Annotated in this window: 57 protein-coding genes (2 of these 57 running past the window's edge); 26 read left to right on the forward strand and 31 right to left on the reverse strand. The window is 60.8% G+C overall.

The window, feature by feature from the left end; genetic code table 11:
* The 4 genes from hemN to ACW5W7_RS16950 all read right to left on the reverse strand — a co-directional run.
* Window positions 1-368: the start of an oxygen-independent coproporphyrinogen III oxidase gene (gene hemN, locus ACW5W7_RS16935; RefSeq protein ID WP_456502444.1), read on the reverse strand. It extends 1006 nt beyond the left edge of the window; only the first 368 of its 1374 coding nucleotides appear in the window; the start codon lies at window positions 366-368; its stop codon lies off the left edge, out of view.
* 23 nt (window positions 369-391) lie between these two features.
* The gene (locus ACW5W7_RS16940; RefSeq protein WP_349922333.1) at window positions 392-832 is read right to left on the reverse strand and encodes a DUF2489 domain-containing protein; all 441 of its coding nucleotides are present in this window, start codon (window positions 830-832) and stop codon (window positions 392-394) included.
* Between the two features lie 11 nt (window positions 833-843).
* The gene (yihI, locus tag ACW5W7_RS16945; protein WP_456502445.1) at window positions 844-1419 is read right to left on the reverse strand and encodes a Der GTPase-activating protein YihI; all 576 of its coding nucleotides are present in this window, start codon (window positions 1417-1419) and stop codon (window positions 844-846) included.
* Between the two features lie 797 nt (window positions 1420-2216).
* Complete coding sequence (locus ACW5W7_RS16950) at window positions 2217-2834, reverse strand: c-type cytochrome (RefSeq protein WP_456502446.1); 618 nt, start codon at window positions 2832-2834, stop codon at window positions 2217-2219.
* A 142-nt stretch (window positions 2835-2976) separates the two neighbouring features.
* Between ACW5W7_RS16950 and yihA the strand changes: the two genes are divergently transcribed.
* Window positions 2977-3633, forward strand: a complete 657-nt coding sequence (gene yihA / locus ACW5W7_RS16955) for a ribosome biogenesis GTP-binding protein YihA/YsxC (RefSeq protein WP_349920615.1) — start codon at window positions 2977-2979, stop codon at window positions 3631-3633.
* A 789-nt stretch (window positions 3634-4422) separates the two neighbouring features.
* Here the strand turns inward: yihA and ACW5W7_RS16960 are convergent.
* The 8 genes from ACW5W7_RS16960 to ACW5W7_RS16995 all read right to left on the reverse strand — a co-directional run bounded on the left by ACW5W7_RS16960 (window position 4423) and on the right by ACW5W7_RS16995 (window position 10606).
* The gene (locus ACW5W7_RS16960) at window positions 4423-4683 is read right to left on the reverse strand and encodes a DUF1488 domain-containing protein (protein WP_456502447.1); all 261 of its coding nucleotides are present in this window, start codon (window positions 4681-4683) and stop codon (window positions 4423-4425) included.
* Entirely contained in the window at window positions 4680-5501 is an 822-nt protein-coding gene (aroE, locus tag ACW5W7_RS16965; protein WP_456502448.1) for a shikimate dehydrogenase, read from the reverse strand. The genes ACW5W7_RS16960 and aroE overlap by 4 nt, the downstream gene beginning before the upstream one ends.
* A gap of 101 nt (window positions 5502-5602) precedes the next feature.
* Window positions 5603-6511, reverse strand: coding sequence for an oxygen-dependent coproporphyrinogen oxidase (hemF, locus tag ACW5W7_RS16970; RefSeq protein ID WP_456502449.1), 909 nt, complete (start codon window positions 6509-6511; stop codon window positions 5603-5605).
* 90 nt (window positions 6512-6601) lie between these two features.
* Window positions 6602-7162: a Sua5/YciO/YrdC/YwlC family protein gene (locus ACW5W7_RS16975; RefSeq protein WP_456502450.1), complete on the reverse strand. Its 561-nt coding sequence runs from the start codon at window positions 7160-7162 to the stop codon at window positions 6602-6604.
* Window positions 7163-7321: 159 nt separating this feature from the next.
* The gene (locus ACW5W7_RS16980) at window positions 7322-7879 is read right to left on the reverse strand and encodes a DNA topoisomerase family protein (RefSeq protein ID WP_349920611.1); all 558 of its coding nucleotides are present in this window, start codon (window positions 7877-7879) and stop codon (window positions 7322-7324) included.
* A 55-nt stretch (window positions 7880-7934) separates the two neighbouring features.
* Window positions 7935-8408 (reverse strand): DUF494 family protein, encoded by a 474-nt coding sequence (locus ACW5W7_RS16985; RefSeq protein WP_043763422.1) that lies wholly within the window; start codon window positions 8406-8408, stop codon window positions 7935-7937.
* Window positions 8401-9516 (reverse strand): DNA-processing protein DprA, encoded by a 1116-nt coding sequence (gene dprA, locus ACW5W7_RS16990; RefSeq protein ID WP_456502451.1) that lies wholly within the window; start codon window positions 9514-9516, stop codon window positions 8401-8403. The genes ACW5W7_RS16985 and dprA overlap by 8 nt, the downstream gene beginning before the upstream one ends.
* A gap of 1 nt (window position 9517) precedes the next feature.
* On the reverse strand, window positions 9518-10606 hold the full coding sequence (locus ACW5W7_RS16995) for a LysM peptidoglycan-binding domain-containing protein (RefSeq protein ID WP_456502452.1): 1089 nt from the start codon (window positions 10604-10606) through the stop codon (window positions 9518-9520).
* A gap of 107 nt (window positions 10607-10713) precedes the next feature.
* Between ACW5W7_RS16995 and def the strand changes: the two genes are divergently transcribed.
* The 5 genes from def to ACW5W7_RS17020 all read left to right on the forward strand — a co-directional run bounded on the left by def (window position 10714) and on the right by ACW5W7_RS17020 (window position 16502).
* A complete protein-coding gene (gene def, locus ACW5W7_RS17000; RefSeq protein ID WP_349920608.1) occupies window positions 10714-11226 on the forward strand; it encodes a peptide deformylase in 513 nt (170 codons plus the stop codon).
* Between the two features lie 12 nt (window positions 11227-11238).
* Window positions 11239-12183: a methionyl-tRNA formyltransferase gene (gene fmt, locus ACW5W7_RS17005; protein ID WP_456502453.1), complete on the forward strand. Its 945-nt coding sequence runs from the start codon at window positions 11239-11241 to the stop codon at window positions 12181-12183.
* A gap of 45 nt (window positions 12184-12228) precedes the next feature.
* Entirely contained in the window at window positions 12229-13521 is a 1293-nt protein-coding gene (gene rsmB, locus ACW5W7_RS17010) for a 16S rRNA (cytosine(967)-C(5))-methyltransferase RsmB (protein ID WP_456502454.1), read from the forward strand.
* Between the two features lie 69 nt (window positions 13522-13590).
* A complete protein-coding gene (trkA, locus tag ACW5W7_RS17015) occupies window positions 13591-14967 on the forward strand; it encodes a Trk system potassium transporter TrkA (RefSeq protein ID WP_349920605.1) in 1377 nt (458 codons plus the stop codon).
* Between the two features lie 92 nt (window positions 14968-15059).
* Entirely contained in the window at window positions 15060-16502 is a 1443-nt protein-coding gene (locus ACW5W7_RS17020) for a TrkH family potassium uptake protein (protein ID WP_349920604.1), read from the forward strand.
* Between the two features lie 83 nt (window positions 16503-16585).
* Here the strand turns inward: ACW5W7_RS17020 and rmuC are convergent, their stop codons facing one another.
* Together rmuC and ACW5W7_RS17030 are read right to left on the reverse strand one after the other, a co-directional pair.
* Window positions 16586-17917, reverse strand: coding sequence for a DNA recombination protein RmuC (rmuC, locus tag ACW5W7_RS17025; RefSeq protein ID WP_456502455.1), 1332 nt, complete (start codon window positions 17915-17917; stop codon window positions 16586-16588).
* Window positions 17914-18129 carry a hypothetical protein gene (locus tag ACW5W7_RS17030; RefSeq protein WP_456502456.1) on the reverse strand — a complete coding sequence of 72 codons (216 nt, stop codon included), beginning with the start codon at window positions 18127-18129 and terminating at the stop codon, window positions 17914-17916. The genes rmuC and ACW5W7_RS17030 overlap by 4 nt, the downstream gene beginning before the upstream one ends.
* 138 nt (window positions 18130-18267) lie before the next feature.
* Between ACW5W7_RS17030 and ACW5W7_RS17035 the strand changes: the two genes are divergently transcribed.
* On the forward strand, window positions 18268-18780 hold the full coding sequence (locus tag ACW5W7_RS17035) for a ferredoxin-type protein NapF (RefSeq protein WP_456502457.1): 513 nt from the start codon (window positions 18268-18270) through the stop codon (window positions 18778-18780).
* Window positions 18781-18892: 112 nt separating this feature from the next.
* On the opposite strand, the gene ACW5W7_RS17040 is transcribed toward ACW5W7_RS17035, so the two are convergent.
* The 6 genes from ACW5W7_RS17040 to ACW5W7_RS17065 all read right to left on the reverse strand — a co-directional run bounded on the left by ACW5W7_RS17040 (window position 18893) and on the right by ACW5W7_RS17065 (window position 25404).
* Window positions 18893-19345: an Rrf2 family transcriptional regulator gene (locus tag ACW5W7_RS17040; RefSeq protein WP_219143309.1), complete on the reverse strand. Its 453-nt coding sequence runs from the start codon at window positions 19343-19345 to the stop codon at window positions 18893-18895.
* Window positions 19346-19630: 285 nt separating this feature from the next.
* On the reverse strand, window positions 19631-20470 hold the full coding sequence (locus tag ACW5W7_RS17045; RefSeq protein WP_434665013.1) for a PfkB family carbohydrate kinase: 840 nt from the start codon (window positions 20468-20470) through the stop codon (window positions 19631-19633).
* A gap of 76 nt (window positions 20471-20546) precedes the next feature.
* The gene (locus tag ACW5W7_RS17050; protein WP_349920599.1) at window positions 20547-21518 is read right to left on the reverse strand and encodes a LysR substrate-binding domain-containing protein; all 972 of its coding nucleotides are present in this window, start codon (window positions 21516-21518) and stop codon (window positions 20547-20549) included.
* Window positions 21519-21680: 162 nt separating this feature from the next.
* Window positions 21681-22403 (reverse strand): glutamine amidotransferase-related protein, encoded by a 723-nt coding sequence (locus tag ACW5W7_RS17055; RefSeq protein WP_349920598.1) that lies wholly within the window; start codon window positions 22401-22403, stop codon window positions 21681-21683.
* 82 nt (window positions 22404-22485) lie between these two features.
* Complete coding sequence (locus tag ACW5W7_RS17060) at window positions 22486-23982, reverse strand: CoA-acylating methylmalonate-semialdehyde dehydrogenase (protein ID WP_456502458.1); 1497 nt, start codon at window positions 23980-23982, stop codon at window positions 22486-22488.
* 93 nt (window positions 23983-24075) lie between these two features.
* Window positions 24076-25404, reverse strand: a complete 1329-nt coding sequence (locus ACW5W7_RS17065; protein ID WP_456502459.1) for an aminotransferase class III-fold pyridoxal phosphate-dependent enzyme — start codon at window positions 25402-25404, stop codon at window positions 24076-24078.
* A gap of 186 nt (window positions 25405-25590) precedes the next feature.
* Between ACW5W7_RS17065 and ACW5W7_RS17070 the strand changes: the two genes are divergently transcribed.
* The 7 genes from ACW5W7_RS17070 (at window position 25591) to ACW5W7_RS17100 (ending at window position 32142) form a co-directional block, all read left to right on the forward strand.
* Window positions 25591-26133, forward strand: a complete 543-nt coding sequence (locus tag ACW5W7_RS17070) for a cupin domain-containing protein (RefSeq protein WP_042652930.1) — start codon at window positions 25591-25593, stop codon at window positions 26131-26133.
* A 246-nt stretch (window positions 26134-26379) separates the two neighbouring features.
* Window positions 26380-27876 carry an aldehyde dehydrogenase gene (locus ACW5W7_RS17075; protein ID WP_456502460.1) on the forward strand — a complete coding sequence of 499 codons (1497 nt, stop codon included), beginning with the start codon at window positions 26380-26382 and terminating at the stop codon, window positions 27874-27876.
* Window positions 27877-28000: 124 nt separating this feature from the next.
* Window positions 28001-28174 carry a hypothetical protein gene (locus tag ACW5W7_RS17080; protein ID WP_349920594.1) on the forward strand — a complete coding sequence of 58 codons (174 nt, stop codon included), beginning with the start codon at window positions 28001-28003 and terminating at the stop codon, window positions 28172-28174.
* A gap of 122 nt (window positions 28175-28296) precedes the next feature.
* Window positions 28297-29193, forward strand: a complete 897-nt coding sequence (gene rarD / locus ACW5W7_RS17085) for an EamA family transporter RarD (RefSeq protein ID WP_456502461.1) — start codon at window positions 28297-28299, stop codon at window positions 29191-29193.
* 53 nt (window positions 29194-29246) lie between these two features.
* Window positions 29247-30056, forward strand: coding sequence for a helix-turn-helix domain-containing protein (locus tag ACW5W7_RS17090; protein WP_456502462.1), 810 nt, complete (start codon window positions 29247-29249; stop codon window positions 30054-30056).
* 219 nt (window positions 30057-30275) lie between these two features.
* The gene (locus ACW5W7_RS17095) at window positions 30276-30917 is read left to right on the forward strand and encodes a LysE family translocator (RefSeq protein WP_456502463.1); all 642 of its coding nucleotides are present in this window, start codon (window positions 30276-30278) and stop codon (window positions 30915-30917) included.
* A gap of 109 nt (window positions 30918-31026) precedes the next feature.
* Window positions 31027-32142: a YeeE/YedE family protein gene (locus tag ACW5W7_RS17100; RefSeq protein WP_456502464.1), complete on the forward strand. Its 1116-nt coding sequence runs from the start codon at window positions 31027-31029 to the stop codon at window positions 32140-32142.
* Window positions 32143-32185: 43 nt separating this feature from the next.
* Here ACW5W7_RS17100 and ACW5W7_RS17105 read toward each other — a convergent pair whose 3' ends face one another.
* Window positions 32186-32854, reverse strand: a complete 669-nt coding sequence (locus ACW5W7_RS17105) for a chromophore lyase CpcT/CpeT (protein WP_456502465.1) — start codon at window positions 32852-32854, stop codon at window positions 32186-32188.
* A 143-nt stretch (window positions 32855-32997) separates the two neighbouring features.
* Window positions 32998-33585, reverse strand: coding sequence for a cysteine/O-acetylserine transporter (gene eamB, locus ACW5W7_RS17110; protein ID WP_456502466.1), 588 nt, complete (start codon window positions 33583-33585; stop codon window positions 32998-33000).
* A 104-nt stretch (window positions 33586-33689) separates the two neighbouring features.
* Between eamB and ACW5W7_RS17115 the strand changes: the two genes are divergently transcribed.
* Together ACW5W7_RS17115 and ACW5W7_RS17120 are read left to right on the forward strand one after the other, a co-directional pair.
* Complete coding sequence (locus tag ACW5W7_RS17115) at window positions 33690-34634, forward strand: LysR family transcriptional regulator (protein ID WP_456502467.1); 945 nt, start codon at window positions 33690-33692, stop codon at window positions 34632-34634.
* Between the two features lie 90 nt (window positions 34635-34724).
* Complete coding sequence (locus ACW5W7_RS17120; protein WP_456502468.1) at window positions 34725-35174, forward strand: SRPBCC family protein; 450 nt, start codon at window positions 34725-34727, stop codon at window positions 35172-35174.
* A gap of 260 nt (window positions 35175-35434) precedes the next feature.
* On the opposite strand, the gene ACW5W7_RS17125 is transcribed toward ACW5W7_RS17120, so the two are convergent.
* The gene (locus tag ACW5W7_RS17125; RefSeq protein WP_456502469.1) at window positions 35435-35935 is read right to left on the reverse strand and encodes a DUF1993 domain-containing protein; all 501 of its coding nucleotides are present in this window, start codon (window positions 35933-35935) and stop codon (window positions 35435-35437) included.
* Window positions 35936-36220: 285 nt separating this feature from the next.
* Between ACW5W7_RS17125 and ydfZ the strand changes: the two genes are divergently transcribed.
* Entirely contained in the window at window positions 36221-36418 is a 198-nt protein-coding gene (gene ydfZ, locus ACW5W7_RS17130; protein WP_332503353.1) for a putative selenium delivery protein YdfZ, read from the forward strand.
* Window positions 36419-36601: 183 nt separating this feature from the next.
* On the opposite strand, the gene ACW5W7_RS17135 is transcribed toward ydfZ, so the two are convergent.
* A complete protein-coding gene (locus tag ACW5W7_RS17135; RefSeq protein WP_456502470.1) occupies window positions 36602-37108 on the reverse strand; it encodes a hypothetical protein in 507 nt (168 codons plus the stop codon).
* A 249-nt stretch (window positions 37109-37357) separates the two neighbouring features.
* Here ACW5W7_RS17135 and ACW5W7_RS17140 point away from each other — a divergent pair, with 249 nt between their 5' ends.
* On the forward strand, window positions 37358-38065 hold the full coding sequence (locus tag ACW5W7_RS17140; protein WP_201902114.1) for a sce7726 family protein: 708 nt from the start codon (window positions 37358-37360) through the stop codon (window positions 38063-38065).
* Window position 38066: 1 nt separating this feature from the next.
* Here ACW5W7_RS17140 and ACW5W7_RS17145 read toward each other — a convergent pair whose 3' ends face one another.
* The 4 genes from ACW5W7_RS17145 to uvrD form a co-directional block, all read right to left on the reverse strand.
* Window positions 38067-39179 carry a beta family protein gene (locus ACW5W7_RS17145; protein ID WP_456502471.1) on the reverse strand — a complete coding sequence of 371 codons (1113 nt, stop codon included), beginning with the start codon at window positions 39177-39179 and terminating at the stop codon, window positions 38067-38069.
* A gap of 3 nt (window positions 39180-39182) precedes the next feature.
* A complete protein-coding gene (locus ACW5W7_RS17150; protein WP_456502472.1) occupies window positions 39183-39683 on the reverse strand; it encodes an ImmA/IrrE family metallo-endopeptidase in 501 nt (166 codons plus the stop codon).
* On the reverse strand, window positions 39676-40308 hold the full coding sequence (locus ACW5W7_RS17155) for a hypothetical protein (protein ID WP_456502473.1): 633 nt from the start codon (window positions 40306-40308) through the stop codon (window positions 39676-39678). Before ACW5W7_RS17155 ends, ACW5W7_RS17150 begins: the two co-directional genes overlap by 8 nt.
* A 655-nt stretch (window positions 40309-40963) precedes the next feature.
* On the reverse strand, window positions 40964-43135 hold the full coding sequence (gene uvrD, locus ACW5W7_RS17160) for a DNA helicase II (protein WP_456502474.1): 2172 nt from the start codon (window positions 43133-43135) through the stop codon (window positions 40964-40966).
* A 421-nt stretch (window positions 43136-43556) separates the two neighbouring features.
* Here uvrD and ACW5W7_RS17165 point away from each other — a divergent pair, with 421 nt between their 5' ends.
* The 4 genes from ACW5W7_RS17165 to ACW5W7_RS17180 all read left to right on the forward strand — a co-directional run bounded on the left by ACW5W7_RS17165 (window position 43557) and on the right by ACW5W7_RS17180 (window position 48404).
* The gene (locus ACW5W7_RS17165) at window positions 43557-44555 is read left to right on the forward strand and encodes a BMP family ABC transporter substrate-binding protein (RefSeq protein WP_434664973.1); all 999 of its coding nucleotides are present in this window, start codon (window positions 43557-43559) and stop codon (window positions 44553-44555) included.
* 87 nt (window positions 44556-44642) lie between these two features.
* Window positions 44643-46223 carry an ABC transporter ATP-binding protein gene (locus ACW5W7_RS17170; RefSeq protein ID WP_456502475.1) on the forward strand — a complete coding sequence of 527 codons (1581 nt, stop codon included), beginning with the start codon at window positions 44643-44645 and terminating at the stop codon, window positions 46221-46223.
* A gap of 94 nt (window positions 46224-46317) precedes the next feature.
* A complete protein-coding gene (locus tag ACW5W7_RS17175) occupies window positions 46318-47436 on the forward strand; it encodes an ABC transporter permease (RefSeq protein WP_349920577.1) in 1119 nt (372 codons plus the stop codon).
* 2 nt (window positions 47437-47438) lie between these two features.
* Window positions 47439-48404 carry an ABC transporter permease gene (locus ACW5W7_RS17180; RefSeq protein ID WP_456502476.1) on the forward strand — a complete coding sequence of 322 codons (966 nt, stop codon included), beginning with the start codon at window positions 47439-47441 and terminating at the stop codon, window positions 48402-48404.
* Between the two features lie 74 nt (window positions 48405-48478).
* Here ACW5W7_RS17180 and ACW5W7_RS17185 read toward each other — a convergent pair whose 3' ends face one another.
* Window positions 48479-49660 (reverse strand): M28 family metallopeptidase, encoded by a 1182-nt coding sequence (locus ACW5W7_RS17185; RefSeq protein WP_456502477.1) that lies wholly within the window; start codon window positions 49658-49660, stop codon window positions 48479-48481.
* A gap of 401 nt (window positions 49661-50061) precedes the next feature.
* On the reverse strand, window positions 50062-50967 hold the full coding sequence (locus tag ACW5W7_RS17190; RefSeq protein ID WP_434664965.1) for a LysR substrate-binding domain-containing protein: 906 nt from the start codon (window positions 50965-50967) through the stop codon (window positions 50062-50064).
* Window positions 50968-51085: 118 nt separating this feature from the next.
* Here ACW5W7_RS17190 and ACW5W7_RS17195 point away from each other — a divergent pair, with 118 nt between their 5' ends.
* The 3 genes from ACW5W7_RS17195 to ACW5W7_RS17205 all read left to right on the forward strand — a co-directional run bounded on the left by ACW5W7_RS17195 (window position 51086) and on the right by ACW5W7_RS17205 (window position 53706).
* Window positions 51086-52213 (forward strand): S-(hydroxymethyl)glutathione dehydrogenase/class III alcohol dehydrogenase, encoded by a 1128-nt coding sequence (locus ACW5W7_RS17195; protein WP_349920574.1) that lies wholly within the window; start codon window positions 51086-51088, stop codon window positions 52211-52213.
* A gap of 44 nt (window positions 52214-52257) precedes the next feature.
* Window positions 52258-53100 (forward strand): S-formylglutathione hydrolase, encoded by an 843-nt coding sequence (gene fghA, locus ACW5W7_RS17200; RefSeq protein WP_456502478.1) that lies wholly within the window; start codon window positions 52258-52260, stop codon window positions 53098-53100.
* Between the two features lie 99 nt (window positions 53101-53199).
* The gene (locus ACW5W7_RS17205; protein WP_456502479.1) at window positions 53200-53706 is read left to right on the forward strand and encodes a DinB family protein; all 507 of its coding nucleotides are present in this window, start codon (window positions 53200-53202) and stop codon (window positions 53704-53706) included.
* 75 nt (window positions 53707-53781) lie between these two features.
* Here the strand turns inward: ACW5W7_RS17205 and ACW5W7_RS17210 are convergent, their stop codons facing one another.
* A complete protein-coding gene (locus tag ACW5W7_RS17210; protein WP_456502480.1) occupies window positions 53782-54504 on the reverse strand; it encodes a head GIN domain-containing protein in 723 nt (240 codons plus the stop codon).
* Window positions 54505-54830: 326 nt separating this feature from the next.
* On the opposite strand from ACW5W7_RS17210, the gene ovoA reads away from it, so the two are divergent.
* Window positions 54831-55915, forward strand: the 5' portion of a protein-coding gene (ovoA, locus tag ACW5W7_RS17215; protein WP_456502481.1) for a 5-histidylcysteine sulfoxide synthase. The gene runs 1066 nt beyond the window's last position; 1085 of the gene's 2151 nt are visible here — the first part of the coding sequence; it begins with the start codon at window positions 54831-54833; its stop codon lies beyond the right edge, outside the window.

Here is a 55915-nt window from a genome sequence, read left to right on the forward strand (position 1 = left end):
GTCTGGGCTTCGTTCAGATAGGTCGGGGTGCCGCCGCCCCAATGCAGCTGGGTCACCAGCCGGTGCTTGAACAGCGGGGCCTGGGCCTTGATCTCCTGCTCGAGGAAGTCGAGATACTGATCGGCCTTGTGCTGATGACGGGTGATCACCTTGTTGCAGCCGCAGTAGTAACAGAGCTTGTGGCAGAAGGGGATGTGCACGTAGAGCGACAAATTGCGGGTCGGGTACTGGCCGGCGGCGTGGACGAAATCCGGATAACCGAACCCTTCGTTGAACTCCAGCGCAGTGGGATAGGAGGTATAACGCGGGCCACTGTAGTTGTATTTCTCGATCAGGGCCTGGTCCCACACAATCTGTTCTACTTGCACGCTTGCTTCCTCTTTCTTTTATATCAACGGCTTAACTGGAAGTCCTTCAACAGGGCGACGTCCTTGAGGATCTGCGCCTCCAGCTCGGCTTCATAGCCGCTGCGCTCGAGATCCATCCTCATCACTTCATTGCGCTTGAGCGCCCGTCTCGCCTCGTGAGTCGGCATCTCTTTCACCTTCTCATAGAGACCATAGAGACCGGGGAACTCCTCGGTGAAGGCGCGCCCACCCTTTATCTGCAGGGCATCCAGCAGATTGGTCAGGCGAATGGCCCCCTCCGAGTAGTCGCACTGACCGTCCCGCACCGCATGGGCGATCACCCTGACGCTCTCGAGGATGCGCTCATTGCGGGCCGCGATGGCCTGTTGCTGCATCTCGTGCTGACGCTTGAGACGAGCCAGCAGGGTGCCGGCGTAGACCGCCAGCCCCAGCAAGACAAGGCCACCCAGCAGGGCGGCCAGCATCCATCCACTCATCACTTTTTCTTCGGCTCAGGCTTGGATTCAGGCTGATAGTCAACCTGGGTGAAGCGCTCCCACAGCTCCTCTTCGGAGGCAGGCTGGCTCGGCTCGTCGAAGTCGGCGTCATCGAAGTCGCCCTCTTCGTCTTCATCGGTATCGATGATCCCGAGCTCGTCCATCAGCTCCTGGTAGCGATCAACCCGCTGATCGACCCAGACTTGCTCGTCCGCAGCCAGGGTTTCGCCATTGTCCAGGCGATCCAGCAGATCATTCAGACGATCGTCGTTCTCGATGGAGGCGAGTTCCTGCTCGGGGGTCATCACCAGCTTCTTCTCTTTCAGCGGCTTGGAAACGACCGGCTTGCTCTTCTTCTCTTCCACGACCAGCACGACCGGCTTGCGGGAACCGATGCGCGGATCCTTGGCTTGCTTGCCGCTGCCGCGCTTCTGCTCTTCCCCTGCCTGTTGGCGGGAGCCTGCTTTCAAACCCTTGCGCTTGGCGGCGCGCTTGCGCTCGCGGCCTTCCTGGGCACTGGCATCTGATTCTTTGCGCTTGCCGGTAGGCTTGCGGGTGGGTTGTTTGGCCGACATGAATGACTCCGACAAATATCTGGATTGAAGCCCGATCCCGTGATGGATTCGTGCGGGAAGGATGCTGAGGCGGGAACAGTAAATCTGGAACAAGAAGGGGATCCTGCACCAATTCGGCCATATTGACCGCTGAACACCGCAGGATCGGCATCCTCTGGGCATGTTGCTGCTATTTTGACACAGAATGCCTGAGCGGGTTAATCACCCAATGGAAAAAAGGCAGCCGAAGCTGCCTTTTTATATTTATGCGAGTCCCATTCCCTGGTTGCAAAACGCCTGTCCCTGGGCGTACATCTGCGCATCGTGTTGTGGGGTCTTCCTGACCCTTATTGGTCGTTCCTGAATGTGCGTGTGCTTGCCTGACCCATCTCGATGACATCCTGCCATCCATCCGGGGTGGTTGCCTCCCGCAGCCTCGCCCATCCCGAGCGATCACCATCCTGGTTTTGCTATCCCGTGCTCATCACCTGTGCATGCTGAGCAGACTTCCTGTCCGACCCGATGGGCCAATCGCCCTCGCGTCACTCCATGCGCCCACTGTAACAACTTGGCAGAATGGCTCAATCCACTCAGAATGTCTTCAAATGAAGACAAAACTGCCTATTCATGCCTAAGTATTTGAAAGTTATGGTTTCGAAAATGAAAGCTGAGGGTCGTTTCAGCCGGGGCCGAATCAGAAAATAGGAGATCTCTTACAACAACCCAGGCCATTTATGGCCAATGGTGTTAAAGGCGAAAAAGAAACGGGGAACAATTGAGTTCCCCGTACTTTTCAACAAGATAGGTTTCAGCTGTTATCAGTGCAAGCCAGCCACATACCTGGACAGCGACTCTATGTCTTCATCCGTCAGCTTCTTGGCCACGTCCCGCATCATGCCGTTGGGATCATTTTCGCGGGTTGCGCTGCGGAAGGCGATCAGCTGGGCCTTGATATAGGCAGGATGCTGCCCGGACAGGCTAGGATACTTGGCCTGCTCGACACCGGATCCCCGCGGCCCATGGCAGGCGGTGCATGCCGCCAGACCCCGGCTCATGTCGCCCCCCATGTAGAGTGCCTTGCCGGCGGCCACGACCTCATCCGGCACGGCCAGGGGCGTCACCTTCTGGCTGGAGAAGTAAGCTGCCAGGTCATCCATGTCCTGATCGGACAGGGGCAAGGCCATGGGCCCCATGATGGGGGCAACCCGGCCAGTTTGGCCAGAAGCGGCAGCCTTCAGTTCAACTAATTGTTTTTTGATATATGATGCGTGCTGACCAGCAATCTTGGGATACATGTCGACTGGGCTGTTGCCGTCCGGTCCATGGCAAGCTGCACAGATAGCAGCCTTGGTTTGTCCCGCTGTGGCATCGCCCTTGGCTTGTGCCATCCCAGTTACGCCAACCATCAGAGCAAGTGTAATGACTAGGTTCTTCATGGCGTTCCAACTTTCTCGTTATTAGGCTTCCAGATCCCATGCCGCCGAAGGCATGTTAAAATAAACGCGTATAAGCGACGCTATTTTACACGATTTTACAATAAAGTAACTCATAACCCTCTCTCTCTATAGGGAATTTACGTTGGATACACAAACTCTGAATTTCAATAAGGTGCATTTTGTGACCAGCGCACCCGATATCCGCCACCTGCCGAATGACGGGGGTGTCGAGATTGCGTTCGCAGGTCGCTCCAACGCCGGCAAGTCGTCAGCATTGAATACCCTGACCAAGCACAAGAACCTGGCCCGCACCAGTAAGACCCCAGGCCGCACCCAGCTGATCAACCTGTTCGAGCTGGAACCGGGCAAGCGTCTGGTGGATCTGCCGGGCTACGGTTATGCCCAGGTCCCGCTGGAAATGAAGCTGAAGTGGCAAAAGTCGCTGGCAGAATATCTCCAGCGCCGTGAGTCCTTGAAAGGGCTGGTGATCCTGATGGACATTCGCCACCCGCTCAAAGAGACCGACATGAATATGCTGGAGTGGAGCGCCCACCGCGAACTGCCCGTCATGCTGCTGCTCACCAAGGCAGATAAGCTGAGCCCGGGCCCTCGCAACAATCAGGTCATCAAGGTTCGCCAGGCGGTGGCGGAGCTGGGTCCGCAGATCCAGGTGGAAGCCTTCTCTTCCCTCACCAATATCGGTGTCGAGAAGCTGGCCCAGACCCTGACCGGCTGGTATCTGTCCGGAGCCGACAACGAGCCGGCAGACAGTGATGAAGAGGATCAGATCGAGGAGTAAGCACTCCCCACCTCGGTGCAATGAGCGGAGTTGGTTCTCCGCTGATTGAAAGACTTTCAGTTTCTCTCCCGCCTATCTCCCCCGTATCTCGACACGCAATGACGCCCCCTCTCAGGGTATGGAATCATTGATAATCAATGTGATAGCCGCTTTAAATGTAGCAATAATTAACTTATTGCCGCTCTGGTAGCGTTTTCAGAATTCTTGTCGTACAGAGCCTTTTTGAGGCCAAACAAGAACAAAACTGAAATTTTATTACAACACAACGAAGGGATGGGCGGGGAGAGGACAAAAATGAGGCCAGTGCTGCGATCCGCAAGACTGGCCCTAAGCAATCAATTCAAAAAATTGGGAAAAAGCTAATTCTCGAGAACAAAGACGATTGGTTTTCCTCAAGAAAGGCCCTCATTCTAGCAAAGAATTGGGGGAATTAAAGCATTTACTCTAAATGGCGAGCATAAAAAAACGCCCCGACGATGACTCATCGGGGCTGCTATTCAGCCACATTCAATTACGTGAAATAAAAGGTCTGAAAGATAGAACATCTTACCTCTGTACCCTACGCAGATAACTGTACAGCAAAGCAGCAGAAAGTGAAAGTAATTTATGTAATTTAGTTTCACGAAAAATGGATTACATAAATTTTCTTAATTTTCATGTAGATAAAAAAATCCCCAGTACGAAGACCGGGGAGTTATAAAAGGTGACTAGCTAGCACTTCCTCAACTATCTAGTTAGTCAGCCATTTTCCTCTCAAGTTCCGCTGCATCAGAAAAAAACTTGAAGAATCTATAAACAGATGGCGCCATCTTCACCAAATGATTGTTCTTCAATGAGTTTTTCAGTCATTTCCTCGATGTCAAAGCGCAGGGCCTCGAAGGCTTTGAGGATCTCCTCCTCCCGGGCTAGGCTCAGGCCCGCCAGTTTCTCCAGTCGCCGCCGACTGATGTAGCAGTCGATCCGTGCCCCCTGCCACTGGGCCGGGAAATGCACTCGCTGCGCCGGTTCTTCCCAGCTCATCAGGTTGGGAAAGAGTATGCCTTGATTCACAGGATCCCCAGGTTGCGTTTCAGTTCTCTCAATACCTGTTTAGTACCGGGACGCAGACCGCGCCACACGGTGAAGGCCTCCGCAGCCTGCTCCACCAGCATGCCGAGCCCATCCATGGTGAGCCGTGCCCCGTGAGATTTGGCCCAGGCGATGAAGGGGGTATCGGTGGCTCCATACATCATGTCGTAGATGGCAGTATCACCGTGGATCAGAGCTGGGGAGAGAGGAGGCAGATCCCCCTGCAGGCTGGCGGAGGTGGAGTTGATGACGAGATCGAAAGGCCCCTGCAATGCCTCATAAGCCACGGCCTGAATAGCCCCCAGATCCTGAAACTCCTCGGCGAGCCGGGCCGCCTTGGCCTGGGTACGGTTGGCAATCACCAGCTCGCTCGGCCCCTCGGCCAGCAGAGGGGCCAGACAGCCCCTGGCGGCACCACCGGCGCCGAGCAGTAGGATACGGCTTCCTGTCAGGGCCACCCCGTGAGACTTGAGATCCGCCACCAGACCGGCCCCATCCGTGTTGTCCCCCAGCAGCACGCCGTCATCGGTCAGCTTGATGGTATTGACGGCCCCCGCTCGCCTGGCTCTTGGGCTCAATCTGTCCACCAGGGCGAAGGCCTGCTCCTTGAAGGGAACCGTCACGTTGCAGCCCTTGCCCCCCTCGGCGAAGAAGGCGCGCAGGCTGGTTTCAAACTCAGCGGGGACGGGCTCGGCCAGGCCATATTCCAGCGCTTGCTGGGTCTGGCGAGCAAACAGGGTATGGATGAAGGGGGACTTGCTGTGGCGCACCGGGTGGCCAAAAACCAGATAACGATCCATCGGGGAATTCCATCAGAAGGGTATGCCCCGATTTAACGGGTTTTCCTGCCCTGGAACAAGCCAAAAATCGGCAACGAAAAGGGGCCTGCCGGCCCCTTGCGTCACACCCATTCCCTTGGCGTGAGGTAATCGCGATAGAGTGCGGCTTCGGGGCTTCCCGGCTCCGGTTGCCAGTCATACTCCCAACGAGCCAGCGGGGGCATGGACATCAGGATGGATTCGGTGCGGCCGCCGGTCTGCAGGCCGAACAGGGTGCCCCTGTCGTAGACCAGGTTGAACTCCACATAACGACCACGGCGGTAGAGCTGGAACTCACGCTCACGTTCACCAAAGAGTTGTGCCTTGCGCCGCTCGACGATGGGCAGGTAGGCCGCAAGATAGCCCTCACCCACCGCCCGCATGAAGGCGAAACAGTCATCGAACGGCCAGCGGTTCAGATCATCGAAGAAGAGGCCACCGACGCCACGGGTCTCTCCCCGATGCTTGAGGAAGAAGTAACGATCGCACCAAGACTTGAACTCGGAGTAAACCCCTTCACCGAAGGGCTGACACAGGTCACGGGAGACCTGATGCCAGTGCCGCACATCTTCGTCGACAGGATAGAAGGGCGTCAGATCGAAGCCACCGCCAAACCACCAGATGGGATCTTCACCCTCCTTCTCGGCGATGAAGAAACGTACGTTGGCGTGACTGGTCGGCACATGGGGATTGTGCGGATGGATCACCAGGGAGACCCCCATCGCCTCGAAGCGGCGACCCGCCAGCTCGGGGCGGTGGGCGGTCGCCGAGGCGGGCATGGCATCCCCATGGACGTAGGAGAAATTGACGCCCCCCTGCTCGATTACGGCTCCGTGGCGCAGCACCCGGGTGCGGCCACCACCACCGCCTTCTCGGGTCCAGGCATCTTCCACGAAGCGCCCTGCCCCATCGGCCTGTTCGAGGCCGTGACAGATCTGATCCTGCAACTGCAGCAGGAAGGCCTTGATCCCGGCCACGTCCGGTTTGCTCATCTTGTCTCCAGTCAGGCTGGATCGCGTCCCGCCCGTTTTATTATGATGCCCTGGCCAGGGCCAGCCCGCCGGAGCGGGGAAGTTCCGCCCTCAGGAGGGACGGATGATGGCGCCGGTTCTGGCGTCCTTGATCTCGGATGGGTTGGCCTGCCCACCGACGTTCCCCGGCAATACATAAGCCAGCATGTCTGCCAGCGGGGCACCGATCTCGGCGGTGCTGCGGGCGGGCTCCTCACCGGTCAGGTTGGCACTGGTGGAAACCAGGGGCTTGCCATAGGCGCGGCACAGGGCCTGCACCTGGGGATGGGCACTCACCCGCACCGCCAGGGTATCGAAACGGCCGGTCAGCCAGGCAGGGGTAGTGGGGCGGGCCGGCATGATCCAGGTGAAGGGGCCAGGCCAGCTCGCCTCAACCCGTGCAAGCTGCTCGGCACTGAGCTGGCTGAGCTCGATGTACGCCTGCAACTGCGCCAGATCGGCGGCGATCAGGATCAGTCCCTTCTCCACCGGCCGCTGCTTGATGGTCAGCAGGCGCTGTACGGCCTGCTCGGAGTCCGGATCACATCCCAGACCGAACACGGCCTCGGTCGCATAGGCAATCACCCCGTCCGCACGCAGAGCGGCAACCGCTTGTTCAAATTCGTTTTGCATAGGGAATGCGGCAGTCAGGCTGCCACCTCGTCACAGGTTCAGGTTGAGCCGACATCAGACAGGGGAATGGCACGGCAGACAGGGGATCCCCCATGGGGCAACCCTGATACCGCCAGGCGCTGGTACCCAGGATGTTTCAATTTGGTTACGGCGGCGGGATTATACCCGCTCGCTCTGATGGCCGCATTTCTTTTGCGGACAGATCCAGCTCAGCGTCCCCCGCACCTTTTTCTCCACCATGATGCCCCAGCCACACTGGGGGCAGGGCATGGGGATCGGCTTGTCGTTCACCACATATTTGCAGTGGGGGTAGCCGTCGCAGGAGTAGAACTGTTTGCCATAACGGGAGGTGCGACTCACCAGGTGACCCTTGCCGCACTCGGGGCAGAGGATCTGGGTATCGTCACTCTCCTGCAGGGATTCGATATGCTGACAGGCCGGATACTGGGTGCAACCGACGAAGAGGCCGTAGCGCCCCTTCTTGATGGCAAGGGGCTGACCGCAATCCGGGCAGGCCGAACCCTCCAGCACCTTCTCGATATCGCGGCCAGACGGAGTGAGGGAGCGGATATGGTCGCAGGCGGGATAGGCGGAACAGCCCAGGAAGGGGCCATGCTTGCCCTGGCGGATCACCAGCTCGGCACCACACTGCGGGCACGGCTCTCGCTCGAACGCAGGCTCGTGGGCTGAAAACAGGTGGTGATCGATCTTTGACATGGGCCGCGCCTCGAAATCCAGATGGCCTGAATTCTACCAGCGCGGCGCCGGACTGTCAGTGAATGACGCCGTCTGACTCATCAAACACCAGCTCTTCCATCTGCTGGTAGGCGTTTTCACTGCCTGGCACGTTGAAAAGAACCATCATGACTACCCACTTGAGATCATCCAGCTCGATATCCGGTTTATCCAGTTCGAGCAGGCGTTCAATACAGATCTCGCGGGTCTCGGCATTGAGCACCTGGGCCTGTTCCAGGAACAGCAGGAAACCACGGCACTCGGTGCTGAGGCGGACCAGCTCTTGCGGGGCATAGATCCGCATCGAGCCTTGCGCGCTGGCGGTCACATAGACCTCCCGCTCGCTGTCGTGCAGATTGGCCAGTCGTTCCAGCCAGTTGAGCGCCTTCTCGATTTCGTCCTGATTGAAACCGGCCCGGCTCAGTTCGTCGGTGAGTTCATCCTGCTCGACCATCACATCTGCATCGCTGTGGATGTAGGTCTCGAAAAGGTACATCAATACATCAAACATGATTCGCCCTCCTCGTTCTGACGTATCCACCGGCTACCGCCATCACTGCACCGGCCAGCTCCAGCTCTACCAACCTGCCGAGAACCTGCTCGACAGGAAGCCGGGACCGCTCGGCAACGGTATCCACGCTCGTGGCTTCATAATCTACGTTATCCAACAAATCGGCATAAGGCAATTCGCTATTATGCGAAGCCTCGGGGACGGGGCGGGCGGCCCCCACTGCGGCTGCCAGCATCGGCAGCTCCTCCAGAATATCGGCCGCTGCCAGCACCAGCTTGGCCCCTTGCTGAATGAGACGGTTGCAACCCGCCGCCTGGGCGTTCTGCGGGGCGCCGGGTACGGCAAACACCTCACGCCCCTGTTCCAGGGCATAGCGGGCCGTGATGAGAGAGCCGCTCTGCTCCGCCGCTTCCACCACCAGGGTACCCAGCGACAAGCCACTGATGATGCGGTTGCGACGCGGGAAGTGTTCGGCCAAGGGCCCCTTGTCCGGCGCCAGTTCGGAGATGAGCAGTCCCCCCTGTGCCAGGATCTGTTCCGCCAGTCCCTGATGGCGCCTGGGGTAGAGGCAGTCGAGCCCAGAGCCCAGCACCGCCAGCGTCGTTCCTCCTGCCGCTAGTGCCTGTTGATGGCAGACACCGTCGATGCCGAGGGCCAGCCCGGAGGTGATGGCCAAGCCGCATTCCACCAACTCCGTACACAGGCGGGCGGCGTTATCCTTGCCCGCATAGGTGGGGTGGCGGGTGCCCACCATGGCCAACTGCGGCAATGCCAGCGCAGACAGATCCCCGCGGCAATAAAGCAGCAAGGGGGCAGCCGGGATCTGTTTCAGCAGGGAGGGGTAAAGCGGAGAATCGAGGCAGATGAGATGATGATCGGGCTGACTGGCCCAGTGCAGCCCCTCTTCCACCTCGGGGCCCGGCCACCTGAGTTGCCGAAGCTGATGCTCATCGAGCCCCATGGCTCGCAGCTGACCATCGTCGCCCTCGAACAGGGCCGCGATGTCATCATGGCAGCGGCTCAGCAGGCGGGCAGCGGTCACCGGCCCGATGCCACTCACCGCATTCAGGGTCAACCACAGGGCGAGGCGATCGAGAGGCGCCGACACGTCAGAAGTTGCTGACCTGGTAACCCGAGCTCACCAGCTCGCGGCTCTGCAGGATGAGGCCATAGCTCAGCTTGTCATACACCTTGAACAGCATGACCCTGGCCACGGATTCTGACGGCAGGGAAGACTTGCCGGCAGAATAGAACGCCTTGTCATAGACGGAGGCGTATTCGCGGTAAGAGACCTTGCCATTCTTGTCCACCATCTCGGCGCCGGGGCGCTGGATGTCCAGCACATCACCGGGGGAGACGCTGTCTCTGAGCCCCTTGTTGATGAGTACCACGTCAAACTTGCCACCTCCGCGAGCCTTGCTCGGCAGCTCAATCACGTAGCCGGGGCTGATCACGGGCGCCGCCTTGGGCATGAAGACGGCGGTGAGAGTCTCCTGGGGCGGCAGCGGCATCACCTTGTCCCCCTGATAGACTTCCCGCCGACTCTGGGCCAGGGTCACTCTGGCGGTGTTGTCGGGCAACTGTTCTTCGACCCGCACCACACCGACGAAGATCGCCTCCTGCCCAAGTGACTCCCCGGTCTGCTTGTCCTTGTAGACAGTCCCGGGATGATAGACACCGTAGTGCTGGCCCGGGATCAGCGTCCCTCGCACGTAGAGGGTATCCCCTTCCAGCATGCCGATGTGCTTCTCGTTGTTGCCAAGCACATAGGGCATCTCTTTCGCCTGCTGATTATTGGCCAGGATGTGATCCGTCTGCAGGAAGGGGCCGATCTCGCTGAGCGGCAGGGTCGGCACCGGATTGGCCTTGTTTTCATAGCGGTTCTTGGGGGAGAGATGGATGACCTGCTTGCCCCCTTGGCTGGCCTTGCCGAGGCGAGGCTCCCCATTGACCCAGCTCAGTTGCAGCACATCCCCCGGATAGATCCTGTGGGGATTGGCGATCTGGGGATTGATGTTCCAGAGCCGTGGCCAGAGCCAGGGTTCGGCCAGAAACTGGCCCGAGATGTCCCAGAGGGTGTCGCCCTTTTGCACCACATAGTTGTCGGGATGACCGGCTTTCAAGGCCAGTGGCGCCGCCAGGGCGCCGCTCGTCAGGGCTGCCGTCAGGCACGCGAGGATGGTTTGCTTCAGATACATAACACTCCCTGTTATTTCTGCTCGCAAAGTGTTGCTGTTTTTTGTCGGCGTAAATGACTAGAATTACGTCAATATTGACTGCATTTATACGAAACCAAAGAAAAATTATGGCCATTCTAGATGTATTGCGTTTCCCCGATGAGCGTCTGCGTACCATCGCAGCCCCTGTCGAGACCATTACACCCGAGTTACAACAGATTGTAGATGATATGTTCGAAACCATGTACGCGGAGGAAGGCATCGGCCTGGCCGCGACTCAGGTGGACATTCATCAGCGCATCATAGTGATCGACGTCTCCGAAGACCGCGAGGATCAGCTGGTGCTGATCAACCCCGAGATCCTGGAACAGTCCGGCAGCACCGGCATCGAAGAGGGTTGCCTCTCCGTTCCCGGCAGCCGCGCCCTGGTGCCGCGCGCCGAGTGGGTCAAGGTGCGTGCGCTGGATCGCAACGGCCAGCCGTTCGAGCTGGAAGCGGACGATCTGCTCGCCATCTGCATCCAGCATGAGATGGATCATCTGGTCGGCAAGCTGTTTGTGGATTACTTGTCCCCGCTCAAGCGCCAGCGCATTCGCCAGAAGCTGGAAAAGATGGCACGTGAAGATCGCAAAGTCCTCTAAGGATCTGCCCCATTGAATAAATTGAAACTGATTTTTGCCGGTACTCCCGACTTCGCCGCCCGTCACCTGGCGGCGTTGTTGTCTTCCGACCACGAGGTCGTCGCCGTCTACACCCAGCCCGACAAACCGGCGGGTCGCGGCCAGAAGCTCACCGCCAGCCCGGTCAAGGAGCTGGCCCTCGCCCACCAGCTGCCGGTCTACCAACCCGCCTCATTGCGCAATGAAGAAGCTCAGGCCGAGCTGGCGGCCCTCGGTGCCGATCTCATGGTGGTAGTGGCCTATGGCCTGATCCTGCCCAAGGTCGTGCTCGATACCCCGCGTCTTGGCTGCATCAATGTGCACGGCTCCCTGCTGCCGCGCTGGCGCGGTGCCGCCCCCATCCAGCGTTCCATCTGGGCGGGCGATGCCGAGACCGGCGTCACCATCATGCAGATGGACGTGGGACTGGATACCGGCGCCATGATCCGCAAGGTGAGCTGCCCCATCGCGGCCGACGAGACCTCCACCAGCCTCTATGACAAGCTGGCCGAGCTCGGCCCCCAGGCACTGGTCGATACCCTGAATGCCATGGCCGCCGGGGAAGCCCAAGCCGAGGAGCAGGACGACGCCCTGGCCAACTACGCCCAGAAGCTCTCCAAGGAGGAGGCGCGCATCGACTGGTCCATGGAGGCCGTCGCCATCGAGCGCTGCATCCGCGCCTTCAACCCCTGGCCCATCAGCTGGTTCGAGGTGGCCGAACAGACCATCAAGGTGTGGCAGGCCGAGGTCATCGAACAGGAGCACGGTCAGGCGGCCGGCACCCTGCTCAAGGCCGACAAGCAGGGGATCGACATCGCCACCGGCAAGGGCGTGCTGCGCCTGCTGGCACTGCAACCTCCCGGCAAGAAGGCCATGTCGGCCGCGGATCTGCTCAACTCCCGCCGCGACTGGTTTGCCCCCGGCACGCAATTGAATTGAAACAAGCGGGGCCCGGGCCCCGACTTGCGCATTTAAGGTAACGCTATGAAAACACGTGCACAGGCCGCTCTCGTTATTCAACAGGTGCTGGATCAGGGTCAATCCCTCTCCGCCGTTCTGCCTGCTGCCCAGGAGAAGGTGGCCCCTCGCGATCGCGCCCTCCTGCAAGAACTCTGCTATGGCACCCTGCGCTGGCTGCCACGCCTCGACGCGGCGGTGGGCGAGATGATGGACAAGCCCCTCAAGAACAAGAGCCGCATCTTCCATTACCTGATCCTGGTGGGTCTCTATCAGCTGATTTACACCCGCATTCCGGCCCACGCCGCGGTGGCCGAGACGGTCAACGCCGTCAAGCTGCTCAAGGGCAGCTCATTGCGCGGCCTCATCAACGGCGTGCTGCGCAACTTCCAGCGCAGCGCCGAGGTCATCCTGCTGCGCATCGATCGCGTCCCCAGCGTGCGCCTCGGCCACCCCGAGTGGCTGACCAAGCGCCTGCGCCAGGCCTATCCCGACGACTGGGAATTCATCATGGAGGCGAACAACCAGCGCCCCCCCATGTGGATCCGCAACAACAGCCAACGGCAGAGTCGTGAGCAGATGCTGGCGCGCATGGCGGAGGCCGGCATCAACGCCACCGCCGGTGAAGAGGGCGAGGATTGCATCCTGCTTGAGCGCCCCTGCGACGTGACCAAGCTGCCGGGCTTCGAGCAGGGCGACTGCTCGGTGCAGGATGGCGCCGCCCAGCAGGCTGCCCGATTGCTGGACCCACAGCCGGGCGAGTGGGTGCTGGATGCCTGCGCCGCCCCCGGCGGCAAGACGGCTCACCTGCTGGAACGCCAGCCCGCGCTCGCCGGGGTGGTTGCCGTCGATGCGGACGAGCACCGCCTCAAGCGGGTGCAGGAGAACCTGGATCGCATCGGCCTCGTGGCCAAGGTTATCCACGGGGATGCCAGCACCCCGGAGCTGTGGTGGCCAGAAGGCCAGTTCGATCGCATCCTGCTGGACGCCCCCTGTTCCGCCACCGGTGTCATCCGTCGTCACCCGGACATCAAGTGGCTGCGCCGGGATCAGGACATCCGCGAGCTGGCCGAGTTGCAACGCCGCATCCTGAACGCCCTCTGGGCCAAACTGAAGCAGGGTGGCACCCTGCTCTACGCCACCTGCTCGGTGTTGCCCGAGGAGAACCGGGAACAGATCCGCGCCTTCCTGGCCGCCACCCCGGATGCGCGCCTGGTGCCCCTGCACGAGCAGGACACCCCGGACAACCCGGGTCGCCAGTTCCTGCCGGGGGAAGCCGAGATGGATGGCTTCTACTACGCCAGGCTGATCAAACAGTAAGCTGCAGATGAAGGGCCGGGGCGCCTGCGGGCGCCTTCGTTTCGAAGCAACCTTGAGCAAGATTTCTCTATGAAAATCATCATTCTTGGCGCAGGCCAAGTCGGTGGCACCCTGGCGGAGAACCTCGCCGGCGAGAACAACGACATCACCATAGTCGACACCGACAGCGAGCGGTTGCGGGAGCTGCAGGACAAGTTCGATCTGCGGGTGGTGAACGGCCACGGTGCCCACCCCAGGGTGCTGCGCGAAGCCGGTGCCCAGGATGCAGACATGCTGGTTGCGGTCACCAACAGCGACGAAACCAACATGGTCGCCTGCCAGGTGGCCTACTCATTGTTCAACACCCCGAACAAGGTGGCGCGGATCCGCTCCCCGGCCTATCTGGTGGAGCGGGATCGCCTGTTCCTGCCGGAATCCGTGCCGGTGGATCACCTGATCGCCCCCGAGCAGCTGGTGACCGACTACGTGCGTCGTCTCATCGAGTACCCGGGTGCCCTGCAAGTCGTGGACTTCGCCGGTGGCAAGGTGGGTCTGGTGGCGGTCAAGGCCTACTACGGCGGCCCCCTGGTGGGCAATGCCCTCTCCACCCTGCGGGACCACATGCCGAACATCGAGACCCGGGTCGCCGCCATCTTCCGTCAGGGGCGCTCCATCCGTCCCCAGGGCACCACCATCATAGAAGCGGATGACGAGGTGTTCTTCGTCGCCGCCGCCGGCCATATCCGCGCCGTGATGTCGGAGCTGCAGCGCCTCGAGAGCCCCTATAGACGCATCATGATCGTCGGCGGTGGCAACATAGGCGCCGGTCTCGCCCGCCAGCTGGAGAAGCGTTACAGCGTCAAGCTCATCGAGCGCAACCAGAAGCGGGCCGAGCAGCTCTCCGAGGTGCTGGAGAACACCATCGTCTTCTGCGGTGACGCGGCGGACCAGGAGCTCCTGGCGGAGGAGCACATCGATCAGATCGACGTCTTCATCGCGGTCACCAACGAGGACGAGGCCAACATCATGTCGGCCCTGCTCGCCAAGAAGATGGGCGCCAAGAAGACCATGGTGCTGATCCAGCGCGGCGCCTACGTGGATCTGGTGCAAGGTGGCTCCATCGACATCGCCATCTCCCCCCAGCAGGCCACCATTTCGGCCCTGCTGACCCATGTACGCCGGGCCGACATCGCCAACGTCTACAGCCTGCGCCGGGGGGCCGCCGAGGCCATAGAGGCCATCGCCCACGGGGACGAGAACACCTCCAAGGTGGTCGGCAAGACGGTGGGTGAGCTCAAACTGCCGCCGGGTACCACGATCGGCGCGGTAGTCCGGGGGGATGAGGTGCTGATCGCTCACGATCGTACCCAGATCCAGCAGGATGACCACGTGGTCATGTTCCTGGTGGACAAGAAGTACATCCCGGAAGTGGAGCGTCTGTTCCAGCCAAGTCCTTTCTTCCTCTGATCTGCCATGCAACAGGCAACGACAACCAGACCCGGACACTTTTGCAGAGAATTGTCCGGGTTTTTTGTTAATCAACGACCAGGTTATCCTGCATGATCAAGCTGCGTCCCATCGTCTTCACCCTCGGCCTGGTGCTCTCCAAGCTGGCTCTCTTCATGTGGCTGCCCACCCTGCTGGCCCTGTTCACCGGCTCGGAGGGGTTCGTCGAGTTTCTCAAGTCCGTGCTCATCACCCACGGCGCCGCCCTGCTCTGCCTGCACTATGGCCGCAAGGCGGAGTTCCACCTCGGCGTGCGGGAGATGTTCCTGCTCACCACCTCGGTCTGGGTGGTGGCCTGCATCTTCGGGGCCCTGCCCTTCGTCTTCATCAACCACATCAACTTCGCCGACGCCTACTTCGAGACCATGTCCGGGGTCACCACCACCGGCTCCACCGTGCTGTCGGGGCTCGACGGCATGGCGCACAGCATCCTGTTGTGGCGCTCCATCCTGCAGTGGCTTGGCGGGGTGGGCTTCATCGTGATGGCAGTAGCGGTGCTGCCCTACCTCAACGTGGGGGGCATGAAGCTGTTCCAGACAGAGAGCTCGGATTGGTCCGACAAGAGCGCTCCGCGCGCCAAGACGGTGGCCAACAACATAGTGCTGGTCTATCTGGTGCTCTCCATGCTCTGCTTCCTCGCCTACTGGGTGAGCGGCATGAACCTGTTCGAGGCGGTCAACCACGCCATGACCACCCTCAGCACCGGCGGCTACTCCACCTCGGACCAATCCATGTCCCACTTCTCCCACTCGGCACACTGGATTGGCACCCTCTTCATGTTCCTCGGCGGTCTGCCCTTCCTGCTCTACGTGCAGGCCCTCGCCCGCCGTGACAACAGCCTGCTGCGAGATGCCCAGGTGCAGGGTTTCTTCTGGCTGGTGGTCTGGGTGACGGTGGTGGTCACCTTCTATCTGTGGGTGCGGGACATCTATGGCTTCATGGATGCGCTGCGGGTCAGCAGCTTCAATATCGTCTCGGTGCTGACCACCACGGGTTTCGGCCTGGGTGACTTCGGTGCCTGGGGGCCACTCACCAGCATCATCTTCATCATTTTGCTGGCGCTGGGGGCCTGCTCCGGCTCCACCGCGGGGGGGCTCAAGATCTTCCGGGTGCAGGTGGCCTTCGCCCTGTTCAAGAAGCAGATGCGCCAGCTGATGCACCCCTCCGCCGTCTTCCCCCAGAAGTACAACGGTCGGCCGGTCAACGACGCCATCATCCGCTCCCTCATCTCCTTCGTGCTGGCCTATTTCGCCATCATCTTGCTGATCGCCGCCCTGCTCGCCGCCATCGGGCTGGATCCCCTGACCGCCATCTCGGGCTCCATCACCGCCGTCGCCAACGTGGGCCCGGGCATGGGCCCGGTCATCGGCCCCAGCACCAACTTCGCCAGCCTGCCGGACTCGGCCAAATGGATACTGTCGTTCGGCATGCTGCTGGGACGTCTCGAGATCCTGACGGTGGCCGTGCTCTTCTTCCCCTCCTTCTGGAAGCAATAAGGCGCGAGACCCCTGTGTCGGACAAAAACGAGAAGGGCAGCCACGGCTGCCCTTCTTCTATGGGATGAACGACTCACATCGCGCTAGTCGGCGGAATCTTCCCGCTCAAGGGCACGGTTGATCAGAGGTTCCGGCAGGGGCTTGGTGACTTCCACCCCCAGCTCGCGGAAGCGCTCGGCCTGGGCGATCAGGTTGCCGCGACCGTTCACCAGCCGCCCCATGGCCTTGTCGTAGCTCTCCTGCGCCTTGTGCAGGCTGCCCCCCATCTGCTGCATCTCCTCCACGAACAGCCGCAGCTTCTCGTAGAGACGGCCGGCCCGCTCCGCTATCTGGCGCGAGTTCTGGTTCTGTCGTTCATAGCGCCACAGGTTCTCGATGGTGCGCAGGGCCACCATCAGGTTGGTGGGGCTCACCAGCAGGATGTTGTGATCCAGCCCGTAACGCACCAGGGAGGGATCTGCCTCCACCGCGGTCAGAAACGCCGGCTCCACCGCCACGAACATCAGCACATAGTCCAGGGTGCGCACCCCGGGCAGCAGCTGGTAATCCTTGCGGCCCAGCTCGCGGATGTGATTGCGCACCGAGGCGACGTGCTCCTTGAGCGCCACCGCCTTCTCCAGCTCGTCATCGCTGTTATACCAGCGCTCGTAGGCGGTCAGGGAGACCTTGGCATCGATGATGATGTCCTTGTCCTGGGGCAGGTGGACGATCACATCCGGCTGGTAGCGCTTGTTCTTCTCCACCTCGATGTTGACCTGGGTGTGGTACTCGTGCCCCTCCCGCAGGCCGCACTCGGAGAGGATCCGGGCCAGCACCACCTCCCCCCAGTTGCCCTGCTGCTTGCTGTCCCCCTTGAGGGCGCGGGTCAGGGCCGCCGCCTCTTCGGTCATGCGGGCATTGAGTTCGGCCAGACGCTCCAGCTCGAACTTGAGGCTGTGGCGCTGGGCCGTCTCCTGGGCATGGGTCTCCCCAACCTGGCGGCGAAAACCCTCCAGTTGCTCTTTCAGCGGAGTCAGCAACAGATCCAGGCTGTTCTGGTTCAATTCGCGGAAGTTGCCGGAGTTTTGCTCGAAGATGCGGTTGGCGAGATTTTCGAACTGCTGGCTCAGGCGAGCCTCCGCCTGCTGCTGCAACTGCAGCTTCTCGGCGCTGGCCAGACGCTCGCTGCGCAGGGTCGCCTCGGCGTCCTTGAGGCGGGCGGTGAGCTTGAGCAGCAGGGTCTGCTGCTGTTCCAGCTTCTGCTGGCCCAGCATCTTCTCGTCCTGCAACTCGTCGAATCTGTCTTGCAGCACCTGGTAGCGTTCCTCGGTGAGCAGGCTCTGCTCACGGGCGCCACGCCGCCCCACCAGCCAGCCGAGCCCGAGGGCGAGCCCCCCCGCCAGCAGGACAGGCAACCAGAGCGCCGCCGGTATCATCGACGGCCCCGCTGGCGCAGGAAGAGTTCGAGATAGCGGTTAAGCAGCAGCCAGAGCAGGACATAGATGAGGTAGGCGGCCAACACCACCCACTTGTGGCTGTTGACCCCGGTATCGAGCTCGGTGAACTCGATGCCCTTGATGTGACAATAGGCCCACATCAGCAGCGGGAAGACATAGAGCAGGGAGGCACGCCAGAGAAATAACCACATGTGTATGTTCAACCACGTAAAAAGACTCGCCTAGCTTACACAAGGGCAACCCGGCTTGCGATCCTGGGCCATGTGATTCTCTGGCTTGTCGCCAGATAACTGGCTAAAATTAACCCCTATTAGGTATTCGGGGTGGGCATGACGCATTTTTTCTGCTGTTGGTTAAGACAAGCGCTGGGAGACACCGCCAAACCGGCCGTGGCCTGCCTGGAGGCGCGCCCGCCCTGGGCCATCGAAGAGTCGCAGTTCCTCTCTCTGTGCAGCCGTTGTGGCGACTGCTTCGAGGCCTGTCCGAACGGCCTGCTCAAACCCGCCGATCGTCCCGAGTATGACGGCAGCCCCGTCGCCGGCACCCCGGTACTGGATCTCGCCTGCGGCCAGTGCAGCTACTGCGGCAGCTGCGCCAGGGCCTGTCCCACCGGGGCGCTGGATCTGCGGCTCGGCCGCCAGGTGCAGACCCGGGTCCGGATCGAGGCGAGCTGTCAGGCCCGCCAGGGTTTCTACTGCCTGCTGTGCGAGGATGCCTGCCCCCAGCAGGCGATCAAGGCCAGCTGCGACGGCATCAGCGTCAACATGGCGGCCTGCGACGGCTGCGGCGCCTGCGGTCTCGCCTGCCTGCACGGGGCCATCACCCTGATCCCCCAGCTCTGACGGCGTCGGCAGCTCGCCCACGATGCGCCTTCCCGGCCCGATCCTCTCAGCTCCCGACATCGCTCCCGGACAGCAAAAAGGGCCCCGAGGGGCCCTTTCTCCGCCATGATCCTCAGGCCATCGTCAGGATATTCTCCTGCTCTATGCCAAGCAGGTGGCATAAACGAGTGGGGTCGCGCACCGCATCCGCCAATGTGTACTCCCCCAGCACTTCCAGGAAGGCGTTCATGGCGCGGCGCAAGATGCCCTGGATGCGGCAGCCGCCAGAGAGGCGGCAATTCTCGCGTTTGCAGTCCACCGGGCAGAGCACGTGTTCCATGTCCATCACCACGTCCCGCAGGTTGATGGAGACGGCGGAGCGTCCGAGCCGGATCCCGCCGTGCTTGCCACGCACCGTCTCGATGTAACCCTTGATGCCGAGCTGGTGCACTATCTTGACCACGTGATTGCGGGAGATGGCGAAGGTGTCGGCCACCTCTGTGATGGTCGACAGGCGATCACCGGGCTGGATCGCCAGAAACGTCAGGGTACGCAGGGCGTAGTCGGTAAATCGTGTCAGTTGCATGGTCGCACTTGCCTCTTACTACAAGCCAGAAATCAGGACGACAACCGGGGGCCAGGAGGGGAGATAACAGGTGCAACCGCACAGGTTCCGCTTCTTCGGCCGAGTCGTGGAATGACAAGGTTAAGAGCAGCCCGGACGGGTGTCGACGAAGATGTACATAAATCGACACTTTCTTTGATTGATCGCAAACTTGCAGGCTGAACCCGGGGTTTCGGCCCTTTCTGGTGGAGAAGTCACGTCATCAGGTCGGAAGGGCAACACCATGATCGGGTTGCCATCCGCTCGTCAGTGAGGTTGTTTCAGCCAGCTTTTCAGCGCCTGGGAGGGGATGGAACTCTCGGAGGCGACCGCGAAGGCCCCCCAGTCCACCGCGCACTGCAGGGCATCCTTGATGGCCATCCCCCGCGCCAGACCGTGAATGAGACCACCGGCGAAGGCGTCCCCCGCCCCCGTGGTGTCCACCACGGAAACGGGCCGCGCCGCCACCCGGATCTGCTCCTCACCGTGCAGGGCCAGAGCCCCCGCCTTGCCTTCGGTCAGCACCAGCCACTCCAGTTGATCACCGGCAAGCTGGCGCGCGTGTTGCCAGGGGTCGCTCACCTCGGCGAGGTCGGAGCGGGAGGCCACCAGCACGTGGCAAGGGCGGCGAGCCTGCCCCCCCTTGGGGTACTGGGCCACCACGAAGCTCTTGCCGAGCATCTGGCGCATGTAACCGATGATGGCGGTGCCGGGGTAGTTGACGTAGAGGCAGTCCACCCCCTCGGTCGGCAGGTCGCCGGGCAGATCCGGGCGGCGGGGGCGCCGCAGTATGGTGCGCTCCCCGGTGGAGTCCACCAGCACCAGCAGCTCCCCGGTCTCGCCACCGAAGCGCTCCACATGGGCGCAATCCAGCCCGTGGCTCGCCGCCTGTTCCAGCAGCCAGTCGCCGGTCTCGTCCAGCCCGACCCGGGAGGCGATGCGCACCTCGTGCCCCGCCCACACCAGACCGATGCCGGTATTGGCGGCGCCGCCACCCAGCCTGCGCCCCTGATCCACATACTGCAGCCGCGCCCCCGCCACCAGGGGTTCGGCCAGGGAGAGCACGTGATCACAGTTGAGATTGGCGAGCAGCAGGATGCGGGACATGGGGACCTCGAAGAAACAAAGGGCCCCACCGGGGCCCGAACAGAGACATCAACACGGGGGCTGAAGGCCGGCTGATTCAATAGACGGGCAGTTCCACCCCGGCCAGCAACTCGTCGATGCGCGCCTGGGTCGGCTGCTGCATGACGTTCTGGATCACCTCCTTGGTGAGGTGGGGGGAGAAAGAACTAATGAAGTCATACATGTAGTTCTGCAGCAGAATGCTCTTGCTGAAGCAGATCTGGGCCGGACAGGGGGCGAACAGGTGCTCCAGATTGATGGCCACGAGACCGGGGGCATCGGTGTCGTTGGCCACCAGGGAGGAGATGATGCCGATGCCAAAGCCGAGCTCCACGTAGCGCTTGATCACCCCGGCGTCCATCACCGTCATGTAGTAGTTGGGGGTCAGCCCCGCCGCCTGGAACACCGCATCCTGCGCCTGACGCCCGGTGGCACCGCTCTCGTAGCTGAGAATGGGGTACTGGCAGAGCTGCTCCAGGGTCGGCTTCTTCACCTTGGCCAGCGGGTGATCCAGAGGCACCACCAGGGAGAGGGTCCAGAGGTAGGCGGGCAGCGCGATCAGCTCCTTGTCGAAGCCTATCTCGTGGGCAACGATGGAGAAATCCGAGTAACCCTTGCTGATCTGCTCCTTGGTGGCCGACATCACGGGGTGCAGGTGGAACGAGATCTTGGGGTACTTCTTGGTGAAATAGGTGACGCTTTTGGGCAGCAGATGCCGCGCTATGGTGTGGGTGGTGTGGATGTTGAGAGTCCCCACGGTCGGATCCAGGTACTCCCGGGAGATCGCCTTGATCTTGCTCTCGATGTTGAGCATGGCCTCGGCGCACTTGATGATCTCCTCCCCCACCGGGGTGATGCGATGCAGGTGCTTGCCACGGCGCTCGAAGATGCGCACCCCCAGCTCGCTCTCCAGCAGGCCGATCTGTTTGCTCACCCCGGGCTGGCTGGTATAGAGCGCATCGGACGCGACGGAGACGTTGAGGTTGTGGTCCCGCACCGCGATCAGATACTTCAACTGCTGTAGTTTCAAGATTGCACCCTCACAGGCTGGCGCGGCTGCCAACATCGGAAAACAAGGCCGCCACAAATGGCGGCCAGTGTATCATCCGAACTTGGCATATCGCCGCTTGATCCTTCATTTTGCTACAAAATCTAGCATCAGCAGGGGGGATATGACAAACCGGCGGCGGCGTCAGGCGGACTCGACCGGCAAGATGCCGAGAAACTGCAGCAGCCACTGCATCATGGTGGCGGAGTCCACCTCCCCCTCGAGGGAAGAGAGGCTGCGCTGGTAGTAGGCATCCGGCAGCCGGTCCCGGCGCCGCTCGATCAGCGCCCGGTTGTACTCCACCGAAAACTCGGGGTGACCCTGGATGGCCACTATGTTGTCCCCTTGCAGGAACATGAAGTTGGGGCAGAAATCATTGCCCGCCAGCCGGGTCGCACCCGGCGGCAACTGCTCCACCTGATCCTGGTGGCTCGCCAGGATCCGGATGGTCTCGAGCCCTGGCTGCATCCAGGGTTCGGACTCCAGCATGGGATGGACGGAGACGCCGAGCCCCCAGCCCTTGGTGGACTTCATCACCTCGCCCCCCAGGGCCTGGGCGATCACCTGATGACCGAAACAGACCCCGGCCAGCTTGACGTTGGCGTCGTGGGCGCGGCGGATCCACTCCCGCAGCGCCAGGATCCAGGGCAGATCGCTGTAGGCGTCGTGACGGGATCCCGTGATGAGCCAGGCATCGCATTCGGTCAGATCCCCCGGCAACTCGCCGTCGAGGGCCGACCAGACCCGGTATTCCAGCGCCGGGGCCAGCGCCCGGAAACCCTTGATAAACATCTCGGAGTAAACGGGGCCAAAATCACCCACCAAGTCGGGGTCAAGCCGGTCACAATCGAGAATTCCCAGTCGCATCTGTCACTCCTTCACAGGGATAGCGGGACAAGCCGGCGGATCCCTTCCGCCGGGCCATGCCAGGGCTAGCTGCTGCATGTTGTCATTTCATGGTCGGCATGGAGAACTCGGCGCCGGCGCGCAGGCTCTGGGGCCAGCGGGCAGTCACCGTCTTCATCCGGGTGTAGAAACGCACCCCATCCGGCCCGTGCATGTTGAGCGGCCCGAAGATGGATCGCTTCCAGCCACCGAAGCTGTGAAACGCCATGGGCACGGGAATGGGGACGTTCACCCCTACCATACCGACCTGCACCCTCGTGGTGAAGTCCCTTGCGGTGTCACCGTCGCAGGTAAAGATGGCGGTACCGTTGCCGTACTCATGTTCGTTGATGAGTCGCAGGGCCGTCTCGTAGTCCGGCGCCCGCACGATGGCGAGCACGGGGCCGAAGATCTCCTCCCGATAGATGCGCATCTCAGGGCCCACCTTGTCAAACAGGCTGCCACCGATAAAGTAGCCCTCGCCGCCGCTATGGGAGCGGCCATCCACCACCAGCTCGGCTCCTTCGGCCACCCCCTGATCCACGTAACCGCGCACCTTGGCCAGGTGTTCCCGGCTGATGAGGGGCCCCATCTCGTTCTCCGGGGTCTGACCCAGGCCCGGGCCGACCCGCAGGGCCGCCACCAGGGGTGAGAGCCGGGCCACCAGGGCATCGGCGGTGTCGTCGCCCACCACCAGGGCCACCGAGATCGCCATGCAGCGCTCACCGGCGGCACCATAGGCTGCCCCCATCAGGGCGGCGACCGCCTGATCGAGATCCGCATCCGGCATCACCAGCATGTGGTTCTTGGCGCCACCCAGCGCCTGCACCCGCTTGCCGTGGGCCGAGGCGGTGGCATAGATGTACTGGGCGATGGGGGTGGAGCCGACGAAGGAGACCGCCGCCACCCGCGGGTCGGTCAGCAGCACGTCCACCACCTCCTTGTCGCCGTTGACCACGTTCAGCACCCCGTCCGGCAGGCCCGCCTGCTTGAGCAGCTCGGCCATGCGCAGGGAGAGGGAGGGATCTTTTTCCGACGGCTTGAGGATGAAGCTGTTGCCGCACGCCAGCGCCACCGGGAACATCCAGAGCGGCACCATGGCCGGGAAGTTGAACGGCGTGATGCCGGCGCAAACCCCCACCGGCTGCATCATGGAGTGGCTGTCGACCCCGCGGCCCACGTTGAGGGAGTGTTCCCCCTTGAGCAGATGGGGGATGCCGCAGGCAAATTCCACCACCTCCAGCCCCCGGGTCAATTCTCCCAGGGCGTCGGAGAACACCTTGCCGTGCTCGCGGCTGATGAGCCGGGCCAGCTCGTCCCTGTGCTGCTCCATCAGCTCCTTGAAGCGGAACATCACCCGGGCCCGTACCAGGGGCGGGGTCTGGGACCAGTCGGCGAAGGCGCGCTCGGCGCTGGCGATGGCCTCCCGGCACTCGTCGGCACTGCTCAGCACCACCTGGCCCTGTTGCTGGCCAGTGGCGGGATTGAAGATGGCACCGACGCGCTCGCTGCGACTCTCCATGGTCTCACCGTCGATGAAGTTGTTGATCCTGTAAGCCATAAATCCTCCGTGAAATGGGGTATACCTGTGCGGCCATGGCCCGGGCGCAAGGAGGGGCACCCGACCGGATGCCCCGAGAATGGGAATGGGTGATCAATCCTGGGCTTGCAGCGCGTCCTGCAGCAGGGTGAAGAGATCGTCGATCTCGCTGCGCTCGATGATGAGGGGGGGCGACAGGGCGATGATGTCGCCGGTGACCCGGATCAGGGCCCCCTTCTCGAAGCAGCGCACGAACACCTCGTAGGCTCGCTTGCCCGGCGCATCGGGGATGGACTCCAGCTCGATGCCCGCCACCAGACCGTAGTTGCGCACATCCTTGACATGCTTGCAGCCCTTGAGGGAATGAGCTGCCTCCTCCCAGTAGCCCGCCAGGGAGGCGGCGCGGCTGAGCAGGTTTTCATTGCGGTAAATCTCCAAGGTCGCTAGGCCCGCGGCGGCCGCCACCGGGTGACCGGAGTAGGTGTAGCCGTGGAACAGCTCGATGGCGCCCTTGCCCGCGGCCATCATGTCGTCATAGATGCCATCGCTCACCAGCACGGCCCCCATGGGGATGGCCCCGTTGGTGAGGCCCTTGGCGCAGGTGATCATGTCGGGGATGACGTCGAACTCCTGGGCGGCGAAGGGGGAGCCGAGGCGACCGAATCCAGTGATCACCTCATCAAAGATCAGCAGGATGCCGTGCTTGGTGCAGATCTCCCTCAGCCGCTTGAGGTAGCCCTTGGGCGGCATGATGACCCCGGTGCTGCCGGCGATGGGTTCGACGATGACGGCGGCGATGTTGCTGGCATCGTGCAGGAACACGATCTTCTCCAATTCATCGGCTTGCGTGAGATCTTCTGCTGGCAACCCCTTGGTGAACGCATTTTTCCCTATGTTGAGGGTGTGGGGCAGATGATCCACTCCACCCAGCAGGGTGCCGAACCATTTGCGGTTGCCGGGGATGCCGCCCACCGAGATGCCGCCAAAGCCCACCCCGTGATAGCCGCGTTCGCGGCCGATAAGCCGGGTGCGGGTTCCCTGACCCCGGGCCCGTTGCCAGGCCAGGGCGATTTTCAGCGCCGTGTCCACGGATTCCGAGCCGGAGTTGGTATAGAAGACGTGGCTCAGCCCCTTGGGGGCGATCTCCACCAGCCGGTTGGCCAGCTCGAACGGCAGCGGGTGCCCCATCTGGAACGTGGGGGCGAAGTCGAGGTGGGAAATCTGCTGGGAGACGGCCTCGGCTATCTCCCGCCGACCATGACCCGCGTTGCAACACCAGAGACCGGCGGTGCCATCCAGTATCTTGCGGCCATCCTCTGAGTGATAATACATCCCCTCTGCCGACTTCAGGATGCGCGGCGCCGCCTTGAACTGCTGGTTGGCGGTGAAGGGCATCCAGAAGGCGGACATGTCGGGGGTATTGATGTCGCTGACAGGTTTCATGGTCACCTCATCCTTAAGGCGTTTAGTAACACTTGGCTTATGCCTATTAAATTAAACACCCAGTTCCGTAAAAAGGGGCCGTCTATCGCCCCGCTTGGTGTCACCCCGGCTAGATGATAGCAGCGAGGTGGTATAAGATATTTAACACAATTTTAATAATAGTAAACAGTCAAGGAGTGTCTATCGATGGATATCGGTCACCGCCTCAAGGCGGTTCGCACCAAGGCGGCCCTCTCCCAGCGTGAGCTGGCCAAGCGCTCCGGTGTGACCAACGGCTTTATCTCCCAGATCGAGAAAAATCAGGTGAGCCCCTCGGTGGCCTCGCTGCGCAAGGTGCTGGAAGGCATTCCCATGTCGCTCGCCAGCTTCTTCACCGATGAGACGGAGATGGATTCCGAGGTGATCTTCCGCGCGGACGACATGCCGGATCTCGGCACCCACCCCATCAGCTACCGACTGGTGGGCCACAGCCGCGCCAACCGCGCCATCGGCATGATGCAGGAGATCCTGCCGCCCGGTGCCGATACCGGTGACGACATGCTGAGCCACGAAGGGGAAGAGTGCGGCATCGTCATCCAGGGCCAGGTCGAGGTCACCGTCGGCGAGCAGATCCATCTGCTGGCACCGGGGGATGGCTACTACTTCGACAGCCGCACCCCCCACCGTTTTCGCAACGTCGGCGAGCAGGAGTGCGTGCTGATCTCCGCCAACACCCCCGCCAGCTTCTGACCACAAACAGAGGCGGCCACATCACGCCAGCCCGACTGGCGACGCCCGATCCTCCCGTCAGCCCCTGACCGCTCGCCACGGCGGTCAGGCCTGCGACACAGTCCCGATCCCGGCCTGCGCCCTCGTCAGTTCCCCGGACTGATGAGGGCGAATGTTTAATAAAATGTTACAGGATGGATTTACAAGCGGCGGCATGTTTAGCATATTGATACGCAGAGTCCATCTTTGCCGGTTCAAGGAGTGAACATGAGTGATCTGACCCTGGCCCAGTGGCAACACAAGGCCGCCCACCTGACCCTGCCCTCCCAAGCCTTTATCGACGGCAGCTACCGGGACGCCGTGAACGGCGCCACCTTCGACTGTATCAACCCGGCCAACGGCCAGTTGCTGACCAAGGTCGCCGCCTGCGACGCCGCCGACGCCGAGCTGGCGGTGCAGGCAGCCCGCGCCGCCTTCGATGACAAACGCTGGGCCGGTCTGGCCCCCAAGCAGCGCAAACTCATCATGCAGCGCTTCGCCGAGCTGATGCGCCTGAACCAGGTGGAGCTGGCTCTGCTGGAGTCCCTGGACATGGGCAAACCCATCGGCGATGCCATGGGCTATGACGCCCCCGCCGCCGCCAACTGCATCGCCTGGAACGCCGAGGCCATCGACAAGATCTACGATCAGGTCGCCCCGGTGGAAGAGTCCGCCCTGGCGCTGGTGACCCGGGAGGCGCTCGGGGTCGTGGCCGCCATCGTCCCCTGGAACTTCCCCCTGGTGATGGCCTGCTGGAAGCTGGGCCCGGCGCTCGCCACCGGCAACTCGGTGATCCTCAAACCCTCCGAAAAATCCTCCCTCACCGCCCTGCGCATCGCCGGCATCGCGAAAGAGGCGGGCATCCCGGACGGCGTGTTCAACGTGCTGCCGGGCTTTGGCCACACCGTGGGCGAGGCGCTGGCCATGCACATGGACGTGGACTGCATCACCTTCACCGGCTCCACACGCATCGGCAAACACCTGGTGCAGTGCTCCGGGAAATCCAATCTGAAACGCGCCTTTATGGAGTGCGGCGGCAAGAGCCCGAACATAGTGCTGGCGGACGCGCCGGATCTGGACGCCGCCGCCAGAAGTGCGGTGGGCGCCATCTTCTACAACCAGGGGGAAGTGTGCACCGCCGCCTCCCGCCTGCTGGTGCAAAACAGCATCAAGCCCCAGTTCATGGAGCGGCTGCTGGCCCATGCCCGGGAGTGGATCGCCGCCAACCCGCTGGATCCCGGCACCCGGATCGGCGCCATGGTGGACGGCATCCAGATGGATCAGGTGCTCAACTACATCGAGGTCGGCAAACAGGAGGGGGCCAGGCTGCTGCTGGGGGGCCAGCGCACCCATGCGGAAAGCGGCGGCTTCTATATCGAGCCCACCATCTTCGATGAGGTGACGCCCCGGATGCGCATCTTCCGGGAAGAGATCTTCGGCCCCGTGCTGGCGGTAACCGGCTTCGACACCCTGGAAGAGGCCATCGCCCTTGGCAACGACACCGACTACGGCCTGGCCGCCGCCATCTGGACGGCGGACTTGAACAAGGCGGTGAAGGGTTCCCGCGCCCTGCGCGCCGGTACCGTCTTCGTCAACAACTGGGATGGCGGCGACATGACCATGCCGTTTGGCGGTTTCAAGCAGTCCGGCAACGGCCGCGACAAGTCCCTGCACGCCCTGGAAAAGTATACCGAGCTGAAAAGCACCTGGATCCAGCTCGATTAACATCGAATATGACGAGATCAGGCAACAAAGGGGGAGAAATCCCCCTTTTTCATTTTTATCCTTTCATCAGGAACGCCAATCGATATAATCATCAAATAGCAAGCCGTTAAATTTAAAGATAAAAATGCTGTTTTTCCTGGGAAGTGTCCTGTTTCTGGTAGTGGGATTGCCGCTGTTGTTCTTCGTGATGGGTCAGGGTGAGGCCTATGTGACCTGGGGCCCCTGGATCTCCGCCATCGTACTCATGCTGTGGCTGTTGCGGGATGTGGAGAAGATCCGCCGCGGGGGTCGCCGCTGACCCTGGTCATGCTGTAAAAATCGCCTCCGACCAATTTATTAACTTCTTTCCCCCCAAAAGGATCGTTACACTGACTTTTTGCGATGTTGTCCAACATCCGCTCTCCAGTGAAGGTTATCCGCATGCAGCAACACATCCAGCGCCAGGGCGTCATCTATGCCCTGTGCGCCTATTTCCTTTGGGGTCTGGCCCCCATCTACTTCAAGACCATCGCCGCCGTACCGGCCGCCGAGATCCTGACCCACCGCATGATCTGGTCCTGCGCTCTGCTGCTGGTGCTGACCCTGCTCGCCCGCCAGTGGCACAAGGTACAGGCGGTGCTGCGTCAGCCCAAGGTGCTGCTCACCCTGGCCTTCACCTCGGTCACGGTCGGTGGCAACTGGCTGCTGTTCATCTGGGCCATCAACAACGGCCACATGCTGGATGCCAGTCTCGGCTACTACATCAACCCCCTGTTCAACGTGCTGCTCGGCATGGTGTTTCTGAGCGAGCGGCTGCGCCGCCTGCAGTGGTGGGCGGTGGGGCTCGCCGTCATCGGGGTCGCCATTCAGCTCATCGCCTTCGGCTCCCTGCCCTGGATAGCCCTGGTGCTGGCCTCGAGCTTTGCCATCTATGGCCTCATCCGTAAAAAGCTGGCGCTGGATGCCCTGACCGGCCTGCTGATCGAGACCATGATCATGCTGCCCCCCGCCGCCATCTACCTGTGGGGAGTCGCCGACAGTCCCACTAGTCATCTGACCCAGAACGACTGGCACCTGAACCTGCTGCTCATCGCCGCCGGCGCCGTGACCACGGCCCCCCTGCTCTGCTTCACCGCCGCCGCGACCCGGCTCAAGCTCTCCACCCTCGGCTTCTTCCAGTACATAGGCCCCAGCCTGATGTTCATCCTGGCGGTGACCCTGTACGGGGAGGCGCTGGCGCTGGACAAGATGATCACCTTCGCCTTCATCTGGAGTGCCCTGGTGCTGTTCACCCTGGACGGACTGCGCAACGGCAGGCAGAAGCCAGCGGCCTCCTGAGGGGTCGCAATAATCTACAAGCCTGTGAGCGGGATTTGGGGTATCAATAACTCATGAACGCGCCCCAATCCCGCATCCACTACTGGCAATCCCGGCTGCTGCCGGGGGTCGAGCTCTCCCACTCCCATCACAGGGAGTTCAGCTATGGCCGCCACGTCCACCTGGACTACCACATCGGTCTGGTGCAGCGGGGTGGCCAGAAGTTCATCCACAAGGGCAGCAGCCACAATCTGGTGCGCGGCGAGCTCTCCACCGTCAACCCGGACGAGATGCACGACGGCCTGAGCCTGCTGCCGGAAGGCTACGAGGTGCGGGTATTCGCCATCGCCCCCGAGCAGCTGGCCCGCTGGCTGCCGGACAGCCCTGAGCCCTTCTTCGACAAGGGGCTGCAGAGCCGACCCGACCTCTATCAGGGCTTCGCCCGCCTGCACATGTATCTGGACAATCCCGATCCGGACGGCCTGCGGGCGGAGAGCGAGCTGCTCAGTCTGCTCGGCGAGCTGCTGCATCTCTCCCCCGAGCGCCACGCCCTCGCGGATCCCCAGCTCAGGTATCTGCGGGACTATCTGCTGAGCCAGCTGGACGGCCACCACAGCCTGGAAGATCTGGCCGCCCAGTTCGGGCTGGATCGCTTCGCCTTCCTGCGCCAGTTCAAGAAGAAGACCGGCATGACCCCCTACGCCTGGCTCAAGCGGCTGCGCCTCGAACAGGGCAAGCGCCTGCTCGGCAGCGGTCTGCCGGTGAGCGAGGTGGCACTCGCCGTCGGTTTCTTCGATCAGAGTCACTTCCACCACGGCTTTCGCCAGGCGTTCGGGCTCACCCCGGCGGATTACCGCCAGCAGATGCAATCGGTTGGCCGCTAACCCGCTCGACTCCTGCCAAGCAGGCAGTGCATCGGACTAAATTCAATCAATCCCAAAAAACAAAATCCCACCTAAAACACATAGCCAGCATCTTTCACTGCCATCCTGACGCTACGTCGAGGCTCCCGCCCGCCCCCCGCCGCGACCGTGCAATCTTTTACAAGCCAGCCCCGCGGCTCATGCCCCATGCTCAGCCCTCTCTTGTCGTCGAGGTATGCCATGTTTACCAGCCTGTTCCTGACCATAGGTCTCATTCATCTCGTCGCCCTGGCGAGCCCGGGCCCGGATTTCGCCCTGATCCTGCGCACCAGTCTGCATAGACCCACCGCCCTCGGGGCGGCGCTCGGCATCGCGATCGCCATCCTGTTGCACGCCACCTTGAGCCTCACCGGCATCAGCCTGCTGATCGCGAGCCACCCCTGGCTGTTTCTAGGGGTGAAAGTGGTAGGGGCCCTCTACCTCGGCTGGCTCGGTTATGGGGCACTCAAGGGCGCCTGGCAGGGCGCGGCCGGGCAGGCGTTCAAGGCGGGAGGTGAACGTCAGGGCTGGCGCAAGGGCATCAAGAGCGGCCTGGCCACCAATCTGCTCAACCCCAAGGCGCTCCTGTTCTTCATGGGGTTGCTGGCGGCCATGGTGACCCCGCAGGTGGATGGCCTGACCCGGGGCCTGCTGATCCTGGAGCTGTTCCTGCTCTCCCTGGCCTGGTTCGGCCTGCTGGCCTGGAGCCTCTCCACCGCCCGGGCCCAGGGGCTGCTTGGCCGCATCCAGCGTCCGCTCAACCTGGTGACCGGCCTGCTGTTTTGCGCCGTCAGCCTCTCCATCCTGGCCGAGCTGGTCGTCGAGGCCGGCGCTTATGTCTGAGGCGTAGAACGTATGGAAACAGCCCGGTTCCGCCGAGCGGGCTGGCATTGGACTCATTGCGGGATTAGGATGCACGCCTTTACCACAACAATGTGAAGGACATATCGGCATGACTCGACAATGGTCGCTCCCCATCGTGATTCTCGCGGGGGGAGCGTTGTACTATCTGGGCGCTCAGTTCGGCATGAAATGGGCCCTGATGGCCCTCATCGGTTTCGGATTCGGCTTTACCCTCTCCTTCAGCCGCTTCGGTATCGTGTTCGGCTGGCGCGAGATGCTGACCCGACGCAACAGCTACTATGTGCGCATTCACCTGCTGACCATCGCCATCGAGATCCTGCTGTTCACCAGCTTCCTCTCCTTCAGCCACGCCCTGTTCGGGGATGCCATGGTGGGCAACATCATGGCCATCGGCGTTCCCTTCATCGTCGGCGCCTTCCTGTTCGGTATCGGCATGCAGCTGGCGGGGGTCTGTGCCACCGGTACCCTCTATTGCTGTGGCGAGGGGCAACCCCGCTTCTGGCTGGTGCTGGTCTGCTACGGCATCGGCACCCTGATCAGCAGCCAGTTCCGCCCGGCGCTGGACGCCACCTTCACCAGCCAGACGGTGCTGTTCAAGGACCTGACCGGCAACCACTGGAGCGGCATGGTGCTGAACCTGGCGCTGGTCGGTGCCCTGTTCTGGCTGTTTCGCAAGAGTGAGCGGCATCGCACCGGCGAGATCCAGCCCATCTTCGGCGGCGGCAACCCCTTCTGGCGCGATGGCCGTTTCACCGTACTGACCGGCGGCATCCTCATCGCCCTGCTCAACTCCGCCGTGGTCGCCCTGCACGGCTCAGCCTGGACCATCACCGGCGCCGTACACGAGATGGCCCTGCGCGGCGCCGCTGTGTTCGGCCTCTATCAAGACAGCCCCAAGCTGGCTCAGCCCTTCTTCCAGAACCCCATGGTGGGCATGTTCTGGCTCGGGATCCTGGGGGCGGCCCTGGCCCGCTGCCTGAGCGGCGGCGCCAGCTTCGCACCCGCACGCCTCGGCAACTCTCTGGCGGCGGTATTGGGGGGGTTATTGATGGGAATGGGGGCCATGTACAGCGCCTGCAACCTCGGCGGCTACTTCGACGGCACGGCCTCCGGCAGCCTGCACGGCTGGGTCTGGATGTTGATGGCGCTGGGCGGCAGTCTCATCGGCATTCGCCTGCGCCCTCTGTTCGGGCTGGCACGCTGACGGCCCTCACTCGCCATGAATGGACGGGATGCCCTGCATCCCGTCACTCTCCCCGCTGTTTCACCCGCCGCAGATAGACATAGCCTTCACCCGGGCTGCCCCAGCGCTGGTGCGCCTCGTTGTCGTAGGCTCTGTCCAGCAACCTGATGCTGTCGGGGCCAATCCAGAGGTACTGCACCAGGGTGCTGGCGCCGCCGAAGTTGGTGGAACAGCTGCCCACCTTGCTGCTCCCCTTGTACTCCCCCGTGGGTTGGCGGCTCAGCCAGATCTCGCAGCCCTGACGCAGGGAGAGTTGTTGCGGGGTGAGGGTATCGAGCAGCTCGGGCCTGCGCCAGGCACCGGCGAAGTCGGTGGCCCTCGGCATGGTGAATTCGGCCATCAGGATGCGGCCATCCGGTACCGGCGAGAAGCGGTAGATGCGCTGGCGAAACGGGCGCACCGCCCGCTCGGTCAGGAACTGTTCGGCATAGACCCAGCGAAAACCCCGATAGTCGGGCCAGATCTCCACCAGTCGCAGCTCGGCGCTGGTGAAGCGCTTGTCATAGCTGGCCTGCTCCCGGCTGGAGAACTCGCCGGAAAACCAGGAGAGCAGGGGCTCCATGCTGACCTGACTCAGGTGTGGTGTGGCCGGCGGCGTCACAAAGGGGGCGGGGGCCGCCCATACCAGGCAGGTATAAAACAGCCCGAACAGGGCCGTCATCAGCTTTATCATCGAATCCTTCCGAGTCGCTTGCATGGCGGCGATTATATGAGCGAACGCCCGCAATAACCTCTACCTTGATCAACTCCTTAAAAATCCGATGAAAAATCACGGTGTTAGCGAACAACTGCGACGCAGCCTGCGCCTGTGCCCCGTCAGATCAGCATCCGAATCGCACAGTAGACCAGCAGGGCCGCCAGGGTCAGGTTCAGGATGCGGCCGTGGCGCTGGAACAGAGGCTGCAATAGATGACCCGCCAGGGCCCAGCAGAGGTTCCCCAGCGAGCCGATCAGCGCCAACAGCAGGCTGATGGCCAGCACCCAGACAAGTTCTGTGGTGTGGGGCAGTACGAAGGTGGAGAGCGCCGTGATGCCATAGAGAATGATCTTCACGTTCACGAACTGCAGCCAGAAGCTGGTCCAGAAGCCGGGCAAGGCCCCATCGGCGCTAGACAGATTGGAGCCGCTGGTCGCGATGCGCCAGGCCAGCCAGAGCACATAGGCCGCCCCGGCCCAGCTGAGCCAGCCAACCAGCGCGGGGGAGAGGCTGATGAGGGTGAAGGTGAACAGGGCACACAGCAGCATGATCAGCAGGAAGCCCGCATTCATGCCCGCCAGCACCCGGCCGCTGCGACGCAAACCATGCTGATTGGCGGCGCTCAGGGCCAGGATATTGTTCGGTCCCGGCGTCATGGCCGTGATCAGGGTGTAGGTCAAAAATGCGCTGACAAGGGTCGAGGTCATGGTGTTTCTCCGAATGGGAGTGATACCTTAACGCGGCCACTGGCATCAAAAAATCGAATGTTTTAGCATTCTCAATTCAACCATTTCGATGAATTGGAGTCCCCATGGATCTGCGACGTCTCATTACCCTCAAAACGGTGATCGAGGAGGGCTCCTTCGTGAAGGCTTCCCGCAAGCTCTGCTGCACCCAGTCGACGATAACCTTCCATATCCAGCAGCTGGAACAGGAGCTTTCGCTGCAACTGTTCGAAAAAATAGGGCGTCGCATGTGCCTAACCAAGGCCGGGCAGAACATCATGCCACATGTGCACGAGATGATCCGGGTGATGGCCGGTCTGCGCCAGGCGGCGCAGCAGGACGCAGAGCCGAGCGGCGAGCTCAGGGTTGCCATCGGCGAAACCCTGCTGGCCTACAAGATGCCAGCCGTGCTCGAGCGCTTCAAGCGGCTGGCTCCCGGGGTGCGACTGTCGCTCCAGTCCCTGAACTGCTACGTCATTCGCGATGCGCTGCTGGCGGACGAGGCCGATCTCGGCATCTTCTACCGGGTCGGCAACGATGCCGCCCTGCAGATGGAGAGCTTTGGCGAGCAACCCCTGGTGCTGGTCGCCTCCCCCGCCCTCAGCGGTATCGACTTCACCCGCCCGGATCAACACCTGCCGGTCAGCTTCATCATCAACGAGCCCCAGTGCATCTTCCGCCAGCTGTTCGAGAGCACCCTTCGCCAGCGTGGCATCACCCTGGACGGCACCATAGAGCTGTGGAGCATAGAGAGCATCAAGCGCTGCGTGGCCAGCAACCTCGGCGTCTCCTTCCTGCCCCGCTTCACCGTCGAGCGGGAGCTGAGTTCGGGGGAACTGCAGGAGCTGCCTTTCTCCCCCACGCCCCTCGTCATCACGGCCCTGTGCGCCCACCACGCCGGCAAGTTTGTCAGCCCCGCCATGCGGGTGTTTATGGCGTGCGTGCAGGCGTGCCTGACAGAGGAGGAGCCGCCAGCGGCAAATGCGGCCACTCATGGCGACCAGGACGCGCGCCGCCTGACGACAAGCTGATCCCTTCATGGGCGCAACGACGCCCGACCGCCGGTTGTCCTTCTCCCGAGCGGCTATCCTTGCTCCGACACCACAGAGAGGGAATCCATCATGAGCACAGGCACAGTGACACTGCATCGCGTCCTCAAGGCACCGCCGGATCGAGTCTATCGCGCCTTTATCGAAGGGGCGGCGCTGGCCAAGTGGCTGCCGCCACACGGTTTCACCTGCAAGGTGGAGCACCTGGAGGCCCGGGTCGGCGGCCGCTTTCGCATGGCGTTCACCAATTTCGGCACAGGCCACTCCCACGCCTTCGGCGGCGAGTATCAGGAGCTGGAGCCGGGCAAGCGCATCCGCTACACCGACCGCTTCGATGATCCCAACCTGCCGGGGGAGATGCGGGTCACCATCAGACTGACCCAGGTGCTGTGCGGCACCGAGCTTGCCATCGAACAGGCGGGGATCCCGGCGGTTATCCCGGTCGAGATGTGCTACCTCGGCTGGCAGGAATCCCTGGCCCAGCTGGCCGCACTGGTGGAGCCAGAGATCCCGAACGAATAATCGTTAAAACAGGGAAAAAGGCAGACAACACACTGCCCATTGCCGAAAACAGCCAGTCCCAAAACAAGAGAGCCTGCCAAACTGGCAGGCTCTCTTCATTTCGACAGACCACAACTGACAACCTGTCCCAACAGGCGTCATGGTCGACGGCAGTCTGGACACGGCCAGCGCGCAGAAACCGGAGCGTGCATGAGCACGTGAGGATGTCGCGCACTGCCCGGGTTCAACATGGCGAATTAAACAGCCTGATGGGTGGGTGCTTATTGCAGGTTCAGCCCACCCAGATAATCCCCCTTGCCGAGGTTGACCCCCGCCTTGCGCAGCAGGGCATAGGCCATGGTCAGGTGGAAGTAGAAGTTCGGAATGCCGTACTCGTGGACGCAGGTATGGCCGTCCATGCCCTTGCCACCGGCCCAGTAAGGGAAGTATTTCGCACTCGCATACTGGCTGAAATCGGCCTCCAGCTTGCTTTGCAGCAGGGCAACCGTGCTCTGGATATGGTGCCGCAGATCCGCCAGCGTCTTGGGATCATCTTCCATCACCGGCAGTGCGCTGTGACTGGCGGTGGCCACCACGGCGCGGGCCGTGTCGCAGCAGATCAGCACCTGCTTGGAGAAGGGCAGCATATCGGTGATGAGACGCTCGCCGACGAAGTTGTCCGCGTTGAACTTCTTCCCTTCGGCGTGGGCTTCGGCCTTGGCCAGACACTGGTCGAGGTTGGTCAGCATCTTGATGAACTGGGCTGCAATATCACGATTCATAATGGATTCCCGGTTGGTTGAAGGCAGTGAAACGAGCGGCATCCACTATAGCGCATCCCCTCCCCGGTTCGAGCCCTGGCGGGTAAAAAGCACAAGGGCAACGGCACGAGGCGACAAGGGATGACAAGCCCGGCCAACGTCATGCTGCCGACACTCCGGAGCCCGACGCGGCGATGAGTTCCTCTTCGCCTCTTTCTTGATCTGTGACATACATCACCCTTTTACGGGGGCGTAGTCTGGATCTGCTCCTTGGGCACAAGCCCTCACACAGACAAGGAGGATGCAATGAAGATCTATGACCGAAACCGCAACGTGCTGACCCTGGGCCAGCGCGTGATGATCGCCGCCACCGGTGCCGTCGATACCCTGAAAGAGGCCCACACCGACAATATGACCCCCTATCAGGCCGAGCATGAGAAGTGCGTGCTGCTGGCCAACACCCGAGAGCGTTACGCGCCCATCGAGTTGATTAGACTAGGCTGATACCCCGCATTACCTGTCACCCTACTCTTTACAATTCACCCGGCCGCCGCGCCCCGTCTGACGGCCGGGTTTCTGGTTCTTCCTTCCCCGTTTTTCTCCCTGTTTATGCCCATGGTCCCTTGGATTGGCCCTCATAGATCCGTGCGGATCAGGCCCTACCCGTGCTTTGCTTCCCTATTCTGACTATGACTTGGCCGACCTGATGGCTGCCCCTGGCTGGGTTTCTGGCGCCAGTAGCCGCCTGCCGAGATGGCGGATCAGCAGCAGAGGGGGCAGCAAGGTAAGAAGCAGCCAGTGGGTGTGGGGCAAGATGAAAGTCCGGATGATCTCGTGAGGCAGCCAGGTCGAGGCGGTCGCCGTCATAAAGGCGATGTCATAGGTCTGCCACAACCAGAGCCCGGCAAAAAGCGGCAGCAACAGCGGGCGCGGCATCAGCAAAAACAGGGGAAAGAAAGCACAAGCGAGCACAACGCCGAACTCCAGCATGGCCGGGATCAGCTCGGCCAAGGTATGACTGGGGGAAAAGCCGCCCCATTGGAGAGACGTATCCTCGGTCAGTGCAGGCCACCAGGAAGCGTATTGGAACAGGGTAAACGAAACCATAAACAGCAGGCTGGTCAGCAACGCCAGCACCGCTTTTCGCAAAAACCATCGCCCCAATCGGCGCAGTGTCGGCATCCACTTAGACATTAATGACTCCCATTTGGTGACGGGGCAGTATACCGTGACATTGGTCGTTTTTAACGCGGGCAAACCAGAAGGGCTGAATAATCCGCTTCTTGTTTCTGATTTTCTCTACTACTTTAATAATATATAACTTGATGATAAATATAAATCACACATAAAAAGATTCACTCAGAACCTCATTTTGTTTTTTGACTAGATGACCATAATACTGTATTTTGTAATTGTATTATACAATGGTAACTGAATAGTATGATGGCTAAAGAAGTGAAATATTTTGAAAGTGACATTAAGGCTCTATTAATTCAATTTCTAATGGAGAAGAATATTTTATCTGAAGACGCCATTATTATAAATGAGCTTACTGTAGACAAATACGCTCGGAGAGCTGACATCGTTCTTTTAAAAAAAGATGAGCTTCATGCATATGAAATAAAGAGCGATGCTGATAGTCTCACAAGATTAGACGGCCAAATATCAAAATATCTTGAATATTTCGATAAAGTTACTGTTGTTGTTACACGCAAACATACAGAAAAAGCATTGCTAGCTTCACCTATGCAAGTGAGCGTTATCGAACTTAATAACGACAAATTCAAAATTATTAGACGAGGAAGGAAAATAAAAAACACAAGAAAAGAAAGTTTTATATCATTAATGACTAGTGTAGAACTTAGAACATTAGCATCAAGAATTGGATTAGCGGCAAACTCTTATAAAAGAAAAGACTTAGAAAAAGCTATGAGTCTTGCAACATTAAAGCAATTAAGAGAGCATGCTATATTATGTTTAAAGAAAAAATACTCTAGACAATTTGACAAATTTTCAGAGGAGACCAGTCACCGAGTAGTGAAATCGACAGATATATCACTACTCAGCGTGCACAAACGAACATCTAACCATCACAACGGAACACAAAACATTAAAGATATCATAAATAACCTTTACGCTATTGAACAATAGACTAGTCAATCCATTCTTCGTCGGTATCCAAACCTTCAATTAAATCATGATAATGCAACTGCAAATATAGATGAATATTTATTCTAACTGCTGTTGCTCTATTTGGATTAGTGATTCCATAATCATCACCTTTAGATGTAAGTTCTATCATCTGTGTTCCCCAAAGAGCAAGGGAAGGCTCCCAATAATCACTCTTTATAACTTCTAACGCAGCCTCTTTATAGAGAGTTTTTCTTTCCTCACCCGCCTCCTCATTTAATTCCTTCCTGACGAAACGCCAATCATTTTTTAGCGGATAATCTATCCGTGGGGGAGGCGTTCCTCCACCGCCCTTGTTTTTCTCTGCTCTCGCACCGCCACGGTCAGAGTAAACAAATGAAGCATCCGGAAGAGCTTTAACAATCTTGTTATAAAATTGGCGTTCGTATATAGGAATTTCACCACGGTAAGAGCCGCTAAAGCTATTAGGAAATGATGAGGATGATATGGAAAATATTGCGCCAGGGAAAAATGACTGCAACTTACTAATAAGTAACGTATTCTCCTCAACCTCAACTAAAGTGCTGCGGTCAATATCACCATAATCTAGTAAGAATAGAATTTCTTTACAGAAAGACTCTCTTAATGCTACAACTATTTTGTTAAAAACATCAGGCTTGATGGTCTTCATAAATACCCTGACAACCAACCCACGGCCTAACCCATATAAGTTATTCGCCTGATTTTTAATGCACTCTTCATTACATGAATCATTATATCTAAGAGTAGGGGTTATATTTTCATGAGAAGAAACAAATTCAAACCACTTTTGAAAACTATTGTCGGCATCGAGTAACTCCTCTATTTCATAAAAAACTGGCCGAGGGTAATTTCCATCCTCATCCTTCTTGCCATCAATAAATCCCTCATCAATATCAGCAATCCAACGTCGTCCCTCTATAGATTTTTTAATCCTCTCGATTGAGTTACTAAGCTTGCTGGAAGCTCCCCACCCCTTTAATAAAAAAAGAGGGAGCATACAATCCCTATCTTTCCCTGGCAGTTCTTCAATCGCAGCCATCTCAGCAGGACTAAGAGCAAGAATAGGTAAATAACCGAAATTATAATATTTCATTCATCACCTTAATCTACTAAATTTGTACTTAAGTGCTGTAGGAGACACACTCAATTCTTCCGAAACGGCTTCAAACAAGGCCTCACCATCTAGATCCCCATACTTTTCATTTATTAGCTTTTTTACAATTTCCGCTGGCATTAATATATCACTAGCTAGAGCATTGGCTTCCCACTCAATCTTATCCGATTGGTTGGAGCGATATAAGACATCATCTTGTATTCCCGATCTTAAAAGATGGCGATGCAATATAAAATGTGATATCTCATGCGCTATAGTGAATCGTTGACGAGTCTTCACGTCATGCCGATTCACTCGAATATGTATAACACCATCCTCATCTTCTTTTATTTCACCTGATATATTGGCTGGTAACGTTGCAGCGCTTACTTTCAGCCCAAGTTGTTTTGCAAGCTCCCCAATTTTTATTGGATGCTCTATCTGATATCTCTGAATAATTTCACGAGTAGAGGGATCAACCTTATGCCACTCCTTACTAAACATGTTCATCCTCCTCCTGATCTATTTCATTAAGGAGCTCGCTTGTTTTTGAAAAGATAACAGCTCGCTGGCTTCTTAGAATAACATCTACAGCATCTTGTAAATGCTTGTTTAAGTTACCTTCATCAATTATTTTTTTCAATTCCTCACTGGCGATATCCTGTATGGCCAATGAAACGGCTTCAGCCGCATGTGCCTTAGCAATATTAGCGGCTTGTGCTTGAACTGTTTTTTGAATATTTCTATAACCCCAAAAAGAGAGGATGGCAACTACAATACCGAGCACTGTAATTAGAACACTAACCACTGATATAGATACAGCAGCCATATCTGCATAGGAGAAATATCCTCTCTCATCATTAATAGATTTCACTTCATCCTTAAGTGAGTTGAAGTCATCTGTTTCTTTACGCTCTTTCAGCGTTGTTAACTCTCTTCTAAGTAAATTTATTTCTCTTTCTTGCTTACCAAGTAAGCTCTTTAGTTCATTAATATTTTCTTCAGCATCTATCGTTGCATGAGCGCCAGAAGGTGAGACTTGTGTAGCCGCAACTGAAATATTTGTATTAAATCCTAACAGTATAAAAACAAAACACAAAGAACGAAATAATGATAAAGTATTGAACATGGTTAACACCTGTGAAGATATTAATACTGTTATTTGCATTTTAAGCCATTAAATCTCATAAATACATTTCACACAAGCCAAAGGATTTCACCCTTTCAGGGTTACAAACTCGAGTCATAATAACCACTTACATATATGATAGTCACGCATCAATTCGACGAACAATGAGGTTCACCAGATAATGGTGAACAGTGGCATTGAGCCCATCGCGGTCTACTCCACGTAACCAAACTTGAGCAGGTGTGTACTGACTGTGGCTCCCCCTCCAATCTGCCGAGGGCCAGAGGCAACGTCAGGGACGCCATCAGGGATGATGGCGTAGCCGCAGTCGGCACAGGGATGTGCCGTCTGCGGCGGCCTGTCCGACGTTGGCTCTGAGCGGAGGGCACTGGCGAAGCCAGCGGATTGGCGGGGGAGAAGACCTTTGGTGACTTTGGGTCTTTCCAAAGTCACTCGCCCCAGCCAGAAGGGCGGGCGAAATCCTGTCGAGGGCCCAGCCCTCGCATCCTGCACGGAGCCAGCCGTGCTGCCAACAGCCAGGCACACCATATACCCATGACGCGAACGTCCGATTACGCTTCGCTAATCGAACCTACAGTCCTGACAAAAAAGGAGCCAACGGCTCCTTTTTTATTGATGGCGGGTGCGCTACGCCTTACAGCGCCTCAAGGCGGGCATATGCCGTCACCAACCACTTGGCGCCGACGTCGTCGAACTGGATCTGCACCCGGCTCTGCTGGCCGACCCCTTCGAAGTTGAGCACTATCCCTTCCCCGAATTTCGGATGCAGCACCCGCTGGCCGAGCTTGATGCCGCTGGCGTCGAAGCTCTGCTGCACCTCGTTCTGGCTGAAGCGGCCGTACTGGGTGGGTCTGCTGACCTGGGTGCGCAGCCGGATCTCCTCCAGGCACTCGGCGGGCATCTCGCGGATGAAGCGGCTCGGCTTGTGGAACATCTCGCGGCCGTAGATGCGGCGACTCTCCGCATAACAGATGTAGAGCTTCTCCATGGCGCGGGTCATGCCGACGTAGCAGAGGCGCCGCTCCTCTTCGAGCCGGCCCGACTCCTCGGTGGATTGCTGGCTCGGGAACATGCCTTCTTCCACCCCCACCAGCAGCACCAGGGGGAACTCCAAGCCCTTGGCGCTGTGCAGCGTCATCAGCTGCACCGCATCGGCGTATTCGTCCGCCTGATTCTCGCCGGATTCCAGCGCCGCGTGGGCGAGGAAGGCGGAGAGATCGCTCATCTCTTCCAGCTCGTCCGGGCGCTGGTACTGGCGACAGGCGGTGACCAGCTCGTCCAGGTTCTCTACCCGCGCCTGGGATTTCTCGCCTTTTTCCGCCAGATACATGGCCTTGAGGCCGGAGTGCTGGATGGCGATATCCGCCTGCTGGTGCAGCGGCAGCATAGCTACTTGTTCTTCCAACGCGTCGATCAGCTCGACGAAGCCGCGCACCGCGTTGCCGGCACGGCCGGTCAGCACCTTGTCATTGAGCAGGGTCTTGGCCGATTGCCACAGGTTCTGGCCCTGATCCCGGGCGTTGTTGCGCAGGATCTCCAGGGTACGATCGCCGATGCCGCGGGTCGGGGTGTTGACGACCCGCTCGAAGCTGGCGTCGTCGCCGCGGTTGTTGATGAGGCGCAAATAGGCCATGGCATCCTTGATCTCCTGACGCTCGAAGAAGCGCAGGCCGCCGTAGATGCGATACGGCATGGCGTCCTGCATCAGCGCCTCTTCCAGTACCCGGGACTGGGCGTTGGAGCGATAGAGGATGGCGCAGTCGGTGAGCAGGCCCCCCTTCTCCTTCCAGTCCTTGAGGCGACCGACCACGAAGCGGGCCTCGTCCACCTCGTTGAAGGCGGCGTAGAGCGAAATCGGCTCGCCCTCGGCCCCCTCGGTCCACAGCTCCTTGCCGAGGCGCTCCGCGTTGTTGGCGATGACGCTGTTGGCGGCTTTCAGGATATTGGCGGTGGAGCGGTAGTTCTGCTCGAGGCGTATGGTCTCGGCGCCCTGATAGTCGGTCAGGAAGCGCTGGATGTTCTCTATCTTGGCGCCGCGCCAGCCGTAGATGGACTGATCGTCGTCGCCGACGATCATCACCCGGCCGGTGTCGCCGGCCAGCATCCGCAGCCAGGCGTACTGGATGCCGTTCGTGTCCTGGAACTCGTCCACCAATATGTTCTGGAAGCGATCCCGATAGTGCTCGAGGATGTGCGGCTTGTTCAGCCACAGCTCGTGGGCGCGCAGCAATAGCTCGGCAAAGTCCACCAGCCCGGAGCGATCGCAAGTCTCCTGATAGGTCTTGTAGATCTGCTGATAGGTGCGGGTGACGGGGTCGCCGTAGAGATCGATGTCGCCGGGACGCAGCCCCTCGTCCTTCTTGCCGTTGATGTAGCCCATCACGGCGCGGGGGGCCCAGTGCTTCTCGTCGAGATTCAGCGCCTTGAGCACCCGGCGGATGAGACGGTACTGATCGTCGGAGTCGAGGATCTGGAAGTCCTGGGGCAGGCCCGCATCCAGGTGGTGGGCCCGCAGCAGGCGGTGGGCGATGCCGTGGAAGGTGCCGATCCACATGCCGCGCACCCCGTCGCCAATCACCTTCTCGACCCGGCCGCGCATCTCGGCAGCGGCCTTGTTGGTGAAGGTCACGGCGATGATGGAGAAGGGTGAACAACGCTCCACCTGCATCAGCCAGGCGATGCGGTGCACCAGTACCCGGGTCTTGCCCGAACCGGCACCCGCCAGCACCAGCAGGTTGCAACGGGGGGCCGCCACCGCGTCTCTTTGCTTGTCGTTGAGCCCGTCGAGCAAGGTTGAAACGTCCATCACCACTCCTGTTTATTTATACAGGCGGCGATTATACGGCCTGAGCGGCCAGAGACCAAATCTCGCTGAGATCGAACCCGGTGCGATCCCCAGGAGCAAAGATGCATGCCACATGCCATATATTGGCGCCAATGGAAACCTTGTTTTTCATCACCGCAGGAAAACGCTTGCGCATAACCCAATGAATATAAACAAAAATGTCATTTGAGCCCTATTAATCACAGCATTTAGTTCTGAAAACAAGGTTAAAAACAAACACTTATAAAGCAAATTGCTTATATTTCAAACCGTTAACGCAAACGTTTTTCCTTTATGATCTCCTTGACCCACAAGTTGGCTCACTTACAGTTAGCCAGCGTGCTTTATAGCCTGCTGCTACGGCGGGTTGTGGACCCTCAACATAACAATCAAGGATACGATCGTGACTAAAGTGCTCAAGCTGGCCACCGTGGCCGCCCTCACCCTCGCAGCCCTGTCTGCCCAGGCTGCCTCCGATCCTGCCGTCATCTATGACACCGCCGGTAAATTCGACAAATCCTTCAACGAAGCCGTGTTCCGCAACGGCGTCGAAGTCTACAACAAGGACAAGGGCGTCAAGGTCAAGGAGTTCGAACCCCAGAACGAAGCCCAGCGTGAGCAAGGTCTGCGCCGTCTGGCCAGCCGTGGCAACAGCCCCATCGTCGCCGTCGGCTTCAACATGGGTTCCGCGGTCGAGAAAGTCGCCACCGAGTTCCCGAAGACCCAGTTCACCATCATCGACATGGTGGTCGACAAGCCGAACGTCCAGTCCCTCATCTTCAAGGAGCATGAAGGTTCCTTCCTGGTAGGTGCCCTGGCGGCCATCGCCTCCAAGAGCGGCAAGGTCGGCTTCGTGGGCGGCATGGACATCCCGCTGATCCGCAAATTCCAGTGCGGCTATGAGCAGGGCGCCAAGTACATCAATCCGAAGATCGACGTCTATCAGAACATGACCGGCTCCACCCCGGCAGCGTTTGCTGACCCGGCCAAGGGTGCCGAGCTCGCCAAGTCCCAGTTCGCCAAGGGCGCCGACGTGGTCTATGCCGCCGCCGGCGGTACCGGCATCGGTGTCTATCAGGCAGCCAAAGATGAAGGCAAGCTGGCCATCGGCGTGGATTCCAACCAGAACCACCTGCAACCGGGCACCATGCTGACCTCCATGGTCAAGTCCGTCGGCCTGGCCGCGTACAAATCCTGGGATGACGCTGCCAAAGGCGAGTGGAAGCCGGGCATCCAGTCTCTGGGTCTGGCGGAAGGCGGTGTGGATTGGGCGCTGGATGAGAACAACAAGGCGCTGATCACCCCGGAGATGAAAGCCAAGGTCGACACCATCAAGGCTGACATCATCGCCGGCAAGATCAAGGTGCATGACTACATGAGCGACAACTCCTGCAAGTACTGAGTCTCTGCTACGACTCTCAACCTATGACCGACCGGCCCGCACGGGCCGGTTTTTAGTCTCTACTTCATGACCCGCAAGGACTGCATCATGGACCAGACAGATCGCTATGCCATCGAATTAAGAGGTATCGATAAGCGCTTTGGCGAGGTTTACGCCAACAAGCAGATCGACCTTCAGGTTCGTAAAGGCAGCATTCACGGCATCGTCGGCGAAAATGGCGCCGGCAAGTCGACGCTGATGAGCATCATCTACGGTTTCTACCACGCCGATAAAGGCGAGATGCTGATCGACGGCAAACCCTTCAAACCCCATGGCTCACAAGACGCGATTGCCGCCGGCGTGGGCATGGTGCACCAGCACTTTATGCTGGTGAACAACTTCACCGTGCTGGAGAACGTCATCCTCGGCGCGGAAAACGGCTGGCACCTGGGCAAGAGCCTGGCGGCGGCCGAGAAACTGCTCGGCGAGCTGGCCCGGGACTATGGTCTCGAAGTGCCGCTGCACGAGAAGGTCGAGGATCTGCCGGTGGGCCTGCAACAGCGGGTCGAGATCCTCAAGGCGCTCTATCGCGGCGCCCGCATCCTGATCCTGGACGAGCCGACCGGGGTACTGACCCCGCAAGAGGCGGATCACCTGTTCGAGGTGCTGAAAAAGCTGCGGGATCAAGGCGCGACCATCATCCTCATCACCCACAAGCTGCGGGAGATCCTGGCCATCACGGATCAGGTCTCCATCATGCGGCGGGGGGAGATGGTGGCCCACGTCGCCACCAGGGATACCGATAAAGAGCAGCTCGCCGAGCTGATGGTGGGCCGCAAGGTGCGCCTCAAGGTCGACAAGGGCGCCGCCCAGCCGGGCGAGGCCAAGCTCAGGGTCGAGGGGCTCAGCTACTTCGATGAGGCCAGGGTGGAGCGGGTCAAATCCGTCAGCTTCGAGGTACGTGCAGGGGAAGTGGTCGGCATCGCCGGCGTCTCCGGCAACGGCCAGTCCGAGCTGCTCAGCCTGCTCGGCGGCATCCTCAAACCCAGCAAGGGCAGCTTCACCATCAAGGGCAGCAGCGCCGTCCATCTGGTGAACCACGATCAGCCCGCCGATCCCGAGATGGTGCGCAACTTCGGCCTCGGCCACATCCCGGAAGACAGGCACAAGATGGGGCTCATCAATCGCTTCGAGGCGAAAGAGGCCTTCATTCTCGGCTATCACAGGCGTGCCCAGTACAACAAAGGGATGCTGCAGGACAAGGCGGCGATCCTGAAGGATTGCCAGGAGAAGATGGACAAGTGGGACGTGCGCCCGCCCCATCCCGAGCACAAGACCGCGAACTTCTCCGGCGGCAACCAGCAGAAGCTGGTGATCGCCCGGGAAGTGGAGCAGGACCCGGATGTGCTGCTGGTCGGCCAGCCGACCCGCGGGGTCGACATCGGCGCCATCGAGTACATCCACCAGCAGATCATCGCCATGCGCGACAAGGGCAAGGCGGTGTTGCTGGTCTCCGTGGAGCTGGACGAGATCATGAGTCTGTCTGACCGCATCCTGGTCATCGCCGATGGTCGCATCGTCGGTGAGTTGGACGGTGCCAAGGCGGATGAGCGCACCATAGGGCTGATGATGGCGAACATCGTTCCCGACGAGGTGGCGGCAAGCCAACCCGAAGGAGCCACCTCATGAGACTCGTACCATCCTGCGAAACAATGGACTTGATGATGGTCAACGCACCTTTTTCCGCCAAGATCCCCGACGCGATTGCCAAGGAGGCTCGCCCATGAGCCAAGCCCGTATCCCTGCCTGGATCTCCGTGGGTGTGCTGCCCGCGATCAATATCCTGCTGGCCTTCCTGGTGTCGGCCATTCTGTTCTACTACCTCGACATCAACCCGATCGATGCCGCCGAGATCATGTGGTACGGCGCCTTCGGCACCGGCGAGGGCATAGGTTTCACCCTCTACTACGCCACCGGTTTCATCTTCACCGGTCTGGCGGTGGCGGTAGCCTTCCACGCCGGCCTGTTCAACATCGGCGGTGAGGGGCAGGCCTACATCGGCGGCCTCGGCGTCGGCCTGGTCTGTCTGCTGCTCGGCGATGTGCTGCCGTTCGCCCTGCTGCTGCCGCTGGCCATCATCGCCGGCGGCCTGTTTGGCGCGGCCTGGGCCTTCATCCCGGCCTGGCTGCAAGCCAAGCGGGGCAGCCACATCGTCATCACCACCATCATGTTCAACTTCATCGCCGCCTCCCTGATGGCCTACCTGCTGGTCGATGTCTTCAAGCCGCCAGGATCCATGGCCACCGAGAGCAAGGTGTTCGCCGTGGCGAGCTGGCTGCCGAAGATGAGCGAGCTGGCGGCCGGTTTCGGCCTGGAGATGCCGAGCAGCCCGCTCAACATCAGCTTCTTCTGGGCGCTGATCTGCGCCCTGCTGGTGTGGGTCTTCATCTGGCATACCCGCTGGGGTTACGAGATCCGCTCGGTGGGCGCCAGCCAGAGCGCCTCCGCCTACGCGGGCATCTCCTATCCCAAGGTGGTGATCCTGGCCATGGTGATCTCCGGCATGCTGGCGGGCTTCTTCGCCCTCAACGTGCTGCAGGGTGAGCTGCACCAGATCAAGTTGAACTTCGTGGAGGGCTTCGGCTTCACCGGCATCGCGGTGGCCCTGATGGGACGCAACCACCCGGTCGGCGTCATTATCGCCAGCCTGTTGTTCGGCTTCCTCTATCAGGGTGGCGCCGAGCTCAGCTTCGAGTTCGGGGTGGATCGCAACATCGTCGTGGTGCTGCAGGGTCTGGTGATCCTGTTCTGCGGCGCGCTGGAGCACATGCTGCGTCCACGCATCGAGCAGTGCTATCTGGCCTTTGCCAACCGTTCAGCCGCGCAAGTCAAAGGAGCCTGATCATGTTCGAAACCCTGATCTTGATGCTGGATGCGACCATACGTACCGCGCCACCGCTCATTCTGGCCGCCATGGCCGGCATGTTCTGTGAGCGCTCCGGTGTGGTCAACATCGCCCTGGAAGGCAAGCTGCTGGCGGCAGCCTTCGCCAGTGCGGCGGCCGCGGCCGTCACCGGCTCGGCCTGGATTGGGCTGGGTGCCGGGGTGGGCGTCTCCATCCTGTTCGCCCTGCTGCACGGCTTTGCCACCATCACCCACCGGGGTGATCAGGTGGTGAGCGGCATGGCCATCAACATACTGGCCACCGGTCTGACCGTCACCCTCGGCCGTTACTGGTTCGATCAGGGCGGCCAGACCCCGGCGCTGTCCGGTGCGGCCCGCTTCGCCCCCATCGACCTGCCCTACGCCAAGGAGCTGTATGACGTGCCGGTTATCGGCCAGCTCTACAGCGAGCTGCTGAGCGGTCACTCCCTGCTGGAGTACGTGGCCTTCGCCGCCGTGCCGCTGGCCTGGTGGGTGCTGTTCCGCACCCGCTTCGGGCTGCGTCTGCGCGCCGTGGGCGAGGCCCCGGCTGCGGTGGATACCGCGGGCATCTCCGTGGTGCGCATGCGCTACACGGCCCTCATCATCGGTGGGCTGCTGGCCGGTATCGGTGGCACCTACCTCGCCGTGGCACAGACCGCCCAGTTCATCCCGAACATGAGTGCGGGCAAGGGCTTCATGGCGCTGGCGGCGCTGGTGTTCGGCAAGTGGAAACCCTGGAGCGCCATGGCGGCCTGCCTGCTGTTCGGCTTCCTCGACGCGGTCGCCATCCGGTTGCAAGGGGTCAGCATCGGCGACTTCCCGATCCCGGTGCAGGCCATCGAGGCGCTGCCTTACATACTGACGGTGTTCCTGCTGGCCGGTTTCATCGGCAAGGCGGTGGCCCCCAAGGCCCTCGGCACCCCCTACGTCAAGGAACGGGAATAGCTTCCCTACGTGCAAACCATGCAAAAGGCCCACGAAAGTGGGCCTTTTTTATGCGAGGTTCATCGCCTTCGGCCTCAGTGTATCTTGCCCATCTCGACGGCGAAGCTGGTCGCCAGCTGGGCAAACTTGAGGGCATGGGCGGCCGAGGGATCCGAGTTTTGCAAGGTGTCCTGGGCGGTGTGGATGTGGGGGTTGTAGTCGTTGAAGCGCGATTCGAACGGCATGGCGGCCGGGTAGCCCTGATTGTGCCAGGAGGCGTGATCCGAGCAGCCGTAACCACAGCTGTCGTAGCCATAGCGGATCTGGGGCAGATAGGCGTCGAGCAGCTGGGCCAGATAGCCGGTCAGCCCCTTGTCGGTATAGTCGGTCATGAAGACGATGTCTTCCGCCGAGCCCTGGTAGTTGGTCATGTCCAGCTGCAACGCCGCCAGCACCTTGGTGTTGGCCGCCTTGTAGCGGGTGGCGATGTCCTTGGATCCGCGCAGCCCCACCTCTTCCGCCGCATAGCCGATGAACTGCAGAGTGCGTTCCGGCTGGCGACCCTGTTCGGCGATGACCCTCAGCACCTCGGTCAGGGTGGCGATGCCGGAGGCATCGTCGTCGGCGCCCGGTGCCAGAGTGCGGCTGTTGGGGGCGGAACCCGCGGTGGAGTCGAGGTGGCCGCCGAGCACCACCACTTCGTCCGGGTAGCGACTGCCCTTGAGGGTCAGCACCACGGATTGCTGCGGGTAGCCGTTGTGCTTGACCCGGCTGACGCTGGCCCAGGGCAGGCCGCTACTCAGACTCTGCCACTGCGCAGCCACCCAGTCCGCCGATTGCACCCCTGTGGTGGAGGTGTAGTAGCGGTTGCGCCAACTGGCGAGCTGGCTGATGGTGCCGACTATGTTGCCCTGATCCAGATAGGGCAGCAGCCGATTGACGCTGGCCCCCTGGGTCAGTGGCGGGGCGCTGAACAGGTTCTGGCTGATGGGCTGGGCCATGCTCTGCAGCGCGTCGGCCAAGGTGCTGTGCACCACGTAGCCACCGCAGCGCTGATGACCTTCGTGCATCAGGTGGGAGAGGGTGCCGAGTTCGCTTGCCTCGACCTGGGCCAGCTGGATCGGGGCGCCGCTGGCGCTGAACAGGGGAGCCAGCTTGGCCTTGACCTGCTTGAGTTCGACGCCGCTGTCGGCACCGACCGTGATCCAGACGGGGTCGGCGGCTTGTGCGGCGAAGGGCAACAGGGGGAGCAAGAGGGCGGTCAACAAGGGTTTCATATCGGGTCCTTCCAGATAGGGTTGCAGGCAACTGTGCCAAATGGGTGTCATAAGACGACTGGCCCAGTCTAGCCAAGGGTGGATTCGTGTGAATTTGTCCATCTGGTGCGGTCATCCCCCCGGACGGTGGGGGCCGCTGCAGGATCTGCTGTCTACTGTGCCGGTTCGAGGGGAGCGGGCGGAGCTTTGTGCTGGCGGGACGGTGCCACACAGCGAGCCTGCCGGAGAGGACGACGGCAGCCCAGGCTGGGGGGCTGACAAAGGGAGTCAAACTGTGCCATGTGCGGATAGCCTGGGGATGTTGAAGGGCTGGGGGTATCCATGGCATCGGCTGTAATGACCTACAACACGACTGGCCTTTCAACACGCAATTGGGACAGTGCCTTTTGATGGGGCTCGCGTCAGCCGATGGGCCGCACCAACGCGGGCTGACCGGGCGCCCCGAGCCGTTCGGCCAGATAGTCCACCAGCAGCCGCACCTTGGGGGAGAGGTGGCGGTTGTGGGGATAGAGGGCCCAGATCCCCTCCTCCGGCGCTCTCAGCTCCGGCAGCAGCTCGATAAGCTCGCCTTTGGCCAGATGGTCGCTCACGTAGTAATCCGGCAGCTGGATGATGCCGATCCCCTTCAATGCCGCATCCAGCAGGGCGTGGCCGCTGTTGCACTGCAAGATGCCGCGCACCCGCACGCTGTGGGGACGGCCGGCCAGATTGAAGTGCCACTCGTCCCCATTGCCCACCAGACAGGTGTGGCGGGAGAGCTCGGAGAGGCTGTTGGGCATGCCGTGGCGGGCGGTATAGGCGGGAGAGGCGCACACATAGGGCACCCGACTCGCCAGCCTGCGGGCCACCAGGGTCGAATCCTTGAGGTGACCGAGCCGGATGGCGAGATCGAACCCCTCGTGTACCAGATCCAGCAACTGGTTGGTGAGGTTGAGGGTCACCTCCAGCTGGGGGAAGCGCACCATGAAGTCGTTCACCAGGGGGGCGATGCGGCTCTCACCGTAGGAGACCGGGGCCGTGATGCGCAGCAGCCCTTGCGGCTCGGCCTGGTGCTGGCCGAGGGCCAGCTCCGCTTCGTAGAGGTTGTCCAGCAGCTGTCGGCAGTGGCGATAGTAGATCTCGCCGAGCTCGGTGAGCCGCACCTGACGGGTGGTGCGCAGCAACAGCTTGGCCTGCAACCGGTCTTCCAGCTGCGCCACCTGGCGGCTGACCTGAGCCACCGACACTCCCAGCTTGCGCGCCGCCGGGGTGAAGCCCCCCTGCTCTGCCACGCTGACGAACTCGCAGATCCCTTCCCAGCCGAACATTATTACCTATCTGTAAAAGTGATTTGATATTTCGCCTTATTATCACCAAATCGGCGGGAAACTACACTGGATCTCCGAACCCATTTCCGTTCAATCATTCAACAAGAGGATGTCATCCATGGCACAGGTTCAAAGCATCAAGTGTAAGGCCGCCATCGCCTGGGGCCCGGGCCAGCCCCTCTCCATCGAGGAGGTGGAGGTCATGCCACCCCAGGCTGGCGAGGTTCGTGTGCGGATCGTCGCCACCGGTGTCTGCCACACCGATGCCTTCACCCTGTCCGGTGAAGATCCGGAAGGGGTCTTCCCCTGCATCCTGGGCCACGAGGGGGGCGGCATCGTCGAATCCATCGGCGAAGGGGTCACCAGCGTCAAGGTCGGCGATCACGTGATCCCCCTCTATACCCCGGAGTGCCGCGAGTGCAAGTTCTGCAAGTCCGGCAAGACCAACCTGTGCCAGAAGATCCGCGCCACCCAGGGCAAGGGGCTGATGCCGGACGGCACCACCCGCTTCTCCAAGGACGGTCAGCCCATCTATCACTACATGGGCACCTCCACCTTCAGCGAATACACGGTGCTGCCGGAGATCTCCATCGCCAAGGTCGACCCGGCCGCCCCGCTGGAAGAGGTCTGCCTGCTGGGTTGCGGCGTCACCACCGGCATCGGCGCCGTGATGAACACCGCCAAGGTGAAAGAGGGTGAGAGCGTCGCCATCTTCGGGCTCGGCGGCATCGGCCTCTCCGCCATCATAGGCGCACGCCTGGCCAAGGCCGGCCGCATCATCGCCATCGACATCAACGAGAGCAAGTTCGAACTGGCCCGCAAGCTCGGCGCCACCGACTGCATCAACCCGAACGATTTCGACAAGCCCATCCAGGAGGTGATCGTCGAGATGACCGACGGCGGCGTCGACTTCTCCTTCGAGTGCATCGGCAACGTCAAGGTGATGCGCGCGGCGCTCGAGTGCTGCCACAAGGGCTGGGGCGAGTCGGTCATCATCGGGGTGGCCGGCGCGGGTCAGGAGATCAGCACCCGCCCGTTCCAGCTGGTCACCGGCCGGGTCTGGCGCGGCAGCGCCTTCGGCGGGGTGCGCGGTCGCAGCGAGCTGCCGAGCTATGTGCAGCGCTACATGCAGGGCGAGTTCCGTCTCGATGACTTCATCACCCACACCATGGGCCTCGAGCAGATCAACGAGGCGTTCGAGCTGATGCACGAAGGCAAGAGCATCCGCAGCGTCATCCACTACTGATACCATGAAGGCCCCCCCCCCCGGCGGGGCCCGGGAGTTTGTCGATGAATCTGGACATCATCAGCAGCAACAAGAGCTTCGGTGGCTGGCACAAGCAGTATCGCCACACCTCCACCGTGCTCGGGTGCGAGATGCGCTTCGCCATCTACCTGCCCCCCCAGGCCCTCACCGGCCAGAAGGTTCCCGTGCTCTACTGGCTATCCGGCCTCACCTGTACCGATGAAAACTTCATGCAAAAAGCCGGGGCCCAGCGCATCGCCGCCGAACTCGGCATCGCCCTGGTGGCGCCCGATACCAGCCCGCGCGGGGAAGGGGTGGCGGATGACCCCGGTTACGATCTCGGCATGGGGGCGGGGTTCTACGTCAACGCGACCCAGAACCCCTGGCGGGATCACTACCAGATGTATGACTACGTCACCCGGGAGCTGCCCGAGCTCATCGAGACCCACTTCCCGGTTTCGACCCGGCGCGCCATCAGCGGTCACTCCATGGGGGGCCACGGGGCGCTGATCGCCGCCTTGCGCGAACCCGGACGCTATCACTCCGTCTCCGCCTTCAGCCCCATCAGTCACCCGAGCCGCTGCCCCTGGGGTCAGAAGGCGCTGGGGGCCTACCTCGGCAACAACCCCCTGCTGTGGCAGGAGTGGGATGCCTGCCAGCTGTTGCGCCATCACGACAGCCCGCCCCTGCCGACCCTGGTGGACGTGGGGCTGGACGATCCCTTCCTCGCCGAGCAGCTCGGCATCGATACCCTGGCCGAGGTCGCCGCAGCCAAGTCCTGGCCGCTGGAGCTCAACCGCCACCCCGGGTACGATCACAGCTACTACTTCGTGGCGAGCTTCATCGAGGCGCACCTGCGCTTCCACGCTCGCCACCTCGGCGACTAGCCCATGACCGCTCCGGCCCCATCTTGGCCGGAGCGGCACCTATCGCGGGATCGCCGCAACCGGTGGCGACCCGATTCACCCAAGGAACGGGAGACAAGGATGCATCTCTTTACCAGCCTGCAGGCCATGCCGGATCGGTTCGAACAACTGCTGGCCCAGGTGCCTGCCGACTATCTGAACTGGGAACCCGCCAACTGGGCCGGCATCCCCTCCGAGCGCTTCAGCGCCCAGGGCCATCTCTGCCATCTGCTGGACATTGAGGTGCTGGGGTATCGGGTCCGCTTTCAGCGCACGCTGTCGGAGAGCCTGCCCGAGCTCGCCTCCCTCGATGGCTACCAGCTGGCGCTGGACAACGACTATCGCCAGCAGGATCCCGCCACTCAGCTGGCCCGTTTTCGTGCCGCCCGCAGCGAGACGATCACCTGGCTCAGGGAGCAACCACCCTCCGCCTGGGCGCGGCGAGCCCGCTATGGCAACTATGGAGAGGTGACGCTGGACGGTCTGGCGCGCCTGCTGGTGAGCCACGACCACCAGCACCTGGCCGGCATGCAGTGGCTGCTGATGCGGCTGAACGCGGATCTGCGTCTCGCCCTGCCCCTCGCCTGAGACAAAGCCTCGCGACAGCAGAAAACAAAACAGGCCCAGCGGGGCCTGTTTGTTGATCAGGAGCGAACCGGATACTCAGCTTCCGACCCGGGAGATGGCCCCGGATCCGGCGATCTCGCTCTCCAGCCTGGGGTTGCCGAGATAGCTCACCGAACCGGAGCCGGCAATCCCCACCTTCAGCCGCTCGCTGGCATTCACTGTCACGTCACCGCTGCCCGCGATATTGACCTCGACCGCCTCACCCTTGAACTCAGCCCCCGACACGCCGCCGGCACCGGCAAGGTTCAGCTCCACTTCCCTGGCCGAACCGGCTCCCAGATCCAGGCTGCCCGCCCCGGCGATGTTGCCCTCCAGCCGGTTCAGGGTCAGCTGGCTGGCGACGATGTCCCCCAGCCCCGCCACCGACAGCACCAGCGCATCCCCCGAAAAGCCGCTCAGATCGCCGCGCGCCAGACCCGCCAGCGCCAGCTCTTCCACCTTGGGCAGAGTGATGGTGATGTCGATGGGGTCGAACTGCTCAAACCGATAGCCATCCTTGACCTTCAGCTCCAACCTGTCGTCTCGCTCGGTCAACGCCAGGTAGGGCAGCAGATTCTCCTGCCCCCGGATCACTATGCTTCTCGCTTCCCCCACCACCAGGTGGATGTTGGCGGGCACCCCGGCCAGCACCCGGGTCACCGGCTCGCCCAGCGGGCGGTGCTGCTCGATGACGGGGCCATCACCCTGCACCAGGGTCTCATCCAGCTTGCTGCAGCCACCGAGCCCAAGGGCCAGCATCACTCCCAGCATCCATTTCATGTCTCTCTCCTTGTTGATGGCCCGCTCGGCCTGCTTGTACTCATCCGGGAATCAAGATGGCAACCCGCATGCCATAAACTCAATTGCATGATTTTTATCGGTTTTACTGCTTTTCTTGCCTCTGTCATCAGGTTGTAAGGCGCCATTCTGACTATATAGTGGTGAAACTGACCATGCCCAAATGGGAATGCTTCTGCCCGGCGGGCGACCGCCATCATGACGAGCGTTGACAGTTTTTTGTTGTCGCGCCGGTCTGTTGAGCCAATAGTGATACTTCGTGCATCTGCTGCACCCGTCCGTCTTCACTGCCCACAAGGAGTCAGAGCGTGACCCAAGCCCATCATCCCTTCGCCGCACTCGGCGGCCTGCCCGCCCCGACCCGCACTCCGCTGCTGACCGGCGAGGATCCCGAGCAGAAGCGCCGCGAGCTGCTCGCCTACTTCTGCCAGACCTTCGATCTCTACGATGCCCTGTTCGACTGCCTGGCGGACGAGCGCGCCTGGTTCAACAAGGCCATCTCATTGCGCCATCCCCTCATCTTCTACTACGGCCACACCGCCGCCTTCTTCGTCAACAAGCTGCTGGCGGCCCGCCTCATCGAGGCCCGCCTCGATCCTCGCATAGAGGCCATGGTCGCCATCGGGGTGGACGAGATGAGCTGGGACGATCTGGACGAGACCCACTACGACTGGCCCGCCATCGCCGAGCTGCGCGACTACCGCAGCCGGGTGCGCACCCTGGTGGTGGACTTCATCGAGCGCATGCCGATCACCCTGCCCATCGACTGGCAGAGCCCGGCCTGGGTCATCCTGATGGGGATGGAGCACGAGCGCATCCACCTCGAGACTTCCAGCGTGCTGATCCGCCAGCTGCCTCTGGCATGGGTTCGACCCCAGCGTCACTGGCCCGCCTGCGAGGTGCGCTGCCACCAGCCAGACGCCGTGCCCGCCAACGACCTGCTGCCGGTGGCCGGTGGCCGGGTGCGTCTTGGCAAGCAGGATGCCACCTACGGCTGGGACAACGAATACGGCGAGCGCCACATCGAGCTGGCCCCCTTCCAGGCGAGCCGCATGCTGGTGAGCAACGCCGAGTACCTGGCCTTCGTGCAGGCCGGCGGCTACCGGCAGCAAGACTGGTGGGACGACGAGGGGTGGGGCTGGCGCCAGTTTGCCGGGGCGCGGATGCCGAGTTTCTGGGTCGGCAATCCAGAGGATCCCGATCAGCTGCAACTGCGGCTGATGACGGAGCAGGTCGACATGCCCTGGGACTGGCCCGCCGAGGTGAATCAGCTGGAGGCCGCCGCCTTCTGCCGCTGGAAGTCGGCGCAGACCGGGCTCTCCATCCAGTTGCCGAGCGAGGCCGAATGGCTGCTGCTGCGGGAACAGCTGGCGGGGGATCAGCCAGACTGGAT

The organism is Aeromonas intestinalis, from assembly GCF_054052485.1.

Bases quoted from the DNA above. Each gene is read 5' to 3' on its own strand.
- ACW5W7_RS16940 (WP_349922333.1), bottom strand. From the start codon at position 832: ATGCTGGCCGCCCTGCTGGGTGGCCTTGTCTTGCTGGGGCTGGCGGTC.
- yihI (WP_456502445.1), bottom strand. From the start codon at position 1,419: ATGTCGGCCAAACAACCCACCCGCAAGCCTACCGGCAAGCGCAAAGAA.
- ACW5W7_RS16950 (WP_456502446.1), bottom strand. From the start codon at position 2,834: ATGAAGAACCTAGTCATTACACTTGCTCTGATGGTTGGCGTAACTGGG.
- aroE (WP_456502448.1), bottom strand. From the start codon at position 5,501: ATGGATCGTTATCTGGTTTTTGGCCACCCGGTGCGCCACAGCAAGTCC.
- hemF (WP_456502449.1), bottom strand. From the start codon at position 6,511: ATGAGCAAACCGGACGTGGCCGGGATCAAGGCCTTCCTGCTGCAGTTG.
- ACW5W7_RS16975 (WP_456502450.1), bottom strand. From the start codon at position 7,162: ATGCAAAACGAATTTGAACAAGCGGTTGCCGCTCTGCGTGCGGACGGG.
- ACW5W7_RS16980 (WP_349920611.1), bottom strand. From the start codon at position 7,879: ATGTCAAAGATCGATCACCACCTGTTTTCAGCCCACGAGCCTGCGTTC.
- ACW5W7_RS16985 (WP_043763422.1), bottom strand. From the start codon at position 8,408: ATGTTTGATGTATTGATGTACCTTTTCGAGACCTACATCCACAGCGAT.
- ACW5W7_RS16995 (WP_456502452.1), bottom strand. From the start codon at position 10,606: ATGTATCTGAAGCAAACCATCCTCGCGTGCCTGACGGCAGCCCTGACG.
- def (WP_349920608.1), top strand. From the start codon at position 10,714: ATGGCCATTCTAGATGTATTGCGTTTCCCCGATGAGCGTCTGCGTACC.
- rsmB (WP_456502454.1), top strand. From the start codon at position 12,229: ATGAAAACACGTGCACAGGCCGCTCTCGTTATTCAACAGGTGCTGGAT.
- trkA (WP_349920605.1), top strand. From the start codon at position 13,591: ATGAAAATCATCATTCTTGGCGCAGGCCAAGTCGGTGGCACCCTGGCG.
- ACW5W7_RS17020 (WP_349920604.1), top strand. From the start codon at position 15,060: ATGATCAAGCTGCGTCCCATCGTCTTCACCCTCGGCCTGGTGCTCTCC.
- rmuC (WP_456502455.1), bottom strand. From the start codon at position 17,917: ATGATACCGGCGGCGCTCTGGTTGCCTGTCCTGCTGGCGGGGGGGCTC.
- ACW5W7_RS17030 (WP_456502456.1), bottom strand. From the start codon at position 18,129: ATGTGGTTATTTCTCTGGCGTGCCTCCCTGCTCTATGTCTTCCCGCTG.
- ACW5W7_RS17035 (WP_456502457.1), top strand. From the start codon at position 18,268: ATGACGCATTTTTTCTGCTGTTGGTTAAGACAAGCGCTGGGAGACACC.
- ACW5W7_RS17040 (WP_219143309.1), bottom strand. From the start codon at position 19,345: ATGCAACTGACACGATTTACCGACTACGCCCTGCGTACCCTGACGTTT.
- ACW5W7_RS17045 (WP_434665013.1), bottom strand. From the start codon at position 20,470: ATGTCCCGCATCCTGCTGCTCGCCAATCTCAACTGTGATCACGTGCTC.
- ACW5W7_RS17055 (WP_349920598.1), bottom strand. From the start codon at position 22,403: ATGCGACTGGGAATTCTCGATTGTGACCGGCTTGACCCCGACTTGGTG.
- ACW5W7_RS17060 (WP_456502458.1), bottom strand. From the start codon at position 23,982: ATGGCTTACAGGATCAACAACTTCATCGACGGTGAGACCATGGAGAGT.
- ACW5W7_RS17065 (WP_456502459.1), bottom strand. From the start codon at position 25,404: ATGAAACCTGTCAGCGACATCAATACCCCCGACATGTCCGCCTTCTGG.
- ACW5W7_RS17070 (WP_042652930.1), top strand. From the start codon at position 25,591: ATGGATATCGGTCACCGCCTCAAGGCGGTTCGCACCAAGGCGGCCCTC.
- ACW5W7_RS17075 (WP_456502460.1), top strand. From the start codon at position 26,380: ATGAGTGATCTGACCCTGGCCCAGTGGCAACACAAGGCCGCCCACCTG.
- ACW5W7_RS17080 (WP_349920594.1), top strand. From the start codon at position 28,001: ATGCTGTTTTTCCTGGGAAGTGTCCTGTTTCTGGTAGTGGGATTGCCG.
- rarD (WP_456502461.1), top strand. From the start codon at position 28,297: ATGCAGCAACACATCCAGCGCCAGGGCGTCATCTATGCCCTGTGCGCC.
- ACW5W7_RS17090 (WP_456502462.1), top strand. From the start codon at position 29,247: ATGAACGCGCCCCAATCCCGCATCCACTACTGGCAATCCCGGCTGCTG.
- ACW5W7_RS17095 (WP_456502463.1), top strand. From the start codon at position 30,276: ATGTTTACCAGCCTGTTCCTGACCATAGGTCTCATTCATCTCGTCGCC.
- ACW5W7_RS17100 (WP_456502464.1), top strand. From the start codon at position 31,027: ATGACTCGACAATGGTCGCTCCCCATCGTGATTCTCGCGGGGGGAGCG.
- ACW5W7_RS17105 (WP_456502465.1), bottom strand. From the start codon at position 32,854: ATGATAAAGCTGATGACGGCCCTGTTCGGGCTGTTTTATACCTGCCTG.
- eamB (WP_456502466.1), bottom strand. From the start codon at position 33,585: ATGACCTCGACCCTTGTCAGCGCATTTTTGACCTACACCCTGATCACG.
- ACW5W7_RS17115 (WP_456502467.1), top strand. From the start codon at position 33,690: ATGGATCTGCGACGTCTCATTACCCTCAAAACGGTGATCGAGGAGGGC.
- ACW5W7_RS17120 (WP_456502468.1), top strand. From the start codon at position 34,725: ATGAGCACAGGCACAGTGACACTGCATCGCGTCCTCAAGGCACCGCCG.
- ACW5W7_RS17125 (WP_456502469.1), bottom strand. From the start codon at position 35,935: ATGAATCGTGATATTGCAGCCCAGTTCATCAAGATGCTGACCAACCTC.
- ydfZ (WP_332503353.1), top strand. From the start codon at position 36,221: ATGAAGATCTATGACCGAAACCGCAACGTGCTGACCCTGGGCCAGCGC.
- ACW5W7_RS17135 (WP_456502470.1), bottom strand. From the start codon at position 37,108: ATGTCTAAGTGGATGCCGACACTGCGCCGATTGGGGCGATGGTTTTTG.
- ACW5W7_RS17140 (WP_201902114.1), top strand. From the start codon at position 37,358: ATGGCTAAAGAAGTGAAATATTTTGAAAGTGACATTAAGGCTCTATTA.
- ACW5W7_RS17145 (WP_456502471.1), bottom strand. From the start codon at position 39,179: ATGAAATATTATAATTTCGGTTATTTACCTATTCTTGCTCTTAGTCCT.
- ACW5W7_RS17150 (WP_456502472.1), bottom strand. From the start codon at position 39,683: ATGTTTAGTAAGGAGTGGCATAAGGTTGATCCCTCTACTCGTGAAATT.
- ACW5W7_RS17155 (WP_456502473.1), bottom strand. From the start codon at position 40,308: ATGTTCAATACTTTATCATTATTTCGTTCTTTGTGTTTTGTTTTTATA.
- uvrD (WP_456502474.1), bottom strand. From the start codon at position 43,135: ATGGACGTTTCAACCTTGCTCGACGGGCTCAACGACAAGCAAAGAGAC.
- ACW5W7_RS17170 (WP_456502475.1), top strand. From the start codon at position 44,643: ATGGACCAGACAGATCGCTATGCCATCGAATTAAGAGGTATCGATAAG.
- ACW5W7_RS17175 (WP_349920577.1), top strand. From the start codon at position 46,318: ATGAGCCAAGCCCGTATCCCTGCCTGGATCTCCGTGGGTGTGCTGCCC.
- ACW5W7_RS17180 (WP_456502476.1), top strand. From the start codon at position 47,439: ATGTTCGAAACCCTGATCTTGATGCTGGATGCGACCATACGTACCGCG.
- ACW5W7_RS17185 (WP_456502477.1), bottom strand. From the start codon at position 49,660: ATGAAACCCTTGTTGACCGCCCTCTTGCTCCCCCTGTTGCCCTTCGCC.
- ACW5W7_RS17190 (WP_434664965.1), bottom strand. From the start codon at position 50,967: ATGTTCGGCTGGGAAGGGATCTGCGAGTTCGTCAGCGTGGCAGAGCAG.
- ACW5W7_RS17195 (WP_349920574.1), top strand. From the start codon at position 51,086: ATGGCACAGGTTCAAAGCATCAAGTGTAAGGCCGCCATCGCCTGGGGC.
- fghA (WP_456502478.1), top strand. From the start codon at position 52,258: ATGAATCTGGACATCATCAGCAGCAACAAGAGCTTCGGTGGCTGGCAC.
- ACW5W7_RS17205 (WP_456502479.1), top strand. From the start codon at position 53,200: ATGCATCTCTTTACCAGCCTGCAGGCCATGCCGGATCGGTTCGAACAA.
- ACW5W7_RS17210 (WP_456502480.1), bottom strand. From the start codon at position 54,504: ATGAAATGGATGCTGGGAGTGATGCTGGCCCTTGGGCTCGGTGGCTGC.